This window comes from Micromonospora sp. RTBAU3-60 (assembly GCF_054963695.1).
Genome location: NZ_JBUEGB010000061.1, coordinates 1 through 41,623, shown reverse-complemented (window position 1 = coordinate 41,623; position 41,623 = coordinate 1). Strand labels below are relative to the sequence as shown.

29 protein-coding genes and 3 pseudogenes are annotated in these 41,623 nt (G+C 71.4%); 17 read left to right on the top strand and 15 right to left on the bottom strand.

Translation table 11 applies throughout. From position 1 onward, the window contains the following. Nucleotides 1–487 (top strand): annotated as a pseudogene (locus ACY34I_RS32645) (transcription termination factor Rho); the annotation flags it as partial. A 124-nt stretch (nt 488–611) separates the two neighbouring features. Here ACY34I_RS32645 and ACY34I_RS32640 read toward each other — a convergent pair. The 6 genes and pseudogenes from ACY34I_RS32640 to ACY34I_RS32615 all read right to left on the bottom strand — a co-directional run. Continuing rightward, nucleotides 612–1,100: a hypothetical protein gene (locus tag ACY34I_RS32640; protein WP_462759029.1), complete on the bottom strand. Its 489-nt coding sequence runs from the start codon at nt 1,098–1,100 to the stop codon at nt 612–614. Between the two features lie 102 nt (nt 1,101–1,202). Further along, nucleotides 1,203–2,600 carry an N-acetylmuramoyl-L-alanine amidase gene (locus ACY34I_RS32635; protein WP_462759028.1) on the bottom strand — a complete coding sequence of 466 codons (1,398 nt, stop codon included), beginning with the start codon at nt 2,598–2,600 and terminating at the stop codon, nt 1,203–1,205. 188 nt (nt 2,601–2,788) lie between these two features. Beyond that, nucleotides 2,789–3,826 carry a DmpA family aminopeptidase gene (locus ACY34I_RS32630; protein WP_462759027.1) on the bottom strand — a complete coding sequence of 346 codons (1,038 nt, stop codon included), beginning with the start codon at nt 3,824–3,826 and terminating at the stop codon, nt 2,789–2,791. A 284-nt stretch (nt 3,827–4,110) separates the two neighbouring features. Next, the gene (locus ACY34I_RS32625) at nt 4,111–5,364 is read right to left on the bottom strand and encodes an RNA polymerase sigma factor (RefSeq protein ID WP_462759026.1); all 1,254 of its coding nucleotides are present in this window, start codon (nt 5,362–5,364) and stop codon (nt 4,111–4,113) included. 22 nt (nt 5,365–5,386) lie between these two features. Continuing rightward, nucleotides 5,387–5,728 (bottom strand): YciI family protein, encoded by a 342-nt coding sequence (locus ACY34I_RS32620; protein ID WP_255472537.1) that lies wholly within the window; start codon nt 5,726–5,728, stop codon nt 5,387–5,389. A 160-nt stretch (nt 5,729–5,888) separates the two neighbouring features. Beyond that, a pseudogene (locus ACY34I_RS32615) lies at nt 5,889–6,662 on the bottom strand (ThuA domain-containing protein); the annotation flags it as partial. Between the two features lie 242 nt (nt 6,663–6,904). Here ACY34I_RS32615 and ACY34I_RS32610 point away from each other — a divergent pair. Next, nucleotides 6,905–7,834, top strand: coding sequence for a hypothetical protein (locus ACY34I_RS32610; protein ID WP_462759025.1), 930 nt, complete (start codon nt 6,905–6,907; stop codon nt 7,832–7,834). Nucleotides 7,835–7,846: 12 nt separating this feature from the next. On the opposite strand, the gene ACY34I_RS32605 is transcribed toward ACY34I_RS32610, so the two are convergent. Further along, complete coding sequence (locus ACY34I_RS32605) at nt 7,847–8,407, bottom strand: GNAT family N-acetyltransferase (RefSeq protein WP_462759024.1); 561 nt, start codon at nt 8,405–8,407, stop codon at nt 7,847–7,849. A 393-nt stretch (nt 8,408–8,800) separates the two neighbouring features. On the opposite strand from ACY34I_RS32605, the gene ACY34I_RS32600 reads away from it, so the two are divergent. Continuing rightward, complete coding sequence (locus ACY34I_RS32600; RefSeq protein ID WP_462759023.1) at nt 8,801–14,290, top strand: ATP-binding protein; 5,490 nt, start codon at nt 8,801–8,803, stop codon at nt 14,288–14,290. A gap of 152 nt (nt 14,291–14,442) precedes the next feature. Here the strand turns inward: ACY34I_RS32600 and ACY34I_RS32595 are convergent, their stop codons facing one another. From ACY34I_RS32595 to ACY34I_RS32585, 3 genes are all read right to left on the bottom strand, one after another. Then, nucleotides 14,443–15,186, bottom strand: a complete 744-nt coding sequence (locus ACY34I_RS32595) for an SDR family NAD(P)-dependent oxidoreductase (protein ID WP_148802354.1) — start codon at nt 15,184–15,186, stop codon at nt 14,443–14,445. An 84-nt stretch (nt 15,187–15,270) separates the two neighbouring features. Continuing rightward, a complete protein-coding gene (locus tag ACY34I_RS32590; protein ID WP_462759022.1) occupies nt 15,271–16,131 on the bottom strand; it encodes a GNAT family N-acetyltransferase in 861 nt (286 codons plus the stop codon). Nucleotides 16,132–16,265: 134 nt separating this feature from the next. After that, nucleotides 16,266–17,144, bottom strand: coding sequence for an alpha/beta fold hydrolase (locus ACY34I_RS32585; protein ID WP_462759021.1), 879 nt, complete (start codon nt 17,142–17,144; stop codon nt 16,266–16,268). A 101-nt stretch (nt 17,145–17,245) separates the two neighbouring features. Between ACY34I_RS32585 and ACY34I_RS32580 the strand changes: the two genes are divergently transcribed. From ACY34I_RS32580 to ACY34I_RS32570, 3 genes are all read left to right on the top strand, one after another. Then, the gene (locus ACY34I_RS32580) at nt 17,246–19,216 is read left to right on the top strand and encodes an AfsR/SARP family transcriptional regulator (RefSeq protein ID WP_462759020.1); all 1,971 of its coding nucleotides are present in this window, start codon (nt 17,246–17,248) and stop codon (nt 19,214–19,216) included. A gap of 94 nt (nt 19,217–19,310) precedes the next feature. Continuing rightward, nucleotides 19,311–19,781, top strand: a complete 471-nt coding sequence (locus ACY34I_RS32575) for an SRPBCC domain-containing protein (protein ID WP_462759019.1) — start codon at nt 19,311–19,313, stop codon at nt 19,779–19,781. A gap of 166 nt (nt 19,782–19,947) precedes the next feature. After that, a complete protein-coding gene (locus ACY34I_RS32570; RefSeq protein WP_462759018.1) occupies nt 19,948–23,151 on the top strand; it encodes a patatin-like protein in 3,204 nt (1,067 codons plus the stop codon). Nucleotide 23,152: 1 nt separating this feature from the next. On the opposite strand, the gene ACY34I_RS32565 is transcribed toward ACY34I_RS32570, so the two are convergent. Further along, entirely contained in the window at nt 23,153–23,725 is a 573-nt protein-coding gene (locus ACY34I_RS32565; protein ID WP_462759017.1) for a GNAT family N-acetyltransferase, read from the bottom strand. 141 nt (nt 23,726–23,866) lie between these two features. Here ACY34I_RS32565 and ACY34I_RS32560 point away from each other — a divergent pair, with 141 nt between their 5' ends. From ACY34I_RS32560 to ACY34I_RS32550, 3 genes are read left to right on the top strand one after another with little or no spacing between them, the layout of a single operon-like run. After that, nucleotides 23,867–24,949, top strand: a complete 1,083-nt coding sequence (locus ACY34I_RS32560) for a sensor histidine kinase (RefSeq protein ID WP_462759016.1) — start codon at nt 23,867–23,869, stop codon at nt 24,947–24,949. Then, nucleotides 24,946–25,602 (top strand): response regulator transcription factor, encoded by a 657-nt coding sequence (locus tag ACY34I_RS32555; RefSeq protein WP_462759015.1) that lies wholly within the window; start codon nt 24,946–24,948, stop codon nt 25,600–25,602. The genes ACY34I_RS32560 and ACY34I_RS32555 overlap by 4 nt, the downstream gene beginning before the upstream one ends. Before the next feature lie 56 nt (nt 25,603–25,658). After that, nucleotides 25,659–26,234, top strand: a complete 576-nt coding sequence (locus ACY34I_RS32550; RefSeq protein WP_462759014.1) for a hypothetical protein — start codon at nt 25,659–25,661, stop codon at nt 26,232–26,234. A gap of 99 nt (nt 26,235–26,333) precedes the next feature. On the opposite strand, the gene ACY34I_RS32545 is transcribed toward ACY34I_RS32550, so the two are convergent. Beyond that, nucleotides 26,334–27,503: a glycoside hydrolase family protein gene (locus ACY34I_RS32545; RefSeq protein ID WP_462759013.1), complete on the bottom strand. Its 1,170-nt coding sequence runs from the start codon at nt 27,501–27,503 to the stop codon at nt 26,334–26,336. 169 nt (nt 27,504–27,672) lie between these two features. Continuing rightward, nucleotides 27,673–28,329, bottom strand: a complete 657-nt coding sequence (locus tag ACY34I_RS32540) for a methyltransferase domain-containing protein (RefSeq protein ID WP_462759012.1) — start codon at nt 28,327–28,329, stop codon at nt 27,673–27,675. Between the two features lie 195 nt (nt 28,330–28,524). On the opposite strand from ACY34I_RS32540, the gene msrB reads away from it, so the two are divergent. Further along, nucleotides 28,525–29,025 carry a peptide-methionine (R)-S-oxide reductase MsrB gene (gene msrB, locus ACY34I_RS32535; RefSeq protein WP_462759011.1) on the top strand — a complete coding sequence of 167 codons (501 nt, stop codon included), beginning with the start codon at nt 28,525–28,527 and terminating at the stop codon, nt 29,023–29,025. A 117-nt stretch (nt 29,026–29,142) separates the two neighbouring features. Here the strand turns inward: msrB and ACY34I_RS32530 are convergent, their stop codons facing one another. Beyond that, nucleotides 29,143–31,389 carry a penicillin acylase family protein gene (locus tag ACY34I_RS32530; protein ID WP_462759010.1) on the bottom strand — a complete coding sequence of 749 codons (2,247 nt, stop codon included), beginning with the start codon at nt 31,387–31,389 and terminating at the stop codon, nt 29,143–29,145. Between the two features lie 544 nt (nt 31,390–31,933). Between ACY34I_RS32530 and ACY34I_RS32525 the strand changes: the two genes are divergently transcribed. From ACY34I_RS32525 to ACY34I_RS32510, 4 genes are all read left to right on the top strand, one after another. Then, complete coding sequence (locus ACY34I_RS32525; protein ID WP_462759009.1) at nt 31,934–34,165, top strand: hypothetical protein; 2,232 nt, start codon at nt 31,934–31,936, stop codon at nt 34,163–34,165. Between the two features lie 152 nt (nt 34,166–34,317). Beyond that, nucleotides 34,318–35,163 (top strand): DedA family protein, encoded by an 846-nt coding sequence (locus ACY34I_RS32520; protein ID WP_462759008.1) that lies wholly within the window; start codon nt 34,318–34,320, stop codon nt 35,161–35,163. A 116-nt stretch (nt 35,164–35,279) separates the two neighbouring features. Continuing rightward, nucleotides 35,280–36,380 (top strand): sensor histidine kinase, encoded by a 1,101-nt coding sequence (locus tag ACY34I_RS32515; RefSeq protein ID WP_462759007.1) that lies wholly within the window; start codon nt 35,280–35,282, stop codon nt 36,378–36,380. After that, entirely contained in the window at nt 36,371–37,015 is a 645-nt protein-coding gene (locus tag ACY34I_RS32510; protein ID WP_462759006.1) for a response regulator, read from the top strand. The genes ACY34I_RS32515 and ACY34I_RS32510 overlap by 10 nt, the downstream gene beginning before the upstream one ends. A gap of 152 nt (nt 37,016–37,167) precedes the next feature. Here the strand turns inward: ACY34I_RS32510 and pdxY are convergent, their stop codons facing one another. Next, nucleotides 37,168–38,019: a pyridoxal kinase PdxY gene (gene pdxY / locus ACY34I_RS32505; RefSeq protein WP_462759005.1), complete on the bottom strand. Its 852-nt coding sequence runs from the start codon at nt 38,017–38,019 to the stop codon at nt 37,168–37,170. Nucleotides 38,020–38,259: 240 nt separating this feature from the next. Here pdxY and ACY34I_RS32500 point away from each other — a divergent pair, with 240 nt between their 5' ends. From ACY34I_RS32500 to ACY34I_RS32490, 3 genes and pseudogenes are all read left to right on the top strand, one after another. Continuing rightward, nucleotides 38,260–39,135 (top strand): oxidoreductase, encoded by an 876-nt coding sequence (locus ACY34I_RS32500; RefSeq protein ID WP_462759004.1) that lies wholly within the window; start codon nt 38,260–38,262, stop codon nt 39,133–39,135. A gap of 168 nt (nt 39,136–39,303) precedes the next feature. Then, nucleotides 39,304–40,354 (top strand): annotated as a pseudogene (locus ACY34I_RS32495) (glucose 1-dehydrogenase). A 12-nt stretch (nt 40,355–40,366) separates the two neighbouring features. Next, nucleotides 40,367–41,623: RNA-guided endonuclease InsQ/TnpB family protein (locus tag ACY34I_RS32490; protein ID WP_462759003.1), on the top strand; the 1,257-nt coding region annotated here is incomplete at its 3' end.

Here is a 41,623-nt window from a genome sequence, read left to right as displayed (position 1 = left end):
ACTGACTCGGCTCGGCCGCGCCTACAACCTCTCCGTCCGCTCGGCCGGCCGTACGCTCTCGGGTGGGGTCGACGCCGCCGCGCTCAACCCGCCCAAGCGGCTGCTCGCCGCTGCCCGCAAGGCCGAGGAAGGCGGCTCGCTGACCATCCTCGCGTCCGCGCTGGTGGAGACCGGCTCCGCCGCCGACACGCTCATCTACGAGGAATTCAAGAGCACCGGCAACGCCGAGTTGCGGTTGGATCGGACGCTCGCCGACCGGCGCACCTATCCGGCCGTCGACGTCCGCGCCTCCGGTACGCGACGCGACGAGCTGTTGTTGAGCGACGGCGAGCGGCACGTTCTGCGTGGCCTGCGATCCGCGCTGTCCCAGCTGGATCGCCAGCCGGCCCTCGACCAACTGCTTCACCAGCTGGCCACCACTCGTGGCAACCTGGACTTCCTCGCCCGGCTGGGCGCCGCCGTCCGCAGCGATGATCGACTGCCCTGACCACACCGGGAAACGACCGACCGGCTGCCCCCAGCTGCCTGGCGGGCGGAACCCAGGCTGTGCCGGGGCAACCCACCGGACACACGCGCGGCCGCGTCCGACGAGGCCACCCGATCGGGACCGACTAGATCGTCTCGTCGAGGTGGTCGCTCCAGACGGCAGCCGCCTCCTCATGGGAGTCGACGCCGGCGAAGAACGCCTGAGCCAACGCGGCGTAGTCCGGCTGCTGCACGCCGGTGACCTCGACGAACTTCGGCCGGTGCACGGCGAAGCCAGTCGAGCTCTGTCGCGGGCGGTACGGGACAGCGACCTTGAATGACCCGCTGCCCGCGTAGTCGACGGCCTCGACGATCAGTGCGTCGGTCCGTCCCGTGTCGAGGTGCACGTACCCGTCGACCACCAGAACCGCGCGTGCTGACTCGTGTTCGTTGTTCTGCAGCGCGCCCTGGCCACGCCGAGCGGACTCCCCGAGGTCGTCGGTGACGAAACGGTCCATGCCCCGGCTCCCGTCGACCTGCTCGTAGCCGAGCAGCGGCGTCAAGGTGTCGCCGTCGGACACACACCAGATCCCGTGGGCAGCAAAGAACCCGGCCAACTCAGCGGTCGCCTGCATGGCGGACAGCATGCCAGCAATGCGTATCCGATGCTGTCCCGTGGTGGCGCGTGGCCGTCGCCTCGACATTTCGCTGCCGAGGCGACGGACGCGCAGCCGGATCTAGCAGCGTGGCACGTTCGGGATGAAGCCGTTGTACCCGGTCAGCACGTACGCGTCGGAGACGTAGCGGTTGGTGCCGATCCGGTTCCAGATGTTGCTGGTGCCGTAGGTGCCGGTCACGGTGGTGCCGGTGGTCTGGCAGTAGATGCTGACAGTCGCGCCGTTGGCGACGGAGCCGACGATGGCGTAGCTGGTCCCGGGCCCGGAGCGGACGTTGAGGGTCCCGCTGCCACCGGTGTTGACCGTGCCGCTGCCGATGCCGGTCACGCCGTTGACCAGCTGCATGTAGTAGGTCCAGTTCCAGTTCGGGCCGGGATCGGTGTGCGTCGCCCCCGGCACCTCGATGTGACCGATGATGTGCGAGCGGTCCTTCGGGATGCCGTACTTGTTGGCGAGGTTGCGGGTCAGCGCGGCGGACGCGCGGTACATGGCGTCGGTGAACCAGCTGGCGTCGTCGACGTAGCCTTCGTGCTCGATCCCGATGGACTGGGTGTTGTAGGTCCAGTTGCCGGCGTGCCAGGCGATGTCCTTCTCCCGGACTGACTGGGTGACCGCTCCGTCGGAGGAGCGGAACGTGTAGTGCGCGCTCACCTTGGCCGACGGGTTCTGGAACCAGCTGATCGACCCGGCGTAGGAGCCCTGGGTGACGTGGATGACCACGTAGTTGATCCGGTAGTCGGAGGGGCGGTTGGCCACCGTGTAGTTGCCGGAGTAGGCGGGGGCCCAGGCGGCGGGGCCGTAGTCGGTGCTCATGGTGCCGACGCCACCCGTGCCCAGGGCCGCCACCCGGGCCAGTTCGCCCCGCTGCGGTACGACCCGCCGCCCGGTGACGGTCACCGTGCCGCCGCGGGTGGCGGTGAATCCGGCGGAGAGCAGGTCGTAGACGGTGTCCGCGTAGAGTCGGGCGACGGCCGGGTCCGTCGCGCCGCCGTACCGGACGACCGAGCCGTACCACCGGCCGACGTCCTTGCGGTCGGCGGCGGTCAGGCCGGCCCGGTCGGCGTACGACCGCAGCACGGCGGCGGCTCCGGTGACGTTGGCGGCCGTGTCGGTGCGCAGTACCGTCTGGTCGAGTCCGGTCAGCGTGGCCGCTTCGTCGAGCGTGTGCAGGGTGGGGTTGCTGGTGAGGTGCATCAGGCCGTAGCCACCCGACGCGCTCGGTGCGCCGCCGTGCCCGTCCAGCCGGGTCTCGGCGTAGCCGAGCGCGACGAGCAGGTCACGGGGCACGTCGTACCGCGCGGCGGCGGTGGCGAAGGCGGCGCTGAGTGGGCTGGCCACGTCCGGTGCGGCGAGGGCGGGCCCAGCGGCCAGGGCGGGCTGGGCGGACAGGCCGAGGGTCAGGATCAGCAGGCCGCCGACCAGGCGAGTTGGTCGGCGCAGCGGGAACCGAAGGCGCACGGTAGCTCCTTTCCGGATGACCGGATGTGTCCGATCAGGGAAGCCGGGTGGGCGCACCGTACACTGTGATGTCTATCGATGTAAAGTTCCTACGGTGAGGACGGCCGCCACGGCGGAAACCTGCGCCGGGACGGCCGGCCTGGGTGGCATCGGCGGGCCCGGCAGCGGGGCTCAGCCCGCCGCCCTGTCTAGGAACGCCGCCCGGCGCGCAGCAGTTCCGCCACCCGCGCGTTCGGAAGCCCGGGTACGTGGTGGCCGTCGCGGCCGGTCATGTCGGTGGCCGCGACGAGGGCGTTGACGACGGCTTCCTCGACGGCCTGTACACACGCCTCGTAGAACGGATCAAGGTGGCCCCACGGGACGAAGGCGAGCTGTTCCAGCCGTTCCGTGGACGAGTCGGGGTAGCGGCTGGCGAGCGCGCCAGGGTTCGCGGTGGAGAAGGCCAGAAACAGGTCGCCGGAGAAGTGCGACCCGCTGGTGCCGGTGCGGGCCAGGCCCAGCGGCACGCGCCGCGCCAGCGCCGCGCACTGACCGGGCAGCAGCGGCGCGTCGGTGGCGACGACGGCGATCACCGACCCGGCCCCCGGCGGCTGGGCACCGCCCGGCATCGGCACCTCGTCGGCGAGCAGCCGCCCGACGGGTACGCCGGCCAGCGTCAACTCGCGACGTGCCCCGAAGTTCGCCTGCACCAGCACGCCGAGGGTGTACGTGCCGCCGGCGAAGCGGACGACCCGCGAGGCGGTGCCGGTGCCGCCCTTGAAGTCGTAGCACGTCATTCCCGTGCCGCCGCCGACCGATCCTTCCCGCACCGGGCCGCTGGTGGCGGCGTCGAGTGCCGCGACGACGGTCGCGGGCCGGACGTGGTCGCCGTTGATGTCGTTGAGCCGGCCGTCGAAGGTCTCGGCGACCACGGGCAGCAGCCAGGCGTCGGTGCCGGGCCGCTCGCGCAGCATCCAGTCGATGACGCCTCGGTGGCCCGCGCCGACCGCGTGCGTGTTGGTCAGGACGATGGGCGTGGACAGGATCCCGCTCTCGGCGATCCACGCGGTGCCGGTCATCTCACCGTTGCCGTTGAGGACGTGCACGCCGGCGGCGCAGCCGTCCCCGACGCCGGAGCGCCCGCGCGGCAGGATCGCGGTCACCCCGGTGCGGACGGGTCCGTGCCCGACCCGCAGCGGCCCGTCGCCGGCGATGAGCGTCCGCATCCCCACCTCGACGCCGGGCACGTCGGTGATGGCGCCTAGCGGTCCACTCGTCCCGTGCCGGGGGAAGCCGATTGCTTCGGCTCGCTGTCCCGCCGCCCTCTGCCCGCCCTGCTGCTCCACCCGGTCAGCCCCTCCGCTGAGAGTCACGCGGTCCGCCGGCAGCCGCCGAACGGTGACGCCGCCGAGTGTAGGGGCGCTGCTCAGAGCGCCGCTCACTGTCTGGTCGCCAGCGGCCAGGTCGACGGGCGCGACGCTGGGGCGGTCGGCCGCTGGCACCATGACCGGGACGCGGACGCCGCGATGTTTCAGCCGGATTGTTCGACCGCGTCGAGCTTGCGCCGCAGGAGAGCGCGTTCGGGCTCGGTGCCGGCCAGCGCGAGCGCCTCCGCGTACGCCGCCGCAGCCTCGGTGTTGCGCCCCAGCCGGTGCAGCAGCTCCGCGCGGGCGGCCGGATAGGGATGGTGGCCGCGCAGCTGGGGCTCACCGGACAGCGCGTCGAGCAGCGCCAGGCCGGCCTGCGGCCCGTCCCGCATGGCCACCGCGACGGCCCGGTTCAGCGCGACGACCGGTGACGGCGTCAACGCGTGCAGCACCTCGTACAGCGCCACGATCTGCGGCCAGTCCGTGCTGGCGAAGTCGACCGCCTCGTCGTGCAGGGCGGCGATCGCGGCCTGCACCCCGTACGGCCCGGGCGGCCCGCCGGTCAGCGCGACCTCGACCAGGCCGCGGCCCTCCTCGATCATCGTGCGGTCCCACCGGCCGCGGTCCTGCTCCTCCAGCAGCACCAGCGCGCCGTCCGGGCAGCTGCGTGCCTCCCGTCGGGCATGGACCAGCAGCATCAGCCCGAGCAGGCCCGCGATCTCCCGCTCGTTGGGCAGCAGGCGGCGCAGGATCGACGCCAGCCGGATGGCTTCCTCGGCCAGGTCCAGCCGTTGCAGGCTGGGTCCGGAGCTCGCCGCGTATCCCTCCGTGAAGATCGAATAGATGGCCTGGAGCACCACCGGCAGCCGCTCGGGCAGCTCGTCCACGGCCGGCACCCGGAACGGGATCCGCGCCTCGCGGATCTTCTTCTTCGCCCGCGTGATCCGCTTCGCCATCGTCTCGAGCGGCACGAGGAAGGCCCGCGCCACCTCCGGCGTGCTCAGCCCGGCCAGGCAGCGCAGGGTCAACGCCACCCGGTCCTCGGCGGGCAGCGCCGGGTGGGCGCAGGTGAAGAACAGCTGCAGCCGCTCGTCCGGCAGCTCGCCGTCGGCGTCCGCGGGTGGGGCGGGGCCGGCCCGCTCCGCCTCCACCTGCAGCAACGCCAGCCGTGCGGCGTACGCGCGGTCGCGGCGCAGCCGGTCGACGGCCTTGCGTCGCGCCGTGGTCATCAACCAGGCCCCCGGCTTCGGCGGGACGCCGTCGACCGGCCAGTGCGCCAGCGCCGCCTCGACCGCCTCGGCGGCCGCCTCCTCGGCGAGGTCGAGGTCGCCGAAGCGGCGGACGAGCGCCGCCAGCAGGCGGCCGTGTTCCTCGCGGAACACGGCCTCCACCGACGCCGACGGCGACTCGTCCGTCATCCCCGGGCCAGTGGCCGCCATCTCAGCCCCCGAAGTCGGCCACCGGCCGCACCACGACGGATCCGCCCCCACGGGCGCCCGGGCAGCGGGCGGCCCAGTCCAGAGCGACGTCCAGGTCCGGCACGTCGATCACGTAGAAGCCGCCGAGCACCTCGCGGCTCTCGGCGAACGGCCCGTCGGTCACGATCTGCCGGCCGTCCGGCCCGACCCGCACCGCCGTGGCGGTGACCAGGTCCGCCAGGGACTCCCCGGAGACGAAGATCCCCGCGTCCCGCATCTGCTTGTCGTAGGCCATCCAGTCCTGGACCTCACACCCGGCGGCCTGCCCGTCCTCGTCGGCCGCGCCGGCGTTGATCAGCAGCATGTACTTCACGTCGAACTCCTCGATATCCCGTTGTCCGGGTACGGCGGGCCGCCGTACGCCATGACCACGGATGGGGCATGGCCGGATGGACACGCTCGACAGGAATTTTCTCGCGGTGGCGCTGCGCCGACCACGGGACGGACGGCGGGACCGCTGCTCAGCCGGTCTCGGGGCGGCAGTCGGCCTTCGTCCGGCCGGCCGCGTAGCGGATTCCGCCGAGCAGGTGGGCCCGGAACGCCTCCTCACTGTAGGAGGTTTGGGTGTGCCCGCCGCCGGTGTAGAAGGCCCGGCCGCCGGCGTACGTCTTGCACCAGGCGTGCGGGTGGTCCGCGCCCATCGAGCCGCCGGAGTACGACGACTCGTCGAGGGTGGCCAGCACGTGGGCGGTGGAGCGGGCATTAGTGCGGTAGTTGTACCACTCGTCGGTGCGGGTCCAGGTCGGGCCGAGGTGGGCGGTCGCGGCGTGCGCCCGGTCTTCCACCTTGATGGTGGCCTGTTGGATGGCCGGGTGGGAGGCGAACCAGGCGCCGACCAGGTTGCCGTAGAACGGCCAGTCGTACTCGGTGTCGGCGGCGGAGTGCACCCCGACGAAGCCGCCGCCGGCGCCGATGTACGCCTCGAAAGCGGTCTGCTGGGTGGGGTCGAGCACGTCGCCGGTGGTGTTGAGGAAGACCACCGTCTCGTACCTGGCGAGGTTGGCCGCGGTGAACTGCGTGGCGTTCTCGGTGGCGGTGACGGTGAAGTTGTTGGCCGCGCCGAGGTCGCGGATGGCGTGGATGCCGGCCGGGATGGAGTCGTGCCGGAAGCCGGCGGTCTTGGAGAAGACCAGCACGTCGTAGGGGGCCTCGGCGGCCGCCGGTGTGACCGGGGTGGTGCAGGCGAGAGTGGCGAGAACAGCGGCGGCCGCGCCGAGGGCGGGTCGGAGGCGCCTCATCGCGGGGTCCCTTCTGGTTGGCACCGGCGTGGCAGGTCCACCGGTGGGCCGGGGCGCGGTCAGCGGAGTTGTTGCCGGCGATGTCGAGGCACTTGCCCGACTGCGGAGGAACGTCCCGTCAGTATGCGCCGCCCGGTTTCTGGACGCTGTTGCGGCGGACCGGACGACTAACCTGACGTCGTGACGACAGCCACGCCGACGGCGACATCGCCCCTGAGAGGTGCCGACAGGCAGGCGACGACATGACCGGCGACAGCGAGGAAGCCCGCCCTGGCCTGGCGCCCGGTGCCCGCAGTCCGGTGGGCACCATGTTCGCGGCCCTGTACGGCGAGCTGGCGCCGCATCCGTGGCGGGACCCGGACGCCGACCCGGATGCGTACATCTTGTTCCACGACCGGTCGCTTGCCATGGGCTGGCTTCAGCAGGGCGCCGGCGGCATGCTGGAAGCCGCCGGGGTGCAGGTTCCGGGCCTGCGCGACCTGCTGATCTATCACGACAGCGCCACGGGGAGGACCGCCGGGGGCGTCGAGGAGAGCGAGGTCGGGGCGACGGGCCTGTGGGGCATGAACGACGCTGGGCAGGATCACCCGGGCGCTGCTCCCGACGCGTCGCTGGTCGCGTGGTTCCAGGTGGGGGTCGAACCGGTGCCCGGTGATCGGCCGCTGCCGGTGCAGCCGTTCCTCCGCGGCGCGGGTGACGTGGCGGCGCGCATCGGCACCCTGAGCTTGCAGGCGGTGCAGGTGTTGTTGCCCGTCCAGGGCCTTGACCCTGGGTCGCGTCCGGATTACGCCCCGATGCCTTCGGTCGGCACCGCTCGGTGGTTCGGCGGTGGTGACCCGCGGTCGAGGACGCCGGTGCGGGTTACGCTGGACAGCGGGCAAGTTGCATCCGTCCCCGAGGCGGCGCCGCGGATGCGGGAGCAGATGCGCCGACTGGAGCAGGACGTGTTCGGGTGCGAGTCGTATTCCTTGGCCGATCACGAGCCGCGGACGATGCGGCCGCCGTTCGACGACAGCTTCTGGAACGGCCCTTCGCTGCACCGGGCTACCTTCCACGGGACGCTCGCCGAGTGGTCGCTGGATGCGCTCGGCTGGCTGGGCGGCTTCCTCGCCGACCTGAGCGCCTGGCACGGGGTCACCACCCCGCTGCTGTTCACGGTCAGCCGGAGGTAACGCAGCTGACGCCTATCGGCGCTGCTCCCAGTCGGTGCGGGTGAGTTCGTACTCGACTTCGCCGTGCTCGGAGCCTTCGATCGCCTCGGGCCAGTCGCCGGTGAAGGTACGCAGGAACGACAGGCCCGCCTTCTCCATCACCCGCCGGGATCCGGTGTTGACCGCCATGGTGTTCGCGGTCACCCGCTGCACGCCGAGGTCGGTGAACCCCTTCTCGATCAGGGCGCGCGATCCCTCCGTGGCGTAGCCCTTGCCCCAGGCGGCCTTGTTCAGCCGGTAGCCGAGTTCGACCACGGCAGGGCTGTGCTCGTCGAGGGGACGGAACTCGAACCAGCCCAGGAACGTCCCGGTGTCCTTCTCCTCGGCGGCCCAGTAGCCGCGGGTATCGAAGCACGGGTAGTCGTGCAGGAGCCGCGGCAGAGTGCGCGTCTGGATGGTCTCGCGACTTGTCGGCCGGCCACCGTTGATGAAACGCATCACCTCGGGGTCGCCGTCCAGGGCGACCAGGTGGTCGACGTCCGTGTCGGTGAACGGGCGCAGCACGAGCCGCTCGGTTTCCAGGAAGACACCCACGCCGCGATCTTCGCTACCGTCGGGTCGGTCCCGCCACTCGATATTCGCAGCAGGCCGTTGCGGGCCGGCCGAGGCGTGGAGGGATCGTCGTTCTGACGCTGGGTGAGCTGTGGGCTACGGCTGGTTCGTGGGAATCAGCCGGTGCGGCCGTTTGGCATGGGTTTGACCGATGACGTGCCGGGCCTGGCGCTCGTCACGGCGTTGAAACCGAAATGTCTAGAAGTTGGCGGGTGTCCACAACTGAAGTTGGTGGCTTTCCACAACGTTCGCCGTCCCCAGGTGGTGGGTCCGGCGATTTGCCTACCGACCAGTAGCCGTGAAAGTTGTTGACGGGGACCCCTGCCCGGAGGGAGCCCCCGTCACGTCCTGCACGCACTTTGGGAGGCTTACTCGGTGTTCAGCCGCATCGCCATCGTCAACCGGGGAGAGGCCGCCATGCGGCTGATCCACGCCGTTCGCGAGCTCAACGCCGAGACCGGGGCCCCGCCGATCGAGACCATCGCCCTCTACACCGACGCCGAGCGCGCCGCCACCTTCGTCCGCGAGGCGGACGACAGCTACTGCCTCGGGCCCGCGTCGACGCGCCCGTATCTGAACCACAGCGTCCTCGAACGCGCGCTGGTCGAGACGCGTGCGGACGCCGCGTGGGTGGGCTGGGGCTTCGTCGCCGAGGACCCGGCGTTCGCCGAACTCTGCGAGAAGATCGGGGTCACCTTCATCGGTCCGAGCGCCACGGCGATGCGCGAGCTCGGTGACAAGATCGGCGCGAAGCTGATCGCCGAGGAGGTCGGCGTCCCGGTGGCGCCGTGGAGCCGCGGCGCGGTGGAGAGTCTGGACGCGGCCAAACGCGCGGCGGCCGAGATCGGCTACCCGCTGATGCTCAAGGCGACCGCGGGCGGCGGCGGCCGGGGCATCCGGGTCGTCCGCAGCGAGGAGGAGCTCACCGAGGCCTACGAGCGCACGAGCCTGGAGGCCGAGCGTGCGTTCGGTAGCGGCGTGGTGTTCCTGGAACGCCTGGTCACCGGCGCGCGGCACGTCGAGGTGCAGGTCATCGCCGACGGTCAGGGCACCGCGTGGGCGCTGGGTGTCCGGGACTGCTCGGTGCAGCGGCGCAACCAGAAGGTCATCGAGGAGTCCTCCTCCCCCGTGCTCACGCCCGAGCAGACCCGCGAGCTGAAGGCGGCGGCCGAGCGGCTCGCGCTGGCCGTGGACTACCGCGGCGCCGGCACCGTCGAGTTCCTCTACCACCCGGGCGACCAGCTGTTCGCCTTCCTCGAGGTCAACACCCGACTTCAGGTCGAGCACCCGATCACCGAGGCCACCACCGACTTCGACCTGGTCAAGGCGCAGATCCACGTGGCCGCCGGCGGGCGGCTCGGCGAACGGATCCCGGCCGAGGCCGGACATGCCGTCGAGGCCAGGCTCAACGCCGAGGACCCTGACCGGGACTTCGCGCCGTCGCCCGGCCGGATCGTCCGGCTGGCGCTGCCCAGCGGCCCCGGCATCCGGGTGGACACCGGGGTCAGCGAGGGCGACCTGATCCCCGCCGACTTCGACTCGATGATCGCCAAGATCATCGCCTACGGCCGTACCCGCGACGAGGCGCTCGGCCGGCTGCGCCGCGCGGTCGCCGAGACCACGGTGATCATCGAGGGCGGCGCCACCAACAAGAGCTTCCTGCTCGACCTGCTCGACCAGCCCGAGGTGATCGACGGCAGCGCGGACACCGGCTGGATCGACCGGGTTCGCGCGCAGGGCCGCCTGGTCACCACCACGCACTCCGGCATCGCGCTGGCCGCGGCCGCGATCGAGGCGTACGAGGACGAAGCGCTCGTCGAGCGGCAGCGGCTGCTGTCCACCGCGCACGGCGGCCGCCCGCAGGTGCAGCACGAGAGCGGCCGCCCGATCGACCTCAAGCTTCGCGGCGCCAGCTACCGGGTGACCGTCGCGCAGACCGGGCCGCGCCGGTTCCGCGTCGGCATCGGGGAAGCCTCCACCGTGGACGTCGAACTCGACCGGTTCGACGAGCACACCGGCCGGATCCTGGTCAACGGCCGACGCTACCGCCTCGTCACCGACACGCACGGGCCCATCCACCTGGTCGAGGTGGACGGCGTCACGCACCGGGTCAGCCGCGACGAGGGCGGCGTGCTGCGCTCCCCCGCCCCCGCGCTGGTCGTCGCCACCCCGCTCGAAGTGGGCGACGAGGTCGAGGCGGGCGCGCCCGTGCTCGTCCTGGAGAGCATGAAGATGGAGACCGTGCTGCGCGCGCCGTTCAAGGCGAAGCTGCGGGAATGCCAGGTCTCCGTCGGCAGCCAGGTGGAGGCCGGCGCGCCGCTGCTGCGCCTGGAACCGATCGGCGACGAAACCGCCGGCGCGGCCGCCGAAACCGAAGCCGTCGACCTGGAGCTGCCGCCCGAGCCGACCGGCCTGTCCGCCGAGGCCCGCGTCGCGCGCGGCATCGCCGACCTGCGCAGCCTGCTGCTCGGCTACGACCTCGACCCCCGTGACGAACGCCGGGCGCTGTCCAACTACCTGGCGGCGCGGGCCGAGCTCGGCCACCGCCCGCTCGAGGAGGAGGTCGAGCTGCTGCAGGTGTTCGCCGACCTGTCGGAGCTGAGCCGCAACCGGCCGGTCGGCGAGGAAACCAAGGCCGACACCCGGGTGCACAGCCCGCGCGAATACTTCCACGCGTACCTGCAGTGCCTCGACGTCGAGCGCGCCGCGCTGCCGGACACCTTCCGCAACCGGCTCGCCCGGGTGCTCGCCCACTACGGTGTCAACGACTTCGAGCGCACGCCCGCGCTGGAAGAGGCCGTGTTCCGGATCTTCCTGGCGCAACGACGGACCTCGGCCGATGTCTCGGTGATCGTCACGTTCCTGCAGCAGTGGCTGACCGAGCCACTGCCCGGCGACGACCTGCGCGAGCTGGTCGGGCAGGCGCTGGAGCACCTGATCTTCGCGACCCAGCTCCGGTTCCCGGTGGTCGGCGACCTGGCCCGCAGCATCGTGTTCCGCTGGGCCGCCCAGCCGATGCTGCGCCGCAAGCGCGCCGAGGTCTACGCGGGCGTCCGCGGCCACCTTCGCCACCTCGACGAGAACCCCAGCGCGCCCGACCGTGCCGAGCGGATCGCGAACATGGTCGCCTCGCCCGAACCTCTGGTCCGGCTGCTCGGTCAGCGCATCGGCAAGCCGGGCGCCGACCACGGGCCGATGCTCGAGGTGCTCAGCCGCCGCTATTACGGCAACCGCGGGGCGAGCGACGCGCGATCCGTCGAGGTGGCGGGGCATTCGTTCTTCACTGCCCAGTACGACCGCGACGGCGAGCGCTTCCGGCTGATCGCGGCGGCCACGGACTTCGGTGAGCTGCCCGCGGCCCTGGCGAAGGTCGCCCAACTGTCCGGCTCCAGCGACGGCTCTGGCTCGGCGCCGCGCCGTGACCCGGAGCTGTCGGTCGCCGACGTGTACCTGACCTGGGCCGACCAGCCCGGGACGGACGCGATGGCCGCGACCCTGCGGGAGATCGTCGACCGGGCCGGGCTGCTGGACGTGCTCCAGCGGGTGACGGTGTCGGTGGCCGGGCGCAACGGCACGCCGATGCACCACCAGTTCACGTTCCGGCCGGGCCTGGGCGAGGACCGGGTCATCCGCGGGCTGCACCCGCTGATCGCCGAGCGCCTGCAACTGTCGCGACTGCGGAACTTCGACCTGACCCGGCTGCCGTCGGCGGACGAAGAGGTCTACCTCTTCCATTGCGTCGCCCCGAACAACCCGGCCGACGAGCGGCTGGCGGCGATGGCCCAGGTCCGCGACCTGACCCCGCTGCGCGACGCCGACGGCCGGATCCTCGCGCTGCCCGCGGTCGAGGGCGCGCTGGACGCCTGTCTCGACGCGATCCGCAAGGTCCAGGCGCAGCGTCCCGCGAAGAAGCGGTTCGACACCAACCGGATCACCATCTACGTCTGGCCCCCGAACGACCTGACCATGGACGAGCTCGACGCCGTCGCCCAGCGGGTGCTGCCGATCACGGCCGGCGCGGGCCTGGAGGAGGTGCTGTTCCTCGGCCGCCAGCGCGACGGGGCCACCGGCGAACTCACCGACATCGCGGTCCAGATCTCCTACGACACGGGCATGCGGGTGTCGGTCACCGAGCCGACGGACGAGCCGATCCAGCCGCTCGACGACTACCGGCAGAAGGTGCTCTCGGCGCGGCGCCGCGGCACGACGTACCCGTACGAGCTGACCGAGATGCTGGCCGGCCAGCGCGGCACCTTCACCGAGTACGACCTGGACGACACCGGTGAGCTGGCCCCGGTCGAGCGCCCCAAGGGGCAGAACAAGGCGGGCATCGTCGCCGGTGTGGTGAGCACGCCGACGGAGCGGTATCCCGAAGGCGTCACGCGGGTGGTGCTGCTCGGCGACCCGACCAAGGCGCTGGGCGCGCTGGCTGAGCCGGAGTGCGCGCGGGTGATCGCGGCGCTCGACCTCGCCGAGCGGATGCGCGTACCGGTCGACTGGTTCGCGCTGTCCGCGGGCGCGCGGATCTCGATGAGCTCGGGCACCGAGAACATGGACTGGGTGGCCGCGGCGCTCAAGCGGATCGTGGAGTTCACCCAGCAGGGCGGCGAGATCAACATTGTGGTCGCCGGGATCAACGTGGGCGCCCAGCCGTACTGGAACGCCGAAGCCACGATGCTCATGCACACCAAGGGGATCCTGGTGATGACCCCGGACTCGGCGATGGTGCTGACCGGCAAGCAGTCACTGGACTTCTCCGGCGGGGTGTCGGCCGAGGACAACTTCGGCATCGGCGGCTACGACCGGGTGATGGGCCCCAACGGCCAGGCCCAGTACTGGGCGCCGGACCTGCGGGCCGCCCGCAACGTGCTGATGACGCACTACGACCACACCTACATCGCGCCCGGCGAGACCCGGCCGCGCCGGGCCGTCACGTCCGACCCGGTCGACCGCGACATCTCCGACTACCCGCATGCGGTGCCGGACAGCGATTTCACGACCGTCGGCGAGATCTTCTCCCGGGAGCGCAACCCCGACCGGAAGAAGGCGTTCGACATCCGTACGCTGATGCGGGCCCTGGCCGACCAGGATCACGCGATTCTGGAGCGCTGGGCGGGCATGGCCGACGCGGAGACCGCGGTGGTGCAGGACGTGCACCTCGGCGGCGTCCCGGTGTGCCTGCTCGGCATCGAGTCCCGGTCGGTGCCGCGGCGCGGCTTCCCGCCCACCGACGGCCCGGACACCTACACCGCGGGCACCCTGTTCCCGCGCTCGTCTAAGAAGGCCGCGCGGGCGATCAACGCGGCCAGCGGGAACCGGCCGCTGGTCGTGCTGGCGAACCTGTCCGGGTTCGACGGTTCGCCGGAGTCGATGCGCCAGTTGCAGCTGGAGTACGGCGCGGAGATCGGTCGGGCGATCGTGAACTTCGAAGGGCCGATCGTGTTCTGCGTGATCTCGCGGTATCACGGCGGCGCGTTCGTGGTGTTCTCCAAGGCGCTCAACCCGAACATGACCGTGCTCGCCGTGGAGGGCTCGTTCGCGTCCGTCATCGGCGGGGCGCCCGCGGCGGCCGTGGTGTTCGCCGGTGACGTCAACGCGCGCACGGCGAAGGATCCGCGGGTGGCCGAACTGGAGGCGCGCGTCGCGGCGGCGACCGGCGGGGAGCGGGCGGCACTGGTCACGCAGCTCATGGACGTCCGGGCCACGGTGCGGGCGGAGAAGCTGGGCGAGGTGGCCGCCGAGTTCGACGGCGTGCACAGCATCCAGCGCGCGGTCGAGGTCGGCTCGGTGGACGCCATCATCCGGCCGGAGGAGCTGCGGCCGCAGATCATCGCGGCGGTCGAGCGCGGCCTCGCCACCGCGTAACCTCGGGCCTCTCCTCACCTGACTTGTGAGGGCAGACCGAATGCCGGGCCGGGGCGTTGCCCCGGCCCGGCGATCCGGTTCGTCAGCGCCCTGCTGCCCGAGGGCCAGGGCCGATGGCGTCGCCCGCCGGCGAGGCACGGCGACGGTTCCGGTCAGATGGCGAACCCGCCGTCGACGTCGATGGTCGCGCCGGTGAGGTATCGGCTGTCCTCGCGGGCCAGGAACGCGACCGCCGCCGCGATGTCCGCCGGCTCGGCGTACTGACCCAGCGCGGTGAAGCCCCTGATGGCCTCGGCGTAGGGGCCGTCGGCGGGATTCGCATCGGTATCGGTCGGGCCGGGGTTGATCAGGTTCACGGTGATCCCGCGTGGCCCCAGGTCGCGGCCGAGGCCCTTGGTGAGCCCGATGAGGGCGGTCTTGCTCAACGAGTACACGGAGTGGCCGGGGAACGCGGCACGCTGCGCCATGTTGCTGCCGATGTTGATGATCCGCCCGCCGCTGACCATGTGCCTGGCCGCGGCCTTCGACGTGACGAACGGCGCGCGGACGTTCACGGCGATGCTCAGGTCGAACTCCGCCAACCCGAGGTCGTCCACCGGTCCGGCGAGGTAGATCCCGGCGTTGTTGACCAGGATGTCGATGCGGCCGAATTCACCGACAACCTCGTCCACCGTCCGGGTCAGGGCGGCCGGGTCGGCGTTGTCGGCGCGGACCGCCAGTGCGCGCCGTCCCGCAGCCTTGATCTGCTCGACGACCTGTGCGGCCCGGTCGCCGTTCTGCTGGTAGGTCAGCGCGACATCGGCGCCGTCCGCGGCCAGGCGAAGGGCGACCGCCGCGCCGATGCCGCGGCTGCCGCCGGTTACCAGCGCTACTTTCCCGTCAAGAACGTTGCTCATGACGTCAAGCGTCGCCCGGTGGGCCCGGCCAGTCTGGCGGTGTCCGGACCTTGCGTTCCTCGTTCGGCCTCGACCCGGCGGCCGTCAGGCCAGAGCGGGCGACGGCACGGCCCGGCGCGCGTCCAGCAGGTCGACGCGGGTCGCCATGAAGACGTCCATGTCGGCCGTGCGCCATCCGGCTGCGAGCAGCGGACGAACAGCGGGGTGCGGCGCCGGCAGGCACACCTGCGCGTGACCCTCCACGCCGTCGAGGGCGGTGAGAGCCGCCAGCACGCCGTCGGCAGCCTGGGCGTCGGTGAGACGCGGATCCGAGGCCAGGTGCACCAGGCCGAAGCCAGCGCCCACCCCCGCTGCGGCGCCGGCCGCCCGCGGTTGGCCGTCAAGGGCCGCGACCAGCGCCAGGCCGTTCGGTCGCCGGGTCCAGGCGTGATGGTCGGCGGTGCGGTCGATGCCCGTCCAGCCCGCCTCGAACGCGCCGACCGCATCCGCCGACGACGGCTGGACGGTCCAACCAGCAGGCGGCCGCACGGTACGGGGATCCCCGGTGAGATACAGCAGCGGCCACCAAGCGTCCAGCCCGACGCTGGTGTAGAGCGGCAGCGCGTGTGGGTGCTGGCTGCTGAACGTCATCCGTGCGGTCGTCTGCTCGGGCCACAGTTGAGTGAGCAGGGCTCTGCCGCAGCCGCGACCGTGGTGCGCCGGGTCGACGAACAGGTCGCACAGCATCGAGGTCACGCCGGCGATTTCCCGGGTCGCACCGAAGCCGATGATTTCGTCATCATCGATCGCGACGGCGATCTGCCCGTACCGCAGCAGGTGCTCGACGTACGCGGGGTCGACCCCGGTCCATTCGCCTCGCTGACCCGCCACCTCGGCGACCCGCGCGATGGCATCGAGATCACCAGGGGTGGCACCGCGAACCATCGGGCCAGGAGGTGTCGTCATCCGTCACATCCTGCCTCAGTGGGCCTGAAGAGCGCTGGCGATGGCCACGTGCGCGGCGGTCCCGCCGAGGATGCTGAGCAGGGCATTGCGCCGCCACAGGTGCAGGCCGACGGTGACGCCCAGCAGGGCGTTCCCTAACGTACGAGAAGCGAACGCAGGATCTTGATGACCTCTGTCGGTGCCTCCTCGGCCATGAAGTGCCCCGCGGATGTGGTGTGGTGCTCCAGGTTCGGGGCCCAGGCCCGCCACAACGCGGCGGCGTCGTAGCCCAGCGCCGCTCCCCAGTCCTGCTGGACGACGGCGACGGGCATGGCCAGCCGGTTTCCGGCGGCCCGGTCGGCCCGGTCGTGCTCGATGTCGACGCCGGCCGAGGCGCGGTAGTCGGCGACGATGGAGTCGACGGCCTCGCGCGAGGCCGTCAGGTATGCCGCGCGCACGTCGGCGGGGATGGTCTGCGGGTTCTGGGCCCACACGTCGAGGAAGTAGCCGAAGAAGGCGTCCGCGCTCGCGCTGATCATCTGCTCGGGCAGGCCCGCTGGCTGGGCCATCAGGTACAGGTGGAAGGCGACCGCCGCGCTGGCCCCGTGCAGGATGTCCCACATGTCCAGGGTTGGCAGCACGTCGAGTGCGGCCAGGTGGGTGATCGTGTCGGGGTGGTCGAGGCCGGCGCGGATGGCCACGAGGGCACCACGATCGTGACCAGCGAGGGCGAAGCGTTCGTGGCCGAGCTTGCGGGCGAGGGTGACGATGTCGGCGGCCATGGTGCGCTTGGCGTACGTGTCGGCGCGGTGTGCGGCGGGTTTGTCGCTGGCGCCGTAGCCGCGTAGGTCGGGGCAGATCACGGTGTGGTCGGCGGCCAGGTCGACGGCGACGTGTCGCCACATGAGGTGGGTCTGCGGGAAGCCGTGCAGCAGCACGATCGGGGTGCCGGAGCCGCCCACCGCCGCGTGCAGCGTCACGTCGTCGTCGACCGTGAGGCGCTGGTAGTCGAACCCGGGGATGACAGGTGTCATGGTCTTCCTTTCTCCGTGGACTCGTTCAGCGTGCCGGCCGCGGATGAGCAACCGATGAGCGCGATACGTTGCTCTCAGGCGCGGGAGGGTGGGTCGACGAGGTGCAGGTCAGTTTCGGTGTGCTCGGGCCGGTGGTGGCCTGGGACGGGGCCGGCGCGCCGATCGACGTGAAAGGCCCGAAGCACCGGGCGGTGCTGGCGCGGCTGATCATCGCCCGCGGCCGGGTGGTCCCGGTCAGCCGGCTCGTCGATGACCTGTGGGAGGACCCGCCCTCGGGGGCGGTGAGCGCCGTCCGCACGTTCGTGGCGGCGTTGCGGCGCGCGTTGGAGCCGCAGCGCCCGCCGCGGGAGCCGGCCAGGCTGTTGGTGACCGAGGGGCCGGGGTACGTCCTTCGGGCGGCGCCCGAGGCTGTGGACGCCTGGCGGTTCGAGGACGAGGTGGTCGCCGCGTCCGGCGCACCGCCGCAGGAGGCGCTTGAGCGCCTCGACCGTGCCCTGGGGCGGTGGCGGGGTCCCGCGTACGCGGGCTTCGACGACGAGTCGTGGGCGCGCGCCGAGCGTTCCCGCCTCGAACAGCTACGGCTGAACGCGGTCGAGCGGCGGGCCGAGGCGCTCCTGGATCTCGGGCGAGCCGCCGAGGTCGTACCGGATCTTGACGCCCATGTGGCGGAGCATCCGTGGCGGGAGGAGGCGTGGCGGCTGCTGGCGCTGGCCCTGTATCGCGCGGGACGCCAGGGGGATGCGCTCGGGGTGCTGCGTCGAGCCCGCAACCTGCTGCTGGAGCAGCTCGGGGTCGATCCGGGCCCCCGGTTGCGGCGCCTGGAGGTCGACATCCTGCGCCAGTCCGAGCGGGTGGGCGATGCTCTCGGCCCGCAGGGCCCGGAGCGGGTGTGGGCGGACGCCGCGGCGGCGTACGACCGTACCGTTGCCGCCGGCTCGCGGGCTCGGCTCGAGTCGACGGTCGGCCTGCTGCGCAGCCTCGCGGTGGCCGGGCCGGGCGGGCTCGTGGCGGCGCGGGAACAACGGGTCGCGGCCATCGCCGCGGCCGAGCAGCTGGGCGATCCGGAACTGACCGCGCGGGTGATCGGAGGGTACGACGTACCCGCGATCTGGACCCGCTCGGATGATCCGGATCAGGCGGCGCGGATCGTGGCGGCGGCGGAGCGGGCCCTCGCTGCCCTGCGCCCCACCTCGTCCGAGGCCACCCGCGCCCGGCTGCTGGCCACCGTCGCGGTGGAGTCACGTGGTACGCGGGCGGCGCGCGGTCCCGAGGCGGCCCGGGAAGCGGAGCGGATCGCGCGCCGGCTGGGCGATCCCGCCCTGTTGGCCTTCGTCCTCAACGGCACGTTCATGCAGACCTTCCACCGGGCGGGCCTCGCCCCCGAGCGGGACCGGATCGGCGAGGAACTCGTCGCCCTCTCCGCCCGGCACGGCATGGCGACGTTCGAGATCCTCGGGCACCTCATCCGTCTCCAGGCGCGCAGCGCACTCGCCGACTTCGCCACGGCCGACCAGCACGCCGCCGCCGCGGACCGGCTCGCCGCGCGGCACGAGCGCCCCCTGGCGGGGGTGTTCACCAAGTGGTATCGCGCGCTGCGGCTGGCCGCGACCGGGGCGTCGTCGCCGGACGCGGAAGTCGCCTACCGGGAGGCGGCGGCTCAGCTTGCCGGCGCCGGCATGCCCGGCGTCGAGGAGGGCCTGCTCCCGCTGGCCCTGTTGTGCCTGCGGGTGTGGCGCGGTCTTCCGGTCGACTTCGCCGACGACACCGACTGGGGCCCGTACGCCCCATGGGCGCGCCCGCTGGTGCTGTTGGGCCGGGACCGCCCGGCCGACGCCGCGGCGGCGCTGCGGCAGACTCCGAACCCGCCACGCGATCTGCTGTTCGAGGCCCTGTGGTGCCTCACCGGCCAGGCCGCGATCGCCGTGACTGACCGGGCGATGATGCGCCGCGCCCGGACGGCACTCGCGCCGGCCGCGGCGGAGCTGGCCGGCGCTGGCAGCGGCATGCTCACTGTCGGCCCCGTCGCACACCACCTCCACCAGCTCGCTGCCGCCCTCGGCGCTGGCCGGTGAGCCGGCGGGCCAGCCCGCGATGACCACCGCACGGACCGGCGGACTGCCGTTCCGCTTGCCCAGCAACCGCAGCGACACGCACTACCCTGCCCCCATGAATTCGACGCGCGTCTCGCAGCATGTCAACGCTTCCCGTCCGGCCGTCTACCGCGCGCTGGTGGATGCCGACGCGATCGCCAGGTGGCGGGTTCCCGCAGGCATGAGCAGCCAGGTTCACCAGTTCGACGCCCGCGAAGGTGGCTCATTCCGCGTCTCGCTCACCTACGACACGATCGAAGGTGCCGGCAAGTCGACGTCGCACACCGACACCTACCACGGTCAATTTCTCAAGCTCGTGCCGAATGAGCAGGTGGTCGAAGTGTTCGAGTTCGAGACGGCGGACCCCGCATTCCGCGGCACCATGACGATGACCACCACGCTCACCGACGCGGACGGCGGGACCGACGTCCTTGTCGTGCACGAAGGCATTCCCGACGGGGTTCCCGCCGCGGACAACGAGACCGGTACGCGTATGGCACTGGCCAACCTGGCCCGGCTCGTCGAGGCGGACGAGTCGCCCCGCTAACCAACGGCTCTTGTGCTGCCCACACCACGGAGCCGGTAACCGGCGTGTCGGACCCCGATGGGATCTCCAGACGCACCGACATCGACATACTATTCCGGACATGACTGCTGGATTCAGGCAAACTTCCCTGCCCTCGCTCATCGCCGTGATCACCCTCCGGTAGTACGTGGCGGAGACAGTGGAGGATCACGAGCCGGATTGGCCGACCTCGCCTACCGAGGACGCCGACCGGCAGGACATCCGACTCGCCGCGGTGATGACCGGCGGAGTCAGCCTGGCGGTGTGGATCAGCGGCGTGACCCTTGAGCTCTTCCGCCTGGCCACGGCCCGCAGCGAGGCGGGATCGGCGTACTCCTCACTGCTGGACCTGCTGCGGGCCGACGTCCGCGTTGATGTGATCTCAGGGACGTCGGCGGGCGGTCTCAACGGCGCCTTCCTGGCGCTCGGCCTCGCCCGGGGCGGGGATCTGTCGGTCATGCGCGACCTGTGGCACGAGCACGGCAGCCTGGACCGGCTACTGCGCGATCCCTTGACCCGCAACCCGAAGTCCCTGCTGAAGGGCGACGACTACTTCCTGCCCAAGGTGAGGGAAGCGCTGGAAAAGGTGATCTCGGATGCCAGGCGCCCACCGAGCCGCCTGGACGACGACCGCCTGCCGATCGAGTTGGTGCTGACCGGGACACTCTGGCAGGGCAGGTCCACGACGTTCACCGACGATCTGGGCGTCGCCATCACCGAGACCGACCACGACGCCACCTTCCGCTTCGCCGACCTGCGGGCCGGCTACCACGATGGGAGACCCGTCAGCGGCGACCTCACCGCCGATGCCGTGCTCGAGGAGTTGGCCGCCGCAGCGCGATGCACCTCCGCCTTCCCCGGCGCCTTCGAGCCGCACTTCGTGTGGGTGAGCCCCGGAGACCCGGACGGCGACCTGCGGTGGGCGTCCACGGCGGGTCGAGCCAACTTTCGCGAATCACAGCACGTGGTGGACGGCGGAGTGCTCCTCAACAAGCCGATCAGGCCTGCTCTGGAGGCGGTGTACCGGCAGACCGCCGGCGCTCAGGTACGCCGCGTGCTCGCTTACGTCGCTCCGGATCCGGGCGAACAGATTCGCTCCTCCCCCACCGCCCACCTGGTGCCCGAACCAGACCCGGCCAACCGGCCCGGGTCGCCGCTACCCTCCGCCCGGGAGGTGCTGCTGGGCGTCCTCACCCGCCTGCGGGCCACCGACTCCGTTTCCCGAGAACTCACCGAGATCCGCAACCGCAACGCCAACGTGCGGGTGCGCCGCCGGGCACGTGACCGGTTCGCGATGGCGATGACCGACGTCGCCGACCAACTCTCCGAACGGGCGTGGCCGGCGTACCTGGAGGTGCGCGCCGAGAACGCCGCCCGAACCTTGGCCCCGCTGTTGGCGGCCGGGCAGCGCGGCCGACCCGCCGAGCAGTGGAGCATGCAGGAACTGCTCGCCGCGCTGCGGCGACAGCCGATGTCGTTCATCCCGGCGGGCCCCTTGCCGGAGGCGCTCGGACGCGTCGGTGCGAGCTGGGACTGGGGGCAGACCACCGTCCAACGGCTCGCCGACATGACCGTCGACCTGCTCAAACGAGCGGTCTGGCTGGCCCACCTCGGCACGCCCGAGCGGAGGGCCATCGTGTGCTGCCGGGAAACGGTGGCCGCCACGCTGAAGGAGATCCACGCCGACCGGGAGGATCTCAACCGCTACTGGTCCACGGCATCGACCGGACCGTCCCGCTACGGAATCGGCCCGATGCCCGCACGCCGGGGCTCGCTGAACCAGACCGCCGAGAACCTGCCCGAACTGGAGCGATGGCTCGCGGCCGCGTTGGTGGCTTGGGACTGCCCACCCGTCTCCGACGGGGGCGCCCGGGGGGCTCGTCTCTACCGGCAGGCCCTCGAACTGGCCCGGCGCCTGCGCGGGATCGCCCCCGCGTTGCGGGCGGTGAGCGAGGTCGGGAACGACGTGCTCGACCCGGATGGCGAGTGGACGCGGCGGCTCGCCGCACTCCACCGATTCCTCGTGCCACCGCAACCCGCCCAGGCCACGGGTCGGGCGACGCCCCCGACCGTGACGGCTGAGGCGGGCCCTGCCGTCAGCGGGGAAGGGATCGCCGACGAGACGGTGCTGCAGAACATGCTGCGCCTCGACGTCGTACAGCTGGCCTTCACCAGCGCCAGCCCCGAGCCGGAACAGGAAGTGGAACTGGCCAAACTCTCCTCCCTGCACCCCGACCGGTTGACCGGCATCCAGCTGCACCACTTCGGTGCCTTCTACCGCGGCTCCTGGCGCATGAACGACTGGCTGCACGGCCGCATGGACGCGGTCGAACAGCTCATCCGGATCCTGCTGGCCCCGGAGCGACTGCGGCAATGCCTGCTCACCCCCCGGTCGGCGGCTGCCGCCGGTCCCCGGCCGGCTCCCGCTCAGGCCGTGGCCCAGCTCATGGAGGCGGTCGAGCGATGCGCGGTTCCCGACCAGTCACCGGACCGAAGCTGGCTGGCGGAGCAGTGGGCGCAGGACCGTGCGGCATGTGAACGCGAGGTGGAACAGATCATCGTTGGCCCGGACGCACCAGCACTGCGCGCCTGCACCCGCGTCCTGGCCCGACCGATCCAGACCGCTGTGCTCAGAGAAGACCTCCCCAGCCTCGCCAACGCGGTACGCGCCGAAGGCAACGACCGCTCCCAGACGAGCAACAGCTGGTTGGAGTCCTTCGACGCCGCCGACCGCAACGCCGGTCAGAACCTGCCGGCACCAGACCTGTGGCGGCTGTGGGAGGAAGCCGCGAAGATCGGCAGGGAACGTATCGGAGGCGACGTCGGAAGCGACACGTTCGCGCGTACCCTGTCGCACACCGCCACCGTGCTGGCCAATGTCGCCGGGGACTCGGCGCGCATCAAGCCGGTGGCCATGGTCCTCTCCGCCTTCCGCGGCTACGCCCTCGCCGTCTGGGCGATGGTGGCCATGCTCACCCGCGGCAGCGCAGTGGGCACACATGCGGTGGAGATCGCCGTCGCGGCCGGCGGTGTCCTCCTCGCCGTCACACTGCTGGTGCCCGCGGTGCCGATCGCACTGACCCTCCTCGCTGTTCTCCTGCTCCTGGCCGGGTTCTCGTCTGCTGCCCTGCTGTCGCCCCGGACCAGACCGGTCGGTGTGCGCCTGGCCGCGGCAGCCCTCGTCGTCCTGCTGACGCTCGGCGGCATCCTGTGGTGGGACTGGTCCCGCAGCGGTTCGGCGGCGCTGGTCTGGAGCCTGTCGATCAAGCTCGGGGTTTCGGTGCTCATCGTCCTGCTCGGCTGGTGGGTCGCCCGTGCACAACCCCGCCAGACCGGCCGCGAACGCCGGTAGCTCAACCCCCTGCAGTCGCGGCCCGGGACCGCCACTCGTCGGCCAGGATGGCGAAGACGAGTTGGTCGGCCCACTCACCCCGGAACAGGTAGCTCTGCACATGGTGCGCCTCCTGGCGCATGCCGAGCCGGGCCATCAGGCGGGCTGAGGCGTCGTTCCGGCCGTGACACCGGGCGTAGATCCGGTGCAGCCCCAACTCGTCGAACCCCCAGTCGAGCAGCGCTGCGGCGGCTTCCGTAGCCAGCCCGCGACCGCCATGGTCCGGGTGGAAGACGTACCCGAGTTCGCCCGTGCGGTCGAGCTGGCTGCGCCAGACCAACTCCACCGTCCCGATCACCCCGGCATCGGTGGCCACGGCCAAGGTCAGGCAGTCGCCCTCCTTGCGCAGCGCGTCCTCGCCCGCCATGGCCACCACCGACGCCCGCGACTGCTCGCGGGTACGCGGTCCGGCGCCGAGCATCCAGCGGACGACGTCCGGTCGGCGCTGAAATGCGTACACATCGTCGAGGTCGTCCAACGTGACCGGGCGCAAGGTCAGCCGCGCGGTGCGAATCGGGTACGTCGGCTGGAACATCAGGTGATCCTAGGGAAGGCGGTGTCCGGATGGCCTCCCGATTACCCCCTAGCGGGCGGACCGGCGTTGGTGGGCCGTTGCCGGCGCTGGATACCGCGCTTGCGGTACGCGTTCACACCGCTGCCTTCGTACAGTGACCGGATGCGGCGGTGGGCGATCGACGCGGGCGTCGTGGCGGTGAGTGGTGCGCTCACCTGGCTGCGGCTCGCGTCGGCGGCGGTGGCGCCGGACGACCGCGGGCCGGACGGCGTGGCGTACGCGATCTGCGCCGCCATGGTGTTGGCGTTGTCGGTGCGGCGGCGGTGGCCAGCTGTCGTCCTGTCCGTGGTGGGCGGCCTGTTCCTGCTGTACCACGTCCTTCGCTATCCCGGTGGCACACCGGCCGTTCCGGTCTGGGTGGCGCTGTACTCGGTGGCCGTGGCGCCTCGCCGCCGCGTCGGTCTGGCGGTGGCGGCGCTGTTCATTGCGCTGGATGCGCAGGGGCGGACCGCGGTCGCGGGGGTGGGGTTCCTGGACGCGACGCTGGACAGTTCGACGGTGGTGTTCGTGGCGGCGCTGCTGTTGGGTGAGGGGGTTCGCGAGCGGCGGGCACGGCTGGCGTTGCTGGCCGCCGAACGGGACCGGGCGGCCGAGCGGCGGCTCGCCGACGAGCGGCTGCGGATCGCCCGTGAGCTGCATGACGTCACCGCGCACACGCTCGCGGTGGTCGGCGTGCAGGCCAGTGTGGCCCGCGACGTGCTCGACGACGACCCGGCGCAGGCCCGCGCGGCGCTGGACGCGGTACGTCGGGCGAGCCGGGAGGCGATGGTGGAGTTGCGGGCCGCGGTGGGCGTCCTGCGGGACGGCCTGCCGGTGCAGCCGCAGCCGCCGGCGCCCCGGCTTGACCGGCTGCCGCTGCTGGCGGCGCAGACGGGAGCGGTGCTGGTGTGCGACGGCGAGCCGCGGGCGCTGCCGCGAGCGGTCGAGGCGGCGGCCTACCGCATCGTGCAGGAGGCGGTAGCCAATGCGGTACGGCACGCCCGTGCCGGACGGATCGAGATCAGGTTAGGGTACCGGCCTGACGGCCTCTCGCTGACGGTGCGCGACGACGGGCGTGAGTCCGCCGGGCCACCGGGGAACGGGCTGCGCGGTATGACCGAACGGGCGGTCAGCCTCGGCGGTTGGCTGCGTGCGGGACCGGCCGACGGTGGTGGCTTCGAGGTGCAGGGGTGGTTCCCCGGATGACGGTGCGGGTGCTGCTCGCCGACGACGAGCGGTTGGTGCGCGCGGGCTTTCGGGTCCTGCTGGAACGGGCGCCGGACATCGAGGTGGTCGCCGAGGCGGCCGATGGTGACGAGGCCATCGCGCTGACCCGCGCGCACCGGCCGGACGTGGCACTGATGGACATCCGCATGCCGGGCACCGACGGGCTGACCGCGGCCCGGCGGATCCTGTCCGACGGCCGGCTGCCGGGCGTTCGGGTTGTCGTGCTGACCACGTTCGAGCTGGACGAGTACGTGTACGCGGCGTTGCAGGCGGGTGCGAGTGGTTTCCTGCTGAAGGACGTGGAGCCGGACGAGCTACGCCGTGCGGTACGCGTGGTGGCCGCCGGGGACGCGCTGCTGGCTCCGGCGGTGACCCGGCGGCTCATCGCGGCGTTCGCGAGCGGACCGGCGGTGCCGGGCACCGAGACCCTGACCGCGCGTGAGCGTGAGGTGGTCGCGTTGGTCGCCGCGGGCTTGTCCGACGTGGAGGTCGGCTTGCGGCTGACCATCAGCCCGGCCACCGCCAAGACGCATGCCAACCGGGCGATGGCGAAGCTCGGTGCGCGGGACCGGGCCCAGCTGGTCGTGTTCGCCTACCGCAGCGGGCTGGCCGGGATACCGCGACCGCGGTAGGCGGCCGTCAGCGTTCGGCGAATTCGGTGCCGGCCGCGCGTTCGTAGCGTCCGGGTATGTTTCTCATTCTCGGTTCCACACTGAATTTCCTGGCCAGCTTCTTCTGGGAGGCCGACCGGCAGGGCATTGCCGCCGGCACGCTCGTCGCGCTGTCGACCGCGTGCTGGTTGATCGGCCTGATCGGCCTGTACGAGCGGCTGCGGCCGGCCGCTCCGCGGTTCGTGGCGGTCGCGCTGCCGGTGGCGGTCGTCGGGGCCGTCGGCGGGGTGGCGTTCGGCGTGCAGAGCGTGCACGAGGGCCTGTTCGATGTCTCGCACGCAACAGCGGTCGAGTTGCTCAACGAGCGGTCGGCGTTCGCCGCCTACACGCTGTTCTGGGCCGCCGGGCCGCTGTTTCCGCTCAGTCTGTTCGCCCTGGGGCTCGTCCTGGCCAGGACGCGGACCAGCCCGGTCGCCGTCGGCCTGCTGATCAGTCTGGGCGCCGTCGCCTTCCCGCTGAGCCGGATCAGTCGGGAGGTGTGGATCGCGCACATCGCCGACGTGCTGCTGATGCTGCCGTTCGTGTTTCTCGGGGTGCGGGAGTTGATGCGGCCGCGACGCGGGACGGCGCAGCAGGTTTCGGGCAAGCGGTAACCGGGATCGGCTGCTCCCCCGCTGTGCCTCCGCGCGCCCGCCCGCCTGCTCAAGCGGCTTCTGCCGCTTGAGCAGGCGTCGATCGAAGCTCGTCCAGCGCTACCTCGCGCGAATGTCCCAGCGCACCAGGCTGTCACCCTCCGGCGGGTCGTTGGGCGTGACGATGCCCCGAACGTCGCCGAGGATCTGCCAGGAGGGCATGTCGTAGCCGCAGCTGAGCCCGTCGCGGCCGTGGATCAGCGGCGTCGGTGCGACCGACCAGGTCACCGCGTCGGTGCTACGCGCGATGCCCACCACCGTCTGAGTGTCCGTACGACCGCACGCTCCGCTGGCGCCCGAGAAGGCCTCGAAGACGATGTACCAGTAGCCGTCGGGACCGCGGGTCATGTCCGCCATACCTACCCCGAAGTTGGCCCAGTCCGGGGTCGGCGACAGGTTGATCTTTTGACGGACCCCGGTGTATTCACCGGCCAGTGCGTCGAGCCGGACCATTCCGCGCGTCTGCTTCAGGCGTCCGGTCGCGTCGTGGCCGTGGAAGGTCAGGAGGTAGCCGGTGCCGTCCTTTTCGATATCGGGCGTCCCGACCTCGTCGTCCCACGCACCGACCGCGCCGGGTCCAAGCAGAAGGGTGCTTTCCGACCAGTTACGCCCGTTGGTGCTGGTGACATAGCGAATGGAGTGCAGACTCCGACCCTGCCCTGGAGCGACGTAGTTCGGGTCGTGGTCGCGTTGCTCGAACACCATGACGAGGCGGGAGCCGTCGGCGATGACGTCGGGTGAATACACCCAGGTGCTCTTGACACTGTCGTCAAAGCTGCAACTCTGACCCTGCTGGACCGTCTGCAGGGCAGGCAGCGGACGTCCTCCGTCGACCGGTGTCCAGGTGGCTCCGCTGTCGTTCGAGGTCGCCATCGCCACGCCTTGCGGAATGGAGCAGGTGGCCCCCGTCGGGCTGATGAAGGTCCGGTAATACATGACGTACTGCCCGTTCCAGATGACCGAGGTGCTCTCGGCGTGACTGCCGATGACCTCAGGAAACGGGGATCTGCTCGGCTGCTTCAGCGCTGCCGTCCCATTGAACAGTTCAGCCGGCCCGGCCGTTGGCCCGTCGTTGTCTGTCAGATCCGGATCGGACGTGGCTCCGAATTGGGGCCAGGCTTTCGCGGAGTTTGTTTGGAACGGACTCGCACCGGCGGTTCGACCTATGATTACCACGGCAGAAACGACAATGAGCAGGACTGCGGCCAAACCTCGCATCTTCTTCGTCATGTCTCTCCACGCCGTTTCGGACCCAGAGGGTGCAGGGTTGACACAAAACCGTTGATCGGTTTCGCGCCGACCGCCGGCCTTTCCGGTGGCGTGCAGCCTAATAGGCGTCATCCAAAACTGCGAACGCACCATTTCCCGTGGACCGCGTCGCGGTGTGGTGCAGCGCCGCTCAGCGGCGACGGACCAGGACCACGTGGTCGACGAGGGTGCCGCTCTCGCCGTCCGGGCCGGTGCCCGTCCGGTACGCGGCCCCGAGCCGTTCGGTGTGCCAGCCGTCCGGTTCGAGGTCGAGCGCGGCGAGGATCTCCTCCGGGCTGGCGAAGCGGGCGTGCGGGTGGCTCTCGCGGGCCCACGGCGGCGCCGCGCCGTGCTCGACGACCAGGAGGCGGCCGCCGGGCGCGACCGCGCGCGCCGCCGCGCGCAGCACCGCCTCCCGGGGCAGCTCCAGCGGGGACTGGAGGAACTGGGCCGAGACCAGGTCGTACTGGCCGGCCGGGAAGGTGCGGGTCAGGTCGTGTCGGGCCACGGTGATCCGGGATGCCACGCCGGCCCGGGCCGCCTCGGTGGCGAGCCGGTCCAGCGCGGTGGTCGAGACGTCGACGGCGGTGACCTGCCAACCCTGGCCGGCCAGCCAGATCGCGTCGCCGCCCTCACCGCAGCCCAGGTCGAGCGCGGTGCCGGGCGGCAGCGGCTCGACCACCTCGGCCAGGACGGCGTTCGCCCGGCCGCTCCACACCCGGTCGCGCTGTTGGTACAGCTCGTCCCAGAACCGGGCGGTGGCCGCGTCCACCGCCGGGTCGACCGGGTATGCCACAGGTTCGCTCATCGTGCCCCCTCCTCGCCGCGCGGACGGCCGCCGTCCCGGCCCGCCGATAGTGCGCCGCCGGGAACGGGCCGGCAAGGATCCTTGCCGTTTTGGCAAATGCCGGGCTGGGTGGGGCCAGGCGCTGCCGGCGCGGCACGTCGTGGTTGGCCGACGGCAGGCGGGGTACGCAGGTGAGCCACGTCTCTGGGCGCCTGGTTGACCATCTTCCTGCCGAAGATCTCGCCGAGAGGAGCAACCGTGTCACGCGAATACCGCAAGAACCCCGAGGCAATTTCTCGCCTGTCGCCGGAGCAGTACCGAGTCACACAGGAAGCCGGGACGGAGCCAGCGTTCGACAACGCCTACTGGGACAACAAGGAGCCGGGCATCTACGTCGACGTTGTCTCCGGCGAGCCGCTCTTCGCCTCCGTCAACAAGTTCGACAGCGGTACCGGCTGGCCGAGCTTCACCAAGCCGATCGAACCGACGAATGTGCGGGAGATCCAAGAATCGACCCTGGGTATGGTCCGCACCGAGGTCCGGTCGGCGCACGGGGACAGCCACCTTGGCCATGTGTTCGACGATGGCCCCCCGGAAGCTGGCGGGCTGCGTTACTGCATGAACTCGGCGGCGCTTCGCTTCGTTCGGCGCGACGACCTCGAGCGCGAAGGCTATGGCGAGTACCGCAAGATCTTTGAGTCAGCTGCTCGACCCTGAGGGGCCGAACGAAAGAGACGCCGGCCGGGACCGTGTGGTCCCGGCCGGCGCGCTGCTCGTACCGGTCAGCTGATCAACTGCCAGGAAGGCTTGGGATCATCCGTACCCCACGGCTGATCACTTGCCCGGCTGGTAGCTCCGCTCGATGTGGCCCTTGAGCTCGTCCGGATAGAAATAGACGGGGCGGAGGTTGCCGCTGGCGTAGCGTTCGACCTGGTCGTTGAAGTGCGGCGAGTCGGGATGCCCGCTCGCGCCGCCGGCCGTCACCGCCCAGGCGCGTAGCCTCGGCCCGAACTCCACCACTGCCACGAAGCTGTTGCCGCTGGTGCCGTAGTAGCGCTTCGTTCCCGGGTAGCGCCTGGCACCGAACGAGGCGAGGGAGCCCCATTGCGCGGAGGTAAACGGCACCGGGCTGCTCGGCTTGGCGTCGTCGAAGGTCTGGACGATCGCGCCGTCGTTGCGCTGGAAGCGGTTGATCTCACCCCACGGCACCTGCCAGCTGCCGAAGTCCTGCGTGAGCCGCTCCGCCGCCGCGTCGAGCGCCGTGAGCCGCTGCGCGTCGGTGGCACGCTCGGCCAGGTAGTCCCACATCGACATGCCCGCGTCCCGCGCCGCCTGGGCCAAGGGCGCCCAGAGCGCCTCGCCCCAGAACACGGCCAGTGACGTCGCGGTCGATTGCGCGGCCCAGCGATAGTCCCAGCCGCGCAGCAGGCCGATCGGGCCGGCGAGCTTCGTCTTCTGCTGGTCACCCTCGGGCAGCTTGTCCCACGCCGCGACGAGTCCCGGCACGAGCCGGGCGAAGGCGGTGAGGTACGTGTCGAAGGCGGCTTCGATCAGCGTCTGCGGGGTGAAGTCGGTCCGCGCGGTCAACACCCGGATCGCCTGCGGTCCCCGCGGGTTCTCGCCGGCCTGGTCGAAGTAGCGCGGATAGTCGGCGGCCTTGGGGCTGTCCGCGCCGGCCGCGGTCCAGGGCCAGTTGTTCGTGTTGAACGCCCAGCCGTTCTCCGGATTCACCGCCTGCGGCAGGCTGTTGAGGCTGTGCAGCCCGCGCCAGTCGGTCGCCGGATCGCTGCCGTCGACGGGCTTGCGATAGTCGAAGCGGTCGTCTCGCACCGGCATGAACTGCGGCACCAGGAAGGCGATCTCGCCCTTCGAGTCCGCGAAGAGCGTGTTGTTCGAGCTGTTGGCCTTGAGGCCCGCCACCTGGATGAAGTCCGCGTAGTCCCGCGTCTTGGTGCGCAGGAAGCTCTGTTGCAGCGCCTCGACGGGCCGGTTCATCAGCGCGAACGCGATCCACTTGCCGTCCGCCTCGCGCACGATCGGGCCGTGGTGGGTGGCGAAGGTGGTGAAGCTGCGCCGCGCCAGCCCGCCGTCGGCGGTGCGGTAGGACAACGTGATCGTCTTCGTGGTCACCGGCCGCAGTTCGTTGCCGTAGCGGTAGGAGCGACTGCCATCCGCCCCGGTCACGATCGTCTCGGCGAACTCGTCGACGTTGTCGACGCCGCTCGACGTGTGCATCCAGCCCGTGTTGGCGTTGAAGCCCTGGTAGATGAAGAACTGCCCCCAGGTGGCGGCGCCGTAGGCGTTGAGCCCTTCGCCGCTGGTCACATGCTGCTCGGAGCGGAAGAAGAAACTGGTGTGCGGGTTGATCAGCAGCAGCGCGTGGCCGTCCCGGGTGTGGCCCGGCGCGATCGCCATGCCGTTCGAGCCGCTGGGCTCGCGGAACAGCAGCCCGCGCTCCTCATCGGTCATCTCCACCGCACGCCGGCTGTAGAAGGCTTCGAGCTGGGTGAGCGGCACCCGCTCGATGTCGCCGCCGATGCTGCCTTCGGAGAAGCTCAGCGGCATCCACGGCTCGAACCGGCTGATCACGCGCGGGTGCACCTCGGGGTGCGTCGCGAGGTAGTAGTTCAGCCCGTCGGCCCAGGCCCGCATCAGGTCGCGCAGCCAGGCCGGGCTCTTCGCGTAGTCCCGCTTGAGCGCTTCAGGGTCGACGTACAGTCGCTGGCGCAGGTCCTGCCAGATGGCGCTCTCGCCCTCGGCCTCGGCGAGGCGGCCGAGGCTGACCAGATAGTTGCGTTCGATCCGGTTGAAGTCGTCCTCGGCCTGGGCGTACATCATCCCGAACACGGCGTCGGCGTCGGTCCTGCCCACCACGTGCGGGACGCCCCAGTCATCGCGGGTGATCGTGACGTGCGCGGCTTGCCTACGCCAGCGGGCGAGGTCGGGCGGGGTTTGTGCGGGGGCGGCGGACGCGCCGCCGGAGGGCAGGCCCGCCGCGACGGTCGCGGCGCCGGCGGCCAGTCCGGCCGCTCCCCCCAGGACGCGACGTCGGCTCAGCCCTTCCTTCTGCGCGTGGTTCATGAGTTGGTCCACCTTTCTCCGAGATCAAGGGATCGTGCGGCGTCTAGGCGACCTGTGGTGGCGGCCCACGCGACCCCACCATCCGGCAGGAGGGCTGGAGGCTGCGGCGATCAGGTGGCGGCTCGGTGGCGGAGCGGCCACCGCCCGGCCAGGGAATGGCAACCATCGTCGACGCCTCCTGGGCCGCTTGGTGATCAAGCCTGGTCCAACCTGGGTACCACTGGCCCTGGCCGCCCGGCAATAGAGATCAACAGATATTCGCGGTGCGAGACATGCTCGTGACAATCGAGGCCCATCGCGAGATGGTGACCGTGCTGTCGGGGCACTCGCGGCGGCTGCCGGCGGCTTTCAGGAGCTGGACGCGGCCGTCTACGACCGTTTCGGGCCTGGGCGGGACCGGTCGTCCCACACTCGGGCCTGCCCGGGTGGGGTAGACCGACACGAGTGGCGGGGGCGGTCATCGACCGGGTTCACCCGGTTTGGGCCCCCCAAGGCGGGTCAGGGGCCGATGTCGGATGCGTCAGCGCGGTTGGGCGGGGCCGGGATGTCCGATGACGTGGTGGAGCTGCGGGTACACGGGGCCGCCAGCGCGAGTGCCGGCCAGGTGTTGGACCTGCCGCAGCTCGAGCAGGTCGCGGGCGACGGCAGTGGGGGCTTCTACCGACCCCGCCACCACTCGGGCACCAGCGCCGGCGCTCGGGTGACGCTGGAGGCGTACCGCTGGGGTGACCTGCCCTCCGGCACCATGATCCGAACCCTGTCGCTGGTGTTCCTCCTGCCGTTCATGCTGGTCAACGTGGCGATCTGGATGCGCCCGGCGAGCCCTGGCTCCGATGCGCTGGTCAGATCCCTGTGCCGCTTGCTGGCGCTCACTCTCACCGCGCTGTATGTGCTTGCCGTCGCCGGCGTCGCGCTGGACCTGATCGCGTGGAAGTGCGTGTCCTCGCGGCACTGCCTGGCCGGGCGCAGTTGGTTGTCCTGGTTGGGTGGGCAACCGGTCGGGCTGCGGCTGGCGGTGCTCGCGCTGGTTCCGGCCGCCGCCGTCGGCCTGGTCTGGCGGGCCAGTGCGCGCCCCGGGAGGGTGTTCGAGGCGTTTCGCGCCCCCGAGGCGCAGGTCTCCGGGCATCGGCTCGGCGCGGTCGGTCAATGGGACGCCGAGCCGCTGGTGGGTCGGCTGCGCTCCATCCACGTCGCGGCGGCGTTCGCGACACTGGACGTCACCCTGCTCGCCGCCCGGGTCGCAACCGGGGCCTCGGCCGGCACGATCGCGCTGGCGGTCGGCACCGGTGTTGTCCTGGCCGCCTGTGTGGTGCTGCTCTGCACGCCCCCGCTGATCGACCGGGCCGCCGCGGATCGGCGACTCGACCGGATCCCCCGCACGCTGCGGACGATCGCCGTCGTGCTGACCATCCTGGTGACGGCCCACGTCCTGACCAGCCCGGCGCCCTGGCGGGAGGGGGGCGGGCTACCCGGCTACGACTCGATCCTCACCTGGCTGTTCGTCACCCAGACGGCCCTGCTGGCCGCGCTGGGAGCGGTGCTGCTCTGGCGCCGGGGCCGCCAGCCGGACGCCACGCCGCTACTCGGGCTGGGCGCGCTGGCGATCGCGGCCGCATCGATCAGTCTGGCGGTGGCCCTCTCCGCCGAGCTGGTCTACCGGGTGGCGGACTTCCTGGACCGCGACACGCCGACCGCGGCGGGCCTGGCCGCCGGTCCGCCCCGGCCGTACACGTGGGCGATCTTCGGCTTCTTCCGGGCGGTGCTGTTCACGCTGGTGGTCGGCGGCCTGGTGATCCTGATCTCCCGACGCGGCCGGTTCCGCGCCGCGGCGGCAATTGTCGCGCGGGACTACCCGGACGCGCCGCCGGAAGCAGCGCCCCGACTGCGGCAGGTGCGGCAGGCGGTAGCCCAGGCGCGGTTCACCGAAAGACTGATCCCGCTGGCGGTGGTCTACGCCTGCCTCGCCGGTGCCGGCACGGCCACCACCGCCATCGGTCTGCTGGAGCTGCATCCGGGCAACGTCGTGGAGCGGTACGCGGGGGTGCCGGCCGACCTGATCACCTTCGCCATCGCGTTCGGTAGCTGGGTGATCGCAGCGATCATTCTCGGCCTGATCATCGGCGGGATCTTCGCCTACCGGACCGTCGAGTTCAGGCGTCACGTCGGCATCCTCTGGGACCTGGGCACGTTCTGGCCCCGAGCCGCCCACCCGTTCGCGCCGCCCTGCTACGCCGAACGTGCCGTACCGGAGCTGACCCGACGAATCACGTACCTGGTCGGACGCGGCAAAGCGGTGCTGATCACCGGACACAGCCACGGCTCCGTCCTGGCCGCCGCGACGGTGCTGCAGCTGCCGCCGCAGGTGAGCGGCCGAGTCGCCCTGCTCACCCACGCGTCACCACTGCGCCGGCTCTACGCCCGGCTCTTCCCCGCCTACGTCGACGACGAGGTGCTGCACGAGGTCGGCGCCCGGATCGACTGGCGGTGGGTGAACCTGTGGCGCGACACCGACCCCGTCGGCGGCTGGATCTTCTCCGCTCACCGGCCAGCCGCGCCCGTCACCGTCGACGGCCCGGCGGCAACGGTGGACCGCCGGCTGCGAGATCCCGCCGATGTGGTGGCGCCACCTGGCGACAGCGTCCCACCACCGATCCAGGGACACCGGCCCGGCGAGTCCGACCAGCCGTTCACCGAGGCGGCGTGCGAGTTGGTCGAGCGGCTCCGCGTGCCGTTGGACCCCGGGGCTCCCCCGGCCGACCCACCGGCGGGGCAGTGAATGCCTTGGCGTTCCCGATCAGGCCCGACTGCTGACACCGGCCTCCGCCGGCAGGGGTGCGGTTCTCCGCACCCTGCCAGCTGGGGTCGGCCCGCTGAGGTCGGCGGTCGACCTCATGGTTTCGGCCGCGGTGCCCGCATAGCGTCGTTGGCATGATCCATTCGTGGCATGTGTCGATGTACGCGGAAGTGCTGGCCGGGCCGGCTGAGTCGCCGGATGACGGTCTGGTCGGGTTCGTGACCGACCTGGTGGAGCGGCTCGGCGGCCCCGGCGCTGGCTTGGCGGTGGCGTTGGAGAACCTCTTCCCACCGATCCCCAGTGAGGTGATCCTGCCGCTGGCGGGGTTCACCGCCAGTCAGGGCAAGATGAACCTGTTCCACGCCATCGGCTGGACCACGCTCGGCTCGGTCATCGGCGCGTTGGCGCTCTACTACGTAGGCGTCGTGCTGGGGCGGGACCGAGTTCGGTCAATCGCGGCGAAGTTGCCGCTGGTGAAGCTCGACGACATCGACCGGACGGAGGCGTGGTTCGCCCGGCACGGCGCAAAGGCCGTGTTTTTCGGGCGGATGATTCCGATCTTCCGGAGCCTGATCTCCATCCCGGCTGGGATCGAGCGGATGCCGGTCGCAGGGTTCCTGCTCTACACCACGCTCGGCAGCCTGATCTGGAACACCGTGTTCGTCGTGGCCGGTTACCTGCTTGGCGAAAACTGGCACGCTGTCGAGCCCTATGCGGGCACGTTGCAAAACCTCGTCATCGCCGCCTGCGCTCTCGCGGTCGCCTATTTCGCCATTTCCCGGCTGATGAGGATCCGCCGGAGCCGGTTGGCCGGGGACGGCGCGCGAACGGTCGGCACGCTCGAATCAGGTGCGCCGAAGCCACCTGCCGAGACGCTTTCCGATCTCGGCGCCCACCGGTCGACGCGAGCCGGACGCGGCACGCTGTACGGCACGCCACGCCGTGGGCAGGACGACGATGACCTCTGGCGCCGCGGATAGATTGGCCGCTCCAGCGCAGCAACCTTGACGGGACGGGCGACGTGGCAGTACGGGAGGCAGCACGCCGACGGCCGTGGGCGGCCACCGTGATCGGGTGGAGTCGGCCACTGACCGCCGTGGCAGTCGGTGTGCTGACCTCGGCGGCGGAGGTGCTGTTCCTGCTGCTGGCCGCGGTGGTCACGGCCGCCGCTGGGGTCGCGCCGCCGGTTGGTCGCCGCGCGAGAACGGCCACCATCGGATACGCGCGGCGGATCGCCGAGTGGGAACGGCGTCGTCTTGCGCGTGTCGCCGGCCAGCCGGACCCACCGCCGATGCGGGTCAGCGGACCACGCGTGCTCGCCTACCTCGCGGCGCGGCTCCTACCCGGATTGCTCGGTGCGCTGACGCTCGGCCTGCTCGCCGTCGGCACCGTGCTCGCCGCGATCGTGCTGCGTTCCGTGGTGATCGGCACGATGACGGTGCCCCAACTCCTGGTGCAGGTGCTCATCGGATCCGCCCTGCTGGTGGTGAACCTGCAGGCGATCGCCAGCGTCGGGGCCCTGGACCGGCGGTTGGCTCGCACCCTGCTGGAGACCAGCAGCCGGGAGATGTTGCAGCGGCGGATCGACGAGCTGACCGCGAGCCGCGCCGGGGTGATCGCCGCCGTGGACGCCGAGCGACAGCGCATCGAACGCGACCTGCATGACGGGCTCCAGCAGCGCCTGGTTGCGCTCGGCATGCTGCTCGGCCGCGCCCGCCGCAGCCGCGACCCCGGCACCGCACGTGACCTCGTTGTACAGGCGCACGGCGATATCCAGCGTGCCATCGACGACCTGCGGGAGGTGGCGTGGCGGGTATACCCGTCGGCGCTCGATCACAGCAGCCTTGACGAGGTGCTGGCCCTGGTAGCGCAACGCTCGGCGATACCCGTCCAAGTCAGCTACACCGTGCCGGTCCGGCCGCCGCGGCCCATCGAGACCGTGCTGTACTACGTCGCCTGCGAAGCGATCACCAACGCCGCCAAACACGCTCGCGCTACCGTGATCAGCATCAAGATCAGCCCGCGGGCGAAAGGGGTGGAGATGCTGGTGCACGACGACGGTGTCGGCGGTGCCGACCCGCACGGCAGCGGCCTGCAGGGCCTCGCCCGTCGGGTCAGCGCCCTCGACGGGCGGCTTGAGGTGCACAGCCCACCTGGCGGCCCCACCACCATCAGGGCAGCACTGCCGTGCGCATAGTCCTCGCCGAAGACTCCACTCTCCTGCGGGACGGGCTGACCCGCCTGCTCGCCGATGAGGGCCACCACGTGGTTGCCGCCGCCGCGGACGCGGAGCAACTCGTCGCCGCCGTCGAACAGCACCACCCGGACGCCGTCGTCACCGATGTGCGCATGCCCCCGACCAATACCGACGACGGGCTTCGGGCAGCGGTCGAGATCCGTCGCCGCTGGCCCGGAATCGCGGTGCTGGTCCTCTCCCAGTACGTCGAGAAGCGCTACGCCGCCCAACTGCTCGCGGACCGCTCCGAAGGCGTGGGCTACCTCCTCAAGGACCGCGTCGCCCAGGTCGACGACTTCCTCGACGCGCTCGACCGCGTCGCCGCCGGCGCCACCGCGCTCGATCCCGAGGTCGTCCGACAACTCATGTCCGCCACCAGCCACGCCGACCCGCTCAGCCGTCTCACGCCTCGGGAGCGGGACGTGCTGCACCACATGGCACAGGGACACACCAATGTCTCAATCGCCGAGCGGCTGCACATCTCGCAGAGCGCGGTGGAGAAACACGTCAACAGCATCTTCGACAAGCTCGATCTGTCCGGAGCCGCCGGCTACAGCCGCCGCGTTCTGGCGATCCTGAGCTACCTCGGCTCCTGACGAACGACCGGCATGCCGGAACTGTCCGCTACGTGCTGCCGTAGCTGGTGGGACCCCGGGCCAGTCCCCTACCGGACCCGGCCACCGGGCGATCGGGGGAGATCATGCTCCGGCAGTGGCCGCGTCCGTGACGGGCCCGAACGGGAGTCGCGTCAGCGCAGCCGCCGGGCGGCGAAGCTGGCCGGCGGGTCGGCGATCGCCTCCTGGGCCGCGATCAGCTGGATCTCCCGGGTGCCCGCCGCGAGGGTCGCCTCGAGTACGGCGAAGACGGCCGCGATGGTGCGTTCCAGTGCCGCCGCGGGCGAGCCGGTCGTCCACAGGTGCGCGAGGTACAGCGCGGCCGTGACGTCGCCGCCGCCGTTCGGGCTGATCGGTAGCAGCGGGGTGGTCACCGCCCAGGCGCCCTCGTCCGAGACGGCCACCACTTCCAGCGACCCCGCCGGGAGGTCGCCGTGGAGCACGCTGGTGACCAGGACGTGCCGCGGCCCTGTCGCGCGCACCACGTCGACCGCTTCCAGCAACTCGGGCAGGGAGTTCGTCGTACGGCCGGCGAGGAAGTCCAGCTCGAACTGATTCGGGGTGATGATGTCCGCGCGCGGGACGACGACGTCCCGCATGTACTCGGGGATGCCCGGCCGGACGAACATCCCGCGGCCGGCGTCGCCCATCACCGGGTCGCAGCAGTACACCGCGTCAGGGTTGGCCGCCTTGACCTTGTCCACCGCGTCGAGGATCACCGCACCCATCGCCGGGTCACCCTGGTAGCCCGACAGCACCGCGTCGGCGTCGCCGAGGACTCCACGGTCCGCGATGCCCGCGATCACCTCGGCCACGTCGGCCGGCGCCAGCAGCGGCCCGCGCCACGCGCCGTACCCGGTGTGGTTGGAGAAGTGGACCGTCACCACGGGCCAGACCTCGTGCCCGAGGCGCTGAAGGGGGAAAGCGGCCGCCGAGTTGCCGACGTGGCCGTAGGCGACCGAAGACTGGATGGACAGGATCTTCACCGGCTCATCATGACGGTTGCCGCCGGCGCCGCATCCGCTGCCCGCCGCTTCTGTCGGGTGACCCACTCCGGGACCTGGTCCGCCTGGCGGAACCACGGCTACCGGACGGGCCGCCCCACGGCTGGCGAGCCCGGCGACACCATGCTCCCTGACCATAAACAACGTAACAGGGATCTTGGCGGGGCACCATCGGGCACCCGACCGAATGCGCAGCTCAGCGGCCATGGCTATGGTCGCCCGATGCCTCCTCATGAGATCACCGCGGCTTCGGCGGGTACGTGGACGCTCGGCGACCTGACCGTCAACCGGATCGGATTCGGCGCGATGCGGCTGACGGGCAGCACCCCCTTCGGCCTCGGCACGCCAAGCAACCGCGACCGGATCATCGGTGTGCTGCGCCGCGCGGTCGAGTTGGGTGTGAACCACATCGACACCGCGGCGTTCTACTTCTCCCCGCTGCGCTCGGCCAACGAGCTGATCAACCGAGCGCTCGCCCCGTACCCCGACGATCTGGTGATCACCACGAAGGTCGGCCCCGGTCGGGATCCGTCCGGCGAGTGGCTGCCGCTGGCCCGGCCGGATCAGCTACGTGGGCAGGTCGAGGAGAACCTGCGCCAGCTCGGCCGCGACCACCTGGACGTGGTGAACCTGCGCCAGCACGGCCTCGAGTCGATCGCCGAACACTTCGGTGCGCTTGCCGAACTGCGCGACGCGGGCCTGATCCGGCACCTGGGCATCTCCAATGTCCGCCCGCAACATCTCGCCCAGGCCCAGGCGATCGCCCCCGTCGTGTGCGTGCAGAACGCGTACGGCATCGACAAACGTATCAGCGAAAAAACCCTCCGCACGTGTGGCGAGCAGGGCATCGCATTCGTGCCCTTCTTCGCGATCGCCGGTGACGGACGGGAGGCCGGCGGTGTCGCCGACGACGACCGGGTCCGCGCCGTCGCACGTGCGCACGGCGCCACGCCCGCGCAGGTCCGCATCGCCTGGACGCTGAGCCGAGGGCCGCACGTGTTGGCCATCCCGGGTACGGGCAACCCGGATCACCTGGTCGAGAATGTGGCCGCCGGGGCGCTCCGCCTGTCCGCCGACGAGCTGGCCAGCCTCGAGTAGCGCCGCACCGGGCACCGCTCGGCGGTTGCCCTGTGCAAGGAATCTCGGAGTCGCGCCGATTACCTCAGGTTCGGTCGGGGTAGCGACCCTGACGGCGCCCGATCGTGCGGAGGCGGTTCCCCCGGAGACCGCGTCCCCGGAAACCGTCCACGCCTGAAGGGAGACGCCGTGCGCGCCCTGACTGTCACCCCGCAGCACGCCGGCACCGCCGCCCTGACCGACCTGCCCGAGCCCACCCCCGGCCGACGGGGAACTGCTGGTCGAGGGGATCGCCCTGGGCATCTGCGGCACCGACCGGGAGATCATCGAGGGGCGGTACGGCTGGGCCCCGCCCGGCCGGGACCGGCTCGTGCTCGGCCACGAGTCGCTCGGCCGGGTTCTCCGCGCCCCGGCCGGCGCCGACCTCGCCGAGGGCGACCTCGTGGTCGGCGTGGTCCGCCGCCCCGACCCGGTGCCGTGCGGCGCGTGCGCCCGCGGCGAGTTCGACACGTGCCGCAACGGCCGCTACACCGAGCGGGGCATCAAGGAACGCGACGGCTACGGCAGCGAACTGTGGACCGTCGAGACCGACTACGCGGTCAAGCTCGACCCGCGGCTGGAGCGGGTCGGCATGCTGCTGGAACCCACCAGCGTGGTGGCCAAGGCGTGGGAGCAGGTCGACCGGGTCGGCGCCCGCTCCTGGTACGCGCCCCAGACGGCCCTGGTGACCGGCGCCGGACCGATCGGGCTGCTCGCCGCACTGCTCGGCGTGCAACGCGGCTTGGACGTGCACGTGCTCGACCTGGTCAGCGACGGCCCGAAACCGGCCGCGGTGGCGGCGCTCGGCGCCACCTACCACAGCCAGCCCCTGGCGGACCTCACGGAGAAGCTCCGCCCGGACGTGGTCATCGAGGCCACCGGCGTCGGCCGGGTGGTCGTCGACGCGATGAACGGCACCGCCGCGTACGGGATCGTCTGCCTCACCGGGGTGTCCTCCGGTGGCCGGACCATCCCCGTGGACGCCGGGGCGACCAACCGGGACCTCGTGCTGGAGAACGACGTGGTGGTCGGCTCGGTCAACGCGAACCTGCGGCACTACGCGGCGGCGGCCGACGCGCTGGCCGCCGCCGACCCGGACTGGCTGGAGCGCCTGGTCACCCGGCGGATGCCGCTGAGCCGGTTCGCCGAGGCGCTCACCCCCCGACCCGACGAAATCAAGACCGTGCTCACCCTCGACTAGTGCGTGTTTCAGATGTGTCGTAGGTGGCAGGCATGCTGTGGGGCTGTGGGGAGGTTTACCGCGTTTCGGTTCACGGTCGATCCGTCGCCGTCGCAGGTGGTGGTGTTGGCCCGTCATGCGGGGGCGTCCCGGTTCGCGTTCAACCAGTGCTTGGCTTTGGTGAAGGAAGCCCTGGATGCGAAGCGTCGGGGCGGGTCGGTGGTGGTGCCGTGGTCGGGTTTCGACCTGATCAACGCGTTCAACTCGTGGAAGTGCTCGGCGCGGGCGGGTCGCCGCTTCGTGGTCGATGCGGCCGGTTCGGCCGAGATCGTGGCGGCGGGGTTGTCGTGGCGGGCGCAGGTGTGTCAGCAGGTGTGTGAGGAAGCCGCCGTCGACCTGGGCCGCGCCCTTGCTGCCTGGACTGATTCCCGACAGGGGAAACGGCCGGGCCGCCGGGTGGGGTTCCCGACATTCAAACGCAAGACCCGCACCCGACCGTCGTTCCGGATCCGCTGCAAGACCACCAAGGCGGGTCGGGCGAGTATCCGGGTGGGGGATCCGACGGCGGGACCTCGCAGTGTCTGTCTGCCGAGGATCGGGATCCTGAGGGTGCGGGAGGACACCCGCCGGCTCCGGCGGATGATCCGCACCGGCCGAGCCCACATCCGGTATGCCACCGTCTCCTGCCGGGCCAGCCGATGGACCATCGCCGTGACAGTGGAGGCGGCGGACCTGCATCCGGCCCGCCAGCACCCGCCCCGCCCCGACGCCGACGCCGACGGCGGTGGTTGGGTGGGCGTCGACCGCGGCCTCGCCGCCCTCGTCGTGGCCGCCGACACGACCGGCCGGCAGGTACTGCGCGTCGATGATGCGCCGCGCCCGCTGCGGGCCGCCCTGCCGAGGCTGCGGCGTCTCTCCCGCCAGGCCAGCCGTAAACAGCGAGGCTCGCGCAACCGGGGCGAGGCTGTCGCCAGGCTGGCTCGTGCCCACCATCGTGTCGCGAACGTGCGTCGCTACTTTCTGCACAAGGTCGCCAACCGGCTGGTCAAGACCCACGACCGGCTGGCTCTGGAAGACCTGCACACCGCCGGTCTGCTGCGCAACCGGCGTCTGGCCGCCGCCATCTCCGATGCGGGTTGGGCTGACCTGGCCCGCATCATCGGCTACAAACAACGCTGGCGGGGCGGGCAGGCCACCATGGCACCCCGCTGGTACCCGTCCACCAGAATGTGCAGCGCCTGCCGCACCATCGGCCCCGCCCTACCCCTGGCCATACGCACCTTCCGCTGC

What these genes read in the sequence shown, in the direction of transcription:
- ACY34I_RS32640 (WP_462759029.1), bottom strand. Translation starts at nt 1,100, where the DNA reads ATGCAGGCGACCGCTGAGTTGGCCGGGTTCTTTGCTGCCCACGGGATC.
- ACY34I_RS32625 (WP_462759026.1), bottom strand. Translation starts at nt 5,364, where the DNA reads ATGACGGACGAGTCGCCGTCGGCGTCGGTGGAGGCCGTGTTCCGCGAG.
- ACY34I_RS32620 (WP_255472537.1), bottom strand. Translation starts at nt 5,728, where the DNA reads ATGCTGCTGATCAACGCCGGCGCGGCCGACGAGGACGGGCAGGCCGCC.
- ACY34I_RS32610 (WP_462759025.1), top strand. Translation starts at nt 6,905, where the DNA reads ATGACCGGCGACAGCGAGGAAGCCCGCCCTGGCCTGGCGCCCGGTGCC.
- ACY34I_RS32595 (WP_148802354.1), bottom strand. Translation starts at nt 15,186, where the DNA reads ATGAGCAACGTTCTTGACGGGAAAGTAGCGCTGGTAACCGGCGGCAGC.
- ACY34I_RS32590 (WP_462759022.1), bottom strand. Translation starts at nt 16,131, where the DNA reads ATGACGACACCTCCTGGCCCGATGGTTCGCGGTGCCACCCCTGGTGAT.
- ACY34I_RS32585 (WP_462759021.1), bottom strand. Translation starts at nt 17,144, where the DNA reads ATGACACCTGTCATCCCCGGGTTCGACTACCAGCGCCTCACGGTCGAC.
- ACY34I_RS32575 (WP_462759019.1), top strand. Translation starts at nt 19,311, where the DNA reads ATGAATTCGACGCGCGTCTCGCAGCATGTCAACGCTTCCCGTCCGGCC.
- ACY34I_RS32565 (WP_462759017.1), bottom strand. Translation starts at nt 23,725, where the DNA reads ATGTTCCAGCCGACGTACCCGATTCGCACCGCGCGGCTGACCTTGCGC.
- ACY34I_RS32560 (WP_462759016.1), top strand. Translation starts at nt 23,867, where the DNA reads ATGCGGCGGTGGGCGATCGACGCGGGCGTCGTGGCGGTGAGTGGTGCG.
- ACY34I_RS32555 (WP_462759015.1), top strand. Translation starts at nt 24,946, where the DNA reads ATGACGGTGCGGGTGCTGCTCGCCGACGACGAGCGGTTGGTGCGCGCG.
- ACY34I_RS32550 (WP_462759014.1), top strand. Translation starts at nt 25,659, where the DNA reads ATGTTTCTCATTCTCGGTTCCACACTGAATTTCCTGGCCAGCTTCTTC.
- ACY34I_RS32545 (WP_462759013.1), bottom strand. Translation starts at nt 27,503, where the DNA reads ATGACGAAGAAGATGCGAGGTTTGGCCGCAGTCCTGCTCATTGTCGTT.
- ACY34I_RS32540 (WP_462759012.1), bottom strand. Translation starts at nt 28,329, where the DNA reads ATGAGCGAACCTGTGGCATACCCGGTCGACCCGGCGGTGGACGCGGCC.
- ACY34I_RS32530 (WP_462759010.1), bottom strand. Translation starts at nt 31,389, where the DNA reads ATGAACCACGCGCAGAAGGAAGGGCTGAGCCGACGTCGCGTCCTGGGG.
- ACY34I_RS32525 (WP_462759009.1), top strand. Translation starts at nt 31,934, where the DNA reads ATGTCCGATGACGTGGTGGAGCTGCGGGTACACGGGGCCGCCAGCGCG.
- ACY34I_RS32520 (WP_462759008.1), top strand. Translation starts at nt 34,318, where the DNA reads ATGATCCATTCGTGGCATGTGTCGATGTACGCGGAAGTGCTGGCCGGG.
- ACY34I_RS32500 (WP_462759004.1), top strand. Translation starts at nt 38,260, where the DNA reads ATGCCTCCTCATGAGATCACCGCGGCTTCGGCGGGTACGTGGACGCTC.